Raw genomic sequence first — 54946 nt, 5'->3', positions numbered from 1 at the left:
TTCCCCGCGCCCCTGAAGGGGGTGCCGGGCTGGGCACGGGGGCTTGGTGCGGGTTTGGTGGGGTTGTTCGCGCAGTTCCTCGCGCCCCTGACGGGGGTGCCGGGCTGGGCACGGGGGCTTGGTGCGGGTTTGGTGGGGTTGCTCGCGCCCCTGACGGGGGCTGCCCGGCCGGTGGGCGCGCAGCAGGGCCGGTCCCGGGTCGGGACCGGCCCTGCTGTGCTCCGTGCCGCTCCCCCACCCGGGAGGGACGGAGGCGCACCTCGCGGTGCGCTGGTGTCCGCGGGGGCCGCCGCACCCCGGTGGTCGGTCGGGACCACCAGGGGCGGGACGACGGCGCCCCCCGCGAACGGACGCGGCTGGCCGGGTCAGGGCCGGCCGGCGCGTCCCGCCGGTGGCCGCACTGCCGGGGAGCCGCTCCCGCCAGCCACCGCCACCGTGCTCTGTTCGGCGTGTTGCCGTGCTCCCTACGATGACGGTCCCGTGTTAAGCGCATGCTGCGTACACATGTCGCCGGTGTACCACTTCCGGGGCGAAGTCGTGTGCGCCCGACGGCCGATCAGTGTGCACGGTCGGCCATGAAGGCCAGCAGGTCCTGCCGGGTGACGATGCCCTGCGGCTTACCGTCGACCAGCACCACGGCGGCGTCCGCCCGTTCCAGCACCCCCATCAGCCGGGTGACGGACTCGCCGGAGCCGACCACCGGCAGCGGCACCGACATGTGCTTCTCCAGCGGGTCGCCCAACTGCACCCGCTGCGCGAAGAGGCCGTCCAGCAGCTCCCGCTCCACCACCGAGCCGATCACCTCACCGGCCATCACATCGGGGTGCCCGGCGCCGGGCGAGACCACCGGCATCTGGGAGACGCCGTACTCGCGCAGCACCTGAACCGCCTCGCCCACGGTCTCGCTGGGGTGCATGTGCACGAACTGCGGGATGCCGCCGTGCTCCACCGCGTCCTTGCGGGCGAGGACGTCGGCCACGGTGGCCTCCTCGGTGGGCGAGGAGAGGAAGCCGTAGTCCGCCATCCACTCGTCGTTGAAGATCTTCGAGAGGTAGCCCCGGCCGCCGTCCGGCAGCAGCACCACGACCACGTCGTCCGGACCGAGCCGGCGGGCGACCTCCAGCGCGGCGACCACGGCCATGCCGCAGGAGCCGCCGACCAGCAGCCCCTCCTCCTTGGCGAGGCGCCGGGTCATCCGGAAGGAGTCCTTGTCGGAGACGGCGACGATCTCGTCCGCGACGCCGCGGTCGTACGCGGTCGGCCAGAAGTCCTCGCCGACGCCCTCGACCAGGTACGGGCGGCCGCTGCCGCCGGAGTACACCGAGCCCTCCGGGTCGGCGCCGACCACCCGCACCCGGCCCTCGGAGACCTCCTTGAGGTAGCGGCCGGTGCCGGAGATGGTGCCGCCGGTGCCGACGCCGGCCACGAAGTGGGTGATCCGGCCGTCGGTCTGCTGCCACAGCTCGGGGCCGGTGGAGTGGTAGTGCGAGGCGGGGTTCTCCGGGTTGGAGTACTGGTCGGGCTTCCAGGCGCCGGGCGTCTCCCGGACCAGGCGGTCGGAGACGTTGTAGTACGAGTCGGGGTGCTCGGGGGCGACGGCGGTCGGGCAGACCACCACCTCGGCGCCGTACGCCCGCAGCGTGTTGATCTTGTCGGCCGAGACCTTGTCCGGGCAGACGAAGATGCAGTGGTACCCCTTCTGCTGCGCCACGATGGCCAGGCCGATCCCGGTGTTGCCGGACGTGGGCTCGACGATGGTGCCGCCGGGCCGCAGCGCCCCCGACGCCTCGGCCGCCTCGATCATCCGCATGGCGATGCGGTCCTTCACCGAGCCACCGGGGTTGAAGTACTCGACCTTGGCCAGCACGGTGGCGCTGATGCCCTCGGTGACGCGGTTGAGCTTCACCAGGGGCGTGTCGCCGACCAGCTCGATGATCGAATCGTGGTACCGCACGGGGATCCTCCCGAGTCGTGGAACACCTGCACACAGAGTTGCGGTGCAGGGTTTCTGTATCGGTCAGCGTAGAGGGGCGGACAGCGATACGCCGAGGTCCGGGCCACGCCGGGTGATCACCGGCCGTACGGACGGTAGTCGGCGGCAGCGCTGGGTATGCAGGCTGTGAGAGATCGGGCCGCTAGCAGGGTGAGGGGGTCGATGGATGTCGCGGGCACGGGTGGCGCGGCGGATCGCGGCGGCTGCCGCCTACGGCGGCGGCGGGATCGGGCTGCTGGGCGTCGGGGTGGTCGGGCTGCTGGTCACCGAGGTCAAGTTCGCGGAGCGGGCGGTGGGGGCGCTCGGCGGTGAGCCGCCCAAGGCGGACGGCGTCTACGGCGGGGCGTTCGCGGACGGCCCCGGGGCGGCCTCGCCGCCGCTGGTGCTGGCGTTCCTCGGGGACTCCACGGCGGCCGGGCTCGGCGTGCTGCGCGGCCATGAGACACCGGGCGCGCTGCTGGCGGCCGGGCTGGCGTCGGTCGCGGAGCGACGGGTGCGGCTGGTGAACGTGGCGCTGTCCGGTGCCCGGTCCAGCGACCTGGAACGGCAGGTGGACCTGGCGCTGGAGACCGTCCCCGATGTGGCGGTGATCATCATCGGCGCCAATGACGTGACCCATCGGATGCCGCTGGTGGAATCCGTCCGGCTGCTCGGCGAGGCGGTGCGCCGGCTGCGCGCGGCCGGCTGCGAGGTGGTGGTCGCCACCTGTCCCGACCTGGGCACCATCGAGCCGGTACGGCCGCCGCTGCGCTGGGTCGCCCGGCGGCTGAGCCGCCAGCTGGCGGCGGCGCAGACCATAGCGGTGGTGGAGGCCGGGGCACGCAGCGTGTCGCTGGGCTCGCTGCTCGGCCCGGAGTTCGCCACCCGCCGGGAGCTGTTCGCCGCCGACCGCTACCACCCCTCCGCGCAGGGCTACGCCACCGCCGCGATGGCCGTACTGCCGTCGCTCTGCGCGACCCTGGGACTGTGGCCGGAGGAGGAGCGGCCGGACGTGTCGCGCGGCGAGGTGGTGCTGCCGGTGGCGGTGGCCGCGGCCGAGGCGGCGGGCCGGGCCGGTACGGAGGTCGCGGCGGCCGTCCGGGGCGGCTCGCACAGCGTTCCGCTGGGCCACTGGGCGCTGCTCAGGAACCGCAGACGGCACCGGCTGCCGGTGCCGCCGCCCACCGCCGGGCCCGCCCCGGCGGACGGAACGTCGCCCAGCTCACACGCCGCGCTGGGTGACGACCGCAATACCAACCGGTAGCTTGCGGCGGAACCGCCCGTACGCTCGTCGAGGAGTCACCGTGCCCGAAGCCGTCATCGTCAGCGCCGCCCGTTCGCCGATCGGCCGGGCCGTCAAGGGCTCGCTCAAGGACGTCCGCGCGGACGACCTGACCGCCGACATCGTGCGCGCCGCCCTGGACAAGGTGCCGGAGCTGGACCCGCGCGACATCGACGACCTGATGCTGGGCTGCGGCCAGCCGGGCGGCGAGCAGGGCCACAACCTGGGTCGGGTCGTCGCGGTACGGCTCGGCATGGACCACCTGCCGGGCTGCACCATCACCCGCTACTGCGCCTCCTCGCTCCAGACGACCCGGATGGCGCTGCACGCCATCCGGGCCGGCGAGGGCGACGTCTTCATCTCGGCGGGCGTGGAGATGGTCTCCCGCTACGCCCGGGGCACCTCGGACGGCATCGCGGGCACCCGCAACCCGGTCTTCGAGGAGGCCGGGTCCCGTACCGCGCAGCGCGCCGCCGAGGGCGCCGACAGCTGGCACGACCCGCGCGAGGACGGCCTGCTGCCGGACATGTACATCCCGATGGGCCAGACCGCCGAGAACCTGGCCCGACTGAAGGGGATCACCCGGGCCGAGCAGGACGAGTTCGGCGTCCGCTCGCAGAACCTGGCCGAGAAGGCCATCGCGGACGGCTTCTGGGCCCGGGAGATCACCCCGGTCACCACCCCGGACGGCACCGTGGTCGGCGCCGACGACGGGCCGCGCGCCGGGGTCACCCTGGAGGGCGTCTCCGGGCTCAAGCCGGTCTTCCGCCCGGACGGCACGGTGACGGCCGGCAACTGCTGCCCGCTGAACGACGGCGCCGCCGCGCTGGTGGTGATGTCCGACACCAAGGCCCGGGAGCTGGGCATCACCCCGCTGGCCCGGGTGGTCTCCACCGGGGTCTCCGGCCTCTCGCCGGAGATCATGGGCTTCGGCCCGGTGGAGGCGTCCCGGCAGGCGCTGCGGCGGGCCGGGATGACCATCGGGGACATCGACCTGGTGGAGCTGAACGAGGCGTTCGCCGCCCAGGTCATCCCCTCGTACCGGGAGCTGGGCGTCGACCTGGACCGGCTGAACGTCAACGGCGGGGCCATCGCGGTCGGCCACCCCTTCGGGATGACCGGCGCCCGGATCACCACCACGCTGATCAACTCGCTCCAGTGGCACGACAAGCAGTTCGGCCTGGAGACCATGTGCGTGGGCGGCGGGCAGGGCATGGCGATGGTGCTCGAGCGGCTGAGCTGAGCCGAGCGGGGCCGGATTCGGGGGCGGGCGCGCCGGATTGGGGGCCGGGCGCGCCGGATTCGGGGCCGGATCGGGGCTGCGGAATCACCCGTTCGGAGTGACGGTTCGTGTTTGAGGGCTGGATCACATGGAGATGGTGATCCAGCCCTCTTCCTATGGTTTCGACGCTTTTCGATCCACCGGCAGAAGCCGATCGGCTGCGGAGCGTATACCATCCCCGGCCGTCCGGACGTGGACAAGGTCACAGCTCACTCACGAAGGTGACTCCTTACCCTGCCGTCACGCGCACACATGCGGCACTGTGGTGGGTGATCCCCCGTTCAGCTCCGTGCGAGGAGTACGTTCCGTGAACGCCGTGTACACCGCCTTGCTGCTGCTCCTGCTGGTCCTCACCGCAGGAGTGCTGGTCCATGTACGCGGCCTGACCCGCCGCCTGGACGCCACCCAGGCGCCGGCCGCGACCGTGGACGACGCCGTGATCCGGCGGGCGGTGGCCGAGGCGCTGGCCGAGGACCGGGAGCGGGAGATCGCCGAGGCGCGGGCCTTCTGGGCGGAGCAGGAGGCCCGGTCGGCGGAGGACGGCCCACTGTTCGACCAGCCGTTCCACGGCGCCGACCCGGTGGACGGCTGGCCGCTGTACTTCCCCCGGCCGACCGGCCCGCAGGACGCCCCGGAGAGCGCGGAGGACTTCCCCCGTACCGCCACCGAGCGGATGGACCCGGAGTTCGCGGACGCGCTGCGCTCGGCACTGGAGGAGCTGATCGCGGAGGGCAACGGGATGCGTACCGGCCACCCGGTGCAGAGCGCCGCCGGCGCCCCCGCCGACCTGGAGGTGCAGGCGGAGCCCGCCCCGGACCCGCGCCGCCACCCCTCCCACCCGGACTTCGTGCCCTCCCAGGCGCCGTCCCGCGAGTGGACCGACAGCACCCTCAACCGGCTCGCCGGCGAGGGCACCGCGCTCACCGACGTCCGCCCCGGCCCGCTGGGCACCCTGGATGTCTACGCCTTCGCGGACGGCACCACGCTGTGCGTGGCCCCCGGCGACCGGGAGGCGGCGGAGCGGCTGATCGAGGCGGTGCGCTGCGGTGACGAGGTGCGGCTGCTCGGCGGCTCGCGCTTCTCCGGCTCGTACTCGCTGACCTTCGCCACCGGCGAGGGCACCGTGTACGTCCTCGCGGACCGGGTGGTGGCCAGCCTCTGAGGTAGTCGGAGCCGGCTCAGACGGTCGGGCCGGCTCAGACAGTCCGACCGGCTCAGACGGTCCGATCGGCTCAGACCAGTTTCGCCAGGGCGCCCACCGCCGCGACCGCGTCCGCCAGGACGCCGGACGCGGCGGCGCGGGCGCCCTCGCGCGTGGTGACCGGTGCGTCGCCGGGCAGTCCGGCCAGCGCCACCGCCAGGTCGTGGCCGGCCACCGCGAGCTGGTCGCCCGCCGCGAAGGGCCCGGCGTCCGGCAGCGCGCGGAGCAGCCCGGCGCCGTCCTGCTCCACGGCCTGTGCGTCCGCCGCCAGCCGACGGGCCAGCGCCAGCGCCGCTGTGGCCCGCGAGGGGTGGCCCGGTACGGGGGCGAGCAGCCTGCTCTGCGGCATGGAGCGGAAACGATCGGCCAGCCGGTCGACTGCGGTGAGAAGGGGAACGGGATCGGGCATGGAGGGAGCGTAACCGGGCAATCGACCGGACTCCCTCCGCTTCCAGGCGTCAACCGCGCGGGGGGTGGGTAGGGAGGCGGCAACGAGGACCGTCCGTCCCTTTCCGCCCACCGCCCCGACGGCGAGTGTTGCCAAGGGTTACGACCTCAGGCACGGTAGGAGAACGGAACGCTCTACCGGAGGCGCTTATGTCCCTGATGTACTCCGCAGCGACCCACCAGAACCTCCTCTCCAGGATCCCGGCGGTCACCGGCCGTGAAATCGGTGACTGGCTGAAAGCCGTCGACGAAGGGCCCGGCCTCGTGCGTTGCGAGGAGAAGATCGACTGGCTCCGCCGCGAGTACGGCATCTCGTACGGCTACGCCAAGGCCATCGTGCACGAGCACGACATGCGGAGGGCCGCGCGGAAGCTCGCCTGAGCAGCGCTCCCCGCCCCAACTCCCGTTCCCCACTCGCTTGGTCAGTCCCCCACACGCACGAGGGCCCGGGAGCCACCGGCTCCCAGGCCCTCCGTATGACTGCCCCCGTATGTACGGGCGGGCGCGCGCCAGATCAGTCGCCGCCGTCAGTCGCCGCCGTCAGTCGCCGCCGTCAGTCGCCGCCGTCAGTCGCCGCCGTCAGTCGTCGCCGTCAGTCGTCGCCCCGCAGGATGGCGATCAGCCGCAGCATCTCCAGGTAGATCCAGACCAGCGAGACGGTCAGACCGAAGGCCGCCCGCCACGCCTCGCGCTCCGGGGCACCGCCGCGGATGCCCTGCTCGATCTCGTTGAAGTCCAGCGAGAGGAAGAAGGCGCCCAGGCAGACGCCGAGGATGCCCACCACGACACCCAGCGGTCCGGAGCGCAGCCCCAGATCGGCGCCGAACAGGCCGGCCACCAGGTTGACCATCACCAGCAGCAGGAACCCGGCCGCCACCGCCATACCGATCCGCTGGTAGCGCGCGGTGACCCGGATGCGCCCGGAGCGGTAGGCGATCAGCATCCCGGCGAAGACGGCGGCGGTGCCCAGCACCGCCTGGATCGCGATGCCCGGCCAGTAGGTGTTGAAGACCTTGGTGATGGTGCCGAGGAAGACACCCTCCAGACCCGCGTAGGTCAGGATCAGCGCGGGGCTGACGCTCCGCCGGAAGCTGATCACCATGCCGACCACGAACGCGGCGATGGCCGGCACGAACGCGATGCCGTAATTGGCGGCCGGGATGGCGAACCACGCCACCGCGCCCCCGACGACCAGGGTGAGCAGCGTCATGGCCGTCCGGGCCACCACGTCGTCCATGGTCATCCGCCCGGTCTCCAGCGGACCGGCGGACGGCGCCTGGTACATCTCGCGCAGCTCCTGCTCGGAGAGCTGCTGCGGCGGCGGTGGCTGCTGGGCGTACGGGTTCTGGACGTAGGGGTTCTGCGGGGCCTGCGGCCCGGCGGACTGCGACGGCCCGAACCCGGCGTAACCGGTATCGCGGGTGAAGGCTCCCTGCCGCGAGAAGACCGGGTTGCTGCTCCTCATGTGTTTCCTCCCAGGGCGGCACGGTGCTGCCCGCACGCCAATGGTAATGCCCTGGTAAAGAATTCTCATGCCACCCGGCCGCGACCCGCCCACGGTGTCGAACGCGAACGGCAGCCGTGCCCGAAGCCGGATTCGAACTCCGCCCGGCACCTCACCCGACCTGCGGCAACGCTCCGACCCCGCCGACCCGGCCCGCACCACCCCGCCCCGGCGCTCCCAGGCCGGGAGCCGGACAAGCAGAAGGCCCGACCGGCCTCCCCACTCCCCGAACCCCCAGCTCACCCCGGCCACTGACGGGCCATCACCCCCCGGTCGGCGGCAGCGTCCGCTTTGGCCGAAACACTACGGCCCACCCATCCCGGAAGCTCCTACCCACCGGGCAGCACCCGGGCCACCAGGTGCCGCCGCACCGCCTGGCCTGCGGGACCCGCTCAGACCTTCTCGACCTCCATCCGGACGTGGCCGGCCGTAAGCATGCGGAGATCCTCGACGTCGGAGGTCAGAATCGTCACCCGCCCCGGGTGTGCCAGGGCCGTTGCGCACAGCATGGCGTCGATGGCGTACTTGTGCCCGTGCAGCCCCGCTTTCCGCAGGAGGGCAGCGGCGCTCTGTGCGATGACCTGAGTGACCGGTTCCACCCGAAGCCGGGACAGCGTCCACCTCAGGGCAGCCTCATTGATCCGCGGGTGGATGGCCTCGACCAGTACTGCGGCCGACGTGAGGACCGGAAGATCCGCATCACGGGCCGCTGCCAGCCACTCGTGCACCTCCCGGTCCCGCTGCACAGCCTTCGCCAGACCCTCGCTGTCCAGGACCAGCGCGCCACCACTCATGCGGCCGCACCGGCGTCGGAGTCCGCCCCGAGAACGGCCCTGGTCAGCCGGGCCCGCTTGGCGGCCACAGCTTCCGGATCGGCAGGACCATGGGCCTCCTCCATGGCAGAGATCAGTTCATCCAGGTTGTCCCGTTCGATCTGACGCTGCGCCGCCCGCTCCAGATACGCGGAGACGCCTCGCTTACCGACCCGTTCCCGGATCGCCTGCAGGGTGCCGGCAGTCAGGGTCACGGAGATGCCGCTGGTGGGGCCGCCCCCAGGAAGGAAATCGGTGTCATCAGTCATATCCCTGAGTATGGCATTCGCGATGCCATAGCGCGACCGCTCTCCGGACACGCCCGATTGCGTGCCCGGTCAGGGCGGAACGGTGGCTCCCCAGCCTGGCGTCAGCGTGCCGCCGGGCAAAGGTGATCAGTGGATTTCCCGGGTCGCGCGTCTGGTGCGGCAGGCCGGGCCACGTGTTCCCGATCGACGGTTGGGAGGGGGCGGCTCCTCCACCGTGGTCCGGCGCTGTGCCCCGCGTGTCTGCTGCTGACGGGCCCGGGTTCACCAAGGAGGGTTGCATGGTGGCCCAGCTCAGGGGCAGGGGGCAAGATCAGCACCGGCCCCCGGGGGCAGTACCGCCGGCTTCTGAACGGGGGTACGCCATGGCGTCAGGCAGTGCTAGACCCAGCCGCCGAGATACGCCACCCAGTCCCGGCCGACGGCGGCCATCTCGGCCTGGTAGCCGCGCAGGTAGGGCACCCCGGGAGGGGCCGGCAGGCGGGAACTGCGTTCCCAGTAGCCCGCCTGGGCGACGGCGAACGACAGGGCCGCCGCAGGGGGCGCCGCGCGCCAGGAGGACACCCTGGCCAGCAGCTCGGTGACCTGCCCGGGGGTGTGGCCGGCCCGGATGAGCTGCGGGCCGAGGAACGCCGGGTCGAGCCACGGGGCACCCTGGTGCAGATACGCCCAGTCGATGACCAGGGCGGTGTCGGGGTCCCGCATCAGCATGTTGTCGGCCCGCAGGTCGATGTGGAGCAGGCAGGTTCCCGCCGAGTCCTTCGTCCAGTCCCGCTCGACGGCGGCCAACCGGTCGATGTGCCGGGTCGACCACGGGTCGAGCGGGGCGCCCTCGCGGGTGAGCGCCTGCCAGCCGTGGAGCATGCCCGCCAACTCGTCGGCAACGGCCGGCGCATCGGGGATCGGTGACGGGCTGACCACCTCGGGGAGCACGTCCAGGGTCCGCAGGACGGCGGGGAGGTCCGCCGATCCCGGGCTGAGGTCGGGGTGCCCGCCGGCGATGTCCTCGAAGGACATCAGCAGCCAGCCGGCCGCCTCCCAGGTGTCGAGCATGCGGGGCAGCGGCGCCCAGGCCGGCATGGCGCGGTTGACGGTGGCCTCGTCCGCGTACATCGGGTAGGCGGGGTGGTCCGTCCTGATCCCTTTGAGGAAGGCGCGGCGGCCGTCGGCGAGGACGGCACGGACGGCGAGGCCGGGGCTGAAGCCACCGGCCTGCGGCAGCGTGGTGACGACGGGGGAGCCGAGTGTGCCGTCGGCGGACTCGCGTACGGCCGGGGGGAGGTCAGCCCACAGCGGCCGCACCGAGGTTCGCGGCTGGGTGTCGTCGGAGGGCACGGCGTGGTCCTTACGGTGCGGGATGGTTCCACGGTAGGGCGGGAGGGCTGGTCGCTTCCACCGGTTTCGTCCAGGTGCGCACCAGCGCTCGACAGTCCGGGTGACACGGTCCTGGACGAGGTCCGTCAGGTACTCGGCCGCCGGGATGAACGATGGATGAGGACGGGGGCGGGTCTGTACGACCCCGGGTCGTCCCGGGCCGTCGGTGGGCCCGGTGCCCGGCCGGGCCGGCGCGTGGTGGGCTGATGCGGGTTTCGGGGGTGCCGGGCCGGGCCGGTGGGTCGACGGCGGTGGGGGGTGCCCGAAGCCGGATTCGAACCGCAACCGGCACCCCATCTGACCTGCGACGATGCTCTGACATCGAAGAACCGGCCCGCATCTCCCCGAATCTTCCTGCCCCCGTGCACCCGTGGGCGCACGGCCGGGCGCACCGCCAGGGGGCCGGGCAGGTGGCATGCCCAGCAGTTCGCCCGCCCAGCTTGCGGAACATGGGCCCGGGGCGTACCCCCGCCGCGACCCCCCAGGTAGCGGTGAGCCATGCGCGTCTTCCCGATCTTGGCCGAAACACGACTGGTGAGGCTGCCGTGGGCAGACGCATGGCCCGTGCCACCGTTCAACCCGGAAGCGTCCTGACGGGGCGAGGCACTCGGCTGCTGTGCTCGTACCGGAAGGACCGGGGTCTGCGTGCGTCGGCCGGTGGCCGGCCGGGCGGGCGGACGCCCCGTCACCTCTTGATCAGGACGATGCGTGGGGTGGTGGCGCTGTGAACGATGCATGGGGCGGAACCGGCGGGCTGGCGGCAGGGAGCGCAGAGCCGAGGTTCGACGGGGTGATGTTCGACGGGGTGGTGTTCGACTTGTTCGGCACCCTGGTGCCTGCTCCGTCCGGGCCGGAGCGGGCGCGGCTCGCGGGCGGGCTGGCCGCAGCCTTCGGGGTGGGGGACGGGCAGGTCCGTGCCGCGCTGGCACAGTCCTGGCGGGCACGGCACGAGGGCGAGCTGACATCAGTCCCGGAGATCGTGCGGGACCTCGCCGGGCGGTGCGGGGTCCGACAGCCTGACCTGGACCGGGCCCTCCTGACCGTCCGGGAGCACGCCGCTCTCCGCCTGCGGACCGAGGAGAGTGTGCTGGCTGTACTAGCCGGGCTTCGGGACCAGGGGGTGCCGGTGGTGGTGCTCTCGGACGCGGCAGCGGAGACAGTCGAGGCATGGCCGGGGTGCGCGCTGGCCGGGCTGGTCGACAGTGCGTTCTTCAGTTGCCGTGAGCAGGCGGTCAAACCGTCGCCGGCGCTGTACATGAGGGTGCTGGCCGCTCTCGGTGTCCCGGCGGGGCGGGTGCTGTACGTCGGTGACGGCGGCGGGGATGAGCTGGCCGGGGCGGGGCGCGCGGGGATGACGGCCGTTGGGGTGCCGCGCCGGGGCGGAGCGACGGCGGTTGCGTACGGCGTGCGCGGCTGGGATGGGCCCTATGTGGCCGGGGCGGAGGAGGTGCCGGGCCTGGTGCTGCACGGTGCGACGCCGCGCATGTCGGTGCACCGGCCGAGCGCGTAGGACGAACGAGGGGGCGGGCGGCCCTCAGGCCGCCCGCCCCCTCCCCCATTGTCAGATGTGGTCGCGGAGGAGTTCCAGGGCGGTGCGCGGATGCTCCAGGACGGTCAGCGGCGGCGGAATCGGCTCGTCGAACGGATCGTGGCGGCGGCCGTTGAGGACCGCTTCGACCAGGCGCCAGCAGGTGCTGTGCCCTACCACGGTCAGCGTGATCTGCGGTGCCAGTGTGCTGTGCAGGTCGAGCAGGCGGGTGAAGACGCGTGTCTCGACGTCGCGCAGCGACTCGCCGCCCTCGGGCCGTACGTCGTAGTGGGTGTCGACGGCCGGCCAGGCGGGTTCCTGCTCAAGGTCGGTGAACGTGCTGAGGGTGTACCGGCCGAAGTGCCGCTCTCGCAGGTGCTCGTCGGGTGTCGGGCGGAGCCTGCCGGGGGCGCCGATCAGGTGGGCGGTGCGCAGGGCGCGGGGCTGGTCGCTGCTGTAGATGACCGTCGTACTACCCAGGGCGAGGTTCCGGCCGAGCTGTTCGGCCTCTTCGAGGGAGGCGGGCAGCAGCGGCGCGTCAGTGCCTCCCATGAGGACTCGGTTGGCGTTGGCGGTGGTGCGGCCGTGGCGGACCATCAGGAAGCGGCCCAAGGCGCTGTTCATGAGCGGGCCTCAGCGGGCATCCAGCCGCCGGCGGTGGTGATGATCACCTTGAGCCGGTCGTCGGCAGGCTGTGCGTACGCGCGGTAGGCGGCGGCCTCGGTGACGGGGAAGGTGTGGGTGAGCAGGAGCGACATCGTCTCCAGATGGGCGCAGAGGTAATCCTCGGCCGGGCCGTACACCTGTTGCCAGGGCGGGGTAATGCTGGTCTTGAGCGTGATGTTGCCGCGCAGCAGCGCTTCGTAGGGGAAGGCGTACTCGGCGTCGTCCGGGACTCCCAGGGCCAGGATGGTGCCGCTGTGCCTGGTGAGGGCGACGGCATCGCGTACGGTGCGCTGCTGATGTCCGACGGCCTCGATGCAGATGTCGACGGGCTCGGTGGCGTGGGCGCTGGCGGACCAGGCGGCGGCGCTGTCCTGGAGGTGGTGTTCGATGCCGAAGGCGGTGGTGATGTCCTTGCTGCGCCCGACCGGGTCGACGCCGGTGACGCGGGCGCCGCGCCGGCTCAGGACGTAGGCGCACATGAGCCCGATCGGTCCCAGGCCGAGCACGGTGACGCGGGCCCCGGCGACGTCGCCGAGTTTTGCCGTGGCGTACAGCACGGCGGCCAGCGGCTGGATCAGGGTGGCCTGGGCATCGGTGAGATGGCCGGCGCTGACCGGGTGTGTCGCGTCGCGGTTGGCGAGGTAGACCTCCGCGAGGCCGCATTCGTCGTCGGGCATGGCCAGGACCCGCTGGCCGGGCTCCAGGCCGGCGTCGCCGCCCGCGTCGAGGACGTGGCCGACGCACTCGTGGATGGGGAACCCGATCCGCCCGGAGCGCGGATCGGCGGTACTGCGGAACTTGGGCAGATCGCTGCCGCAGAGCGCGGCGGCGCTCAGGCGGACGGTCACCTGGCCGAGTGCCGGGGCGGGAAGGGGAGCGTCTGGGACGCTTTCGAACGTTCCCGGGGCGCGCAGGCGGAGGGCGTGCACAGTGATTCCTTTCGCGGAGATGGTGACGCCGCGATCCCGGCCGGTGAGCAGACAGGTTACGGCGCATCGGAGTGGAGGAGGGCGGAGAGCTGGGTGGCCAGGGCCTCGATGTCCACGGCGTGGAAGTCGGTGGTGTCCTGGGTGAGGACCGGTCCGGGCACGTCCAGGGGCTCGTAGCGGCCGGCCAGCAGTTCGGCGCGGAACTCGTCGAGGTTCTGGTCGTCGCAGTGCCCGGGGTGGCGCCCGGCGGAGGAGGAGCGGGTGGCGAACCGCTCCAGGAGCACGTCCCCTTGGGTGGTGCACTGGACCTGCACCGCGCGGGCCCCGGTCTCCTCCAGCAGGCGTCGGAAGTCCGGGGAGGACTGCACTCTGCGGAAGTTCGACTCCGTCAGGCAGCTGGCGCCTGCGGACAGGGTGTCGCTGAGCAGGGTGAACAGCACGGCCACCGAGGCGGCCCCCAGTTCCTTGGACCTCTGCCGGTCCGACCAGCCCAGCGTGTCGAACAGCGACTCCTTGATGCCGTCGCGGCTGTACCACGGCAGGGTCAGGCGGGCGGCGAGCTTGCTCGCGAGGGTGGACTTACCGGTTCCGGGCGGGCCGGAGACGACAATGAGGGTGGGGGTGGGCACAGGAGAGCCTTCCGAGACGGTGTGACAGCGAGATCAGCCAGCGTCTGCACGTGGAGCCAGTCGCCGGTGAATTCGCTGAACGCTACCGACGCATGGGGCACAAGCGCGGCCAGGGCACGGGTGTGGCTGATCGGCTCTGGATCTGCCCGCATCCGACTGATGACCTGCGGGGTGATCAGGTAGGAGTCGACGACTTCGTACCGGCCCGCCTCCCGGTGCGGCAGGCGGTGCCAGGAGGCGACCGTGCCGTCCTGGGCGGTCACGGTGTGGTGGCTGTGGGTGCGCCACTGGCGGCTGCCGGCCACGACCGGCCGGCCGTCGCGGGACCATTGCGCGAGCAGGTGGGGCAGCAGCCGCGCGTACGGGAGCAGAACGTTCCCGGCGACGATCAGCACCGGAGCGGGCAGACGCTCAGCGAGCTGAAGTACCCCAGCGGCGCCCGGCGCACTCTCGGCGACAGCCTGAATCCGCGCGTCGATCCGGCACTGCCAGTCAGCGGCTGCGGCTTCGACGTCTTCACTCCGGTGGCCGGTGAGCAGCACGACGGGGGCCGGGGCGGGGACGGCGGGACAGACCTGGGAGAGCACCAGTTCCAGCATCGGTGTCCCGCCGACCTCGTACATCGTCTTCTGCCGATGTGCCCCGGCCGGGCCCAGGCGGCTGCCCAGCCCGCCGCACAGCACGATGACGGACGTCACGAATCCGCCTCGTACAGCGGCAGGACCCGGGACGACAACCACTCAAGAAGGCTCAGGTCTTCGGTGCACACGCTGAGGTAGTCCACCCCCGTCGCGGCGCGCTCGCGCAGGGCGTCGGCGATCTGGCCGGGGCTGCCACCGACGCTCCACCAGTCGCCGTCCGGGTCCTCCGGCGCGCTCGGGCCGAGGCTGCGGATCTGCAGATGGAACCGGCAGGGCGGCATCGAGGACGGGCGGGCGCTGCGGGCCGTCGTGATCTGCGCGGTCACCGAGGCGGCCGTGGGGGTAACGCCAGCCAGGCGCGGCCGGGTCGGCACCGTCAGCGCGATGTCGTCGGCGAAGCGGGCGGCGAGCTGGAGCATCCGGGACGTACCGGCCGCCACGATCACGCGGGGCGCCGGGGTCCCCGCAGCCAAGGCGCGCTCCAGCGGCTCGGCCCCGCCGTCCCCGGTTGCCGTCGGAACGGGCCACACCTGCCGCAGCAGCTCCAGGGTGCGTTCCAGCGAGGCGATCCGTGCCCCGGCCTCGCGCAGGTCCGGGGCGAGGGCGTCCAGGTCGGCTTTCTGCCAGCCGACGCCGATGCCCAGCTCGAACCGGCCGCCGCTGATGTGCTGGAGCGTCGCAGCGCTGCGCAGGGTCTGCGCGGGCAGCCGCAGCGCGTCCAGCACGGTCATCGTGCCCAGGCCGATGCCGGTGCTCTACGGCGGCCGGGCGGTGGACCTGGCCGGCGCCCGTGCTGTCCTGGCCGAGCGCGGCATCGTGGTCGTGGAGGACGCCGCACAGGCCTTCGGCTCGCACCACGGCACGCGAAGAGTAGGGGCCACAGGGGCGGTGACCTGTTTCAGCTTCGGCCCGATCAAGTCGCTGACGTGCGGGCAGGGCGGCGCGGTCGTCCCCCGCAGTCCGCAGGAGGCGGACAGAGTGCGGGCCTTGCGGATGCTGGGAATCACGAAGTCCCAGACGGACCGCATCCGGTCGACGTCGTACACCGTCGACTGTCCGGGGATGCGGTACCCGATGTCGACGCTCAACGCGGCTGTCGGTCTGGTCCAGCTGGCGCGGTTCGCGCAGGTGGAGGTGAAGCGCCGGCAGTTGTGGCGCGCGTACCGGGATGCGCTGGCAGGAACCGAATGCCTGGACCTGGTGGACGTGGACGTGGACCGCAGCGTGCCGTTCAACTGCGTCGTGCGGGTGTCCGGTCGTGACCAGGTGTTCCGGCTGCTGCGGGACGCGGGGATCGGGGTGGGCGTGCACTACCCGCCGAACCACCTCCAGCCGGCCTTCGCGCGGTGGCACCGCAGCCTGCCTGTGACGGAGCGGGCCGGGCGGGAGATCCTGAGCCTGCCGTTCCACCCGGCGATGGACAACGAGGACGTGCACGCGGTCGCGGCGGCCGTCCGGCGGACCGTGCACGCCACGCGAGGTGGGAGGCGGTGAGGCGGGCGGCCGTACTCGGGAAGGGCGCGCTGGCGGCTCACGCCTGTGAGGTGATCGCGGCCTTGCCCGGCACCGTGCTGGACACCGTGGTCCCGAACGCGGCCGAGCCGGATTGGGACCTGCGGCTGTCGGACGTCGTGGCCGAGCGCTGGCCTGCGGCGCGCATCGTGCGGTCCGGGAACTGGCGGGAGCTGGAGCCGGGACGGTGTGACCTGGTGTTCAGCGTCCTGTACGACAAGATCATCGGTAGTAGCCTGATCGACAGCACCGAGCGGATCATCAACTGCCATCCCGGGCGGCTGCCCGAGTACCGAGGGGCGCGGCCGGTGAACTGGGCGCTACGCAACGGCGAGAGCGTGCACGGCATCACGATCCACGCCATCGACCGAGGTATCGATTCCGGGCCGGTCCTCGCCGAGGCGGTGTTCTCCATCTGGCCGGACATCGACGAGGTCGCGGACGTGTGGGAGCGTGCCATGCGGTACGGACGGCTGCTGATCTCGGACACACTGCCCCGGCTCGACCGGATCGTGCCCCGGTCACAGGACGAGTCCCGGGCGGTGACGCACTTCAGCCGGGACAACGCGGTGCTCGGTGACCGCGGGGACTGGACCCGGGAGTCGGCCCGGGGCAGGAGCTGACCGCCCCCTGGAGAGCGGTGAAGCCCGGGGCGGACCATCGCCCCGGGCTTCACGGTGTCTCGGGCTTCACGGTGTCTTGGGGGTCAGACGTAGGAGATGGCCGACAGCAGGACGTCCACGAGTCGGTCGGCAGCGTCCGGGCGGCCGAGCGCACGGGCACGGCTCGCCATGTCCTTCCGCAGGACCGGGTCGGCCAGCAGCTGGGTCATCGCCTCTTGCAGGGCCCCGGGGGTCACCTCACCGAACAGTGCCACCGCGGCGTCGGCGTCGACCAGGTGGCGGGCGTTGTGCGCCTGTTCGTTGCCCGCCGAGGAAGCGAGGGGGATGAACACGGCGGCTTTGCCCAGGGCGGTGAGCTCGGCGATCGTACCCGCGCCACTGCGGGAAACCACCACGTCGGCCAGGGCGAGTACGTCAGGCAACTCGGGACCGATGAAGTCGGTGAGGAGGTAGCGGGCCGCCGCGATCGGGGGAAGGTGCGCGGTTTCCCGGCGCAGGTCCGTGAGGTTCGCCGTCCCGCACTGGTGGATGACGTTCGCCCGGGTCAGCAGCCACGGCAGCAGGGCACGGACGACGGTGTTGATCTGCTGCGATCCCTGGGCGCCGCCGGTGACGTAGACGGTGGGCAGGGCGCGGTCGAAGCCGTGGAGACCCAGGGCGGTGATCGCCCTGTTGGCCTGACCCTCCAGGACTTCGGGACGCACCGGGTTGCCGGTGACCACGGCGTGCGCGCGGGCCGACTCCGGCAGTAGCGGCAGCGTGGACTCCGACGACACGGCGATGCGGGTCGCCCGGGGGGCGAGGGTGCGGTTGGCCAACCCGAGCCGGACCGTCTGCTCGTGGACGACGAGCGGGTGACGGCACAGGCGGGCGGCGAGGCCAACCGGGACGGCGACATACCCACCGGTCGCCAGCACCACATCCGGGCGGAAGTGGGAGATGACCGAGCGGGCCTGGACGACGCCGAGCGGCACGCGGCCCATGTCCTTCATGTTCGCCGGGGACATCAGTTTCAGGGGGTTGCCGGAGCGCCGCAGCTTGCCGGTGGCGACCGGAGCGAAGGGAATCCCTTCGGCCGCTGCGACGCGGGCCTCCAGACCGTCAGCCGTTCCGACCCAGAGGGTTTCCAGCGTTCTTCCGGAGGTCGAGAGCCGGGCATGCAAGGTGCGCACTGCGGTGAGCGCGGGGTAGGTGTGTCCGCCGGTGCCGCCTCCTGTGACGATCAGGCGTAGCGTCCGGTTCGGGTCGAGAGTGTCCACCAGGTTCTCCGATCGGGTGCGGCCCCAGCGTAGACCCCGGCTTGCCGGGCGCCGGTGCACCTGGTGGCAGGAGGCCTCGCCGGACCTGCGCCGGTGCGGATGCGCGGGTGCCATGGGCGGCGCGGCGCGGCCTCGTGTTCCCAGCGTGTTCCCGTCTCGGGAGGGATCACCAGCCCGCAGCGGCCTTGCTGCTGGTCATGGGATTCACGGCGGGGGTGCCCGGAGCCGGATTCGAACCGGCACGGCCTCACGGCCAAGCAGTTTTAAGCTGCCCGTGTCTGCATTCCACCATCCGGGCGCACACCCCACGACCCCCTGCGGGAGCAGCATGAGCCTAGTGGCGCAGAGCACTCCCTGCCTGCCCACAACAACTGAAGTTGTCTTGTTTTCATGTGATCTGACGCATCATTAGCCATTCTCCGCCGCTGCTCAGCCACCGCTCCACCAGCGCTCAAGCGGGCCTCCAGCGGCGCTCAAGCGGCGCTGGAGCCGGGCCTCGGATCACTCCCCCGGGCGGGGGCGGTCCCCGGGTACGAGAAAGCCCCCCGATCGCAGGGCTGCGATCGGGGGGCTGACTCACGCCCGCGACGGGTCGCGGGGCGGCTCCGCCCGGCACCGGGGCCGGCTGAGCACCACGGAGGTCGTGGTCCGGCAGCGCTGCCGGGCGGAGAGCCTCCGGACTACCGGGAGATCAGGAGGAGACCTTCTCGGGGAGGGGCTTCTCGCTGCGCGGGGCCGGCACCGGGGTGGCGGCCTCGTAGAACGCCTCGCGGGGGTTCTCCATCTGGGCCAGGCCCACGGCCTCGCGCTTGAGGAACATGGCCAGCGTCCAGTCGGTGAAGACCCGGACCTTGCGGTTCATGGTCGGCACCCGGCTGCCGTGGTACAGCCGGTGGAACCACCACGCCGGGCGGCCCTTCAGCTTGTACTTGCCGAAGAGGATCGCCACGCCCTTGTGCAGGCCGAGGCCGGCCACCGCGCCGAGGTTCTTGTGCTTGTACTCGGCCTGCGGGAAGCCGCGCATCCCGGAGATGACGTTGTCACCGAGCACGATGGCCTGCCGCACCGCGTGCTGCGCGTTCGGCGGGCACCAGGCGCCCTCACCGGCGGCGAGGTCCGGCACCTGGGCGTTGTCGCCGGCGGCCCAGACGTTGTCGAAGCCCTTGACCTGGAGGGTCGGGGCGGTGTCCACGTGGCCGCGCGGGCCGAGCGGCAGGCCGAACGAGGCCAGCACCGGGTTCGGCTTGACGCCGGCGGTCCAGACGATGGTGGAGGCGTCCGCCTCGACACCGTTCTTCAGCACCACGTGCTTGTCGACGCAGGACTCCATGGAGGTCTCCAGGAAGACCTCGATGCCGCGCTCCTCCAGCCGCTCCTTGGTCCAGACGCCCAGGTCCGGGCCCATCTCGGGCAGGATGCGGTTGGCCGCCTCGACGAGGATGAAGCGCATGTCCTCGCGGCTGACGGTGTTATAGATCTTCGCCGCGTCGCGGGCCATGTCCTCGACCTCGGCGATGGTCTCGACACCGGCGAAGCCGCCGCCGACGAAGACGAAGGTGAGGGCCTGGCGGCGGACGTCCTTGTCCGTGGTCGACTCGGCCTTGTCGAGCTGCGCCATCACGTGGTTGCGCAGGCCGATGGCCTCCTCCACGGTCTTCATGCCGATGCCGTGCTCGGCCAGACCGGGGATCGGGAAGGTGCGGGAGACCGAACCGGCCGCCACCACCAGGTAGTCGAAGGGCAGCTCGTAGGAGTCGCCGGCCAGCGGGGAGATCGTCGCGACCTTGCGACCGTGGTCGACGCCGGTGACGTGACCGGTCAGCACCTCGGCCTTCTGCAGGACGCGGCGCAGCGGCGCGACGAGGTTGCGGGGGGCGACGTTGCCGCCCGCGGCCTCCGGGAGGAAGGGCAGGTAGGTCATGTACGACCGCGGGTCGACGACCGTGACGGTCGCCTCGCCGTAGCGCATCTTCTTGAGGATGCGCATCGCGGCATACAGGCCGACGTAACCACCGCCGACGATGAGGATGCGAGGACGCTCCGTGGTGCTCATATCCGAAAGTATCCAGCACGCCGGGCAGCGACCCTCCCGAGGCTGGTCACCTGCCTCTGGACACGGTGTGCTATATTTCGCGGCCCTCGTTTCGGGGCCCCGGCGGCCGCTCGGGGGCCGTGCCGGAGCCGCCGCGACGCGGGGGCGGTGGTCCTGCGGACGGCGCTCCCGGGCCACCCCGCTGAGCTGCCGTAATCCCCGGCGAGGGCGTCACGCCCGGCACGCGTTTTCGATTCTGCCCGTGGATCGGTGGACGGGCCTGCGATCCGCACCTCTGAACGGCCGGGCACCTTCGGTCCCACATATCGGACGGTCCCCCCGGCAGGTGACGCCGATCACGCGGAACTCCATGTGAAGAAATTCACGAAGTTGGTCCGGCGGGCCGGGCGTGTGACGCCCGGCCCCGGGCCCGGCCGGCCCCCGGCGGGGTTCAGCGGACGATGCTCCAGGCGATCCCGTCCAGGATGTCGTGCTCACTGACGACCACTTCGGCGGCCCCCGTCCGCTCCATCAGCGCCAGCAGCACCAGGGCCCCGGCGCCGATCACGTCCACCCGGCCGGGGTGGATCACCGGCAGCGCGGCGCGCTGCCGGTGGTCGGCGGCGAGCAGCCCGCCGGTCACCTCGCGGACCTGGTCCAGCGAGATCCGGGAGTGGTGGATGCGCGCCGAGTCGTACTCCGTCAGGCCGAGCGCCAGCGCCGCGACCGTGGTGACCGAGCCCGCCAGCCCGACCAGGGTGCGGGCCTGGTCCAGCGGCACCCGCTCGGCGGCCAGGTCCAGCGCCCGCTCGATGTCGGCGCGGGCGGCGGCGATCTGCCCGGGGGTGACCGGGTCGGCCCCGGCGAAGTGCCGCTCGGTCAGCCGTACGCAGCCCACGTCCACCGAGCGGGCGGCGCGGACCGTGTCGTCGCCGAGCACGAACTCGGTGGAGCCGCCGCCGATGTCAACCACCAGGTACGGCTGCTCCAGGCGCACCCCGGCGGCGGTCAGGCCCCGGGTGGCGCCGGTGAAGGAGAGCTGGGCCTCCTCGTCGCCGGTGACCACCTCGGGTTCGACGCCCAGGATGTCGACCACACCGCGTACGAAGTCGTCGCGGTTCTCGGCGTCGCGGGAGGCGCTGGTGGCGACGAAGCGGGTCCGCTCCGGGCCGACGCCGTGGCTGCGGATCAGCTCGGCGTACTCCCGGCAGGCGGCGAAGGTGCGCTCCAGCGCCTCGGGCGCCAGCCGACCGGTGCGGTCCACGCCCTGGCCCAGCCGGACGATGGTCATCCGGCGGTCCACGTCGCGCGAGGTGGCGGCCGGGGCGCCGTCCGGCCGGGTCAGGTCCGCGATCAGCAGCCGGATGGAGTTGGTGCCGCAGTCGACGGCGGCGGTCCTGGTGGTGGTCACTGGTCGTCTCCTCCGGTCTGGGGGTCGGCCGCGCAGACGCAGCGGCCCTTGCGCCACCACTCGGGCAGCTTGGCGATCGCCTCGTCACCGAGCGGGTTGACGCCGGGGCCGGCCGCCAGCGAGTGGCCGACCAGGACGTGCAGGCACTTGACCCGGTCCGGCATCCCGCCGGCGCTGGGGAAGCCCTCCAGCACCTCGATCGCGTCGCGGCGGGCCAGGTAGTCCTCGTGGGCGGCCCGGTAGTCGGCCGCCAGCTCCGGGTCCTCGCCGAGGCGGGCGGTCATCTCCTTCATCACGCCGTCGGCCTCCAGGGTGCCGATCAGCGAGGCGGCCCGGGGGCAGGTCAGGTAGTAGAGGGTGGGGAACGGCGTGCCGTCCTCCAGCCGGGGCTGGGTCTCCACCACGTCGGGCAGGCCGCAGGGGCAGCGGTGGGCGACCGCGCGCAGCCCGCGCGGCACCCGGCCGAGCTGGGCGGCGATGGCGGCCACGTCGGCGGGGCCGACGGGCGCGTTGGGTTCTTCGGCAGTGGTCATGTGGGGGCGCTGTCTCGTGCGGGGGCGGCTGTGCGGTGCTGGCTGTGAAGGGGGTCTTACCGGGCAGGGGCGGCCGGGGGCTTGCGGGCCGGGCGCACGGTGCGGTCGGCCGCGTCCACCGACTCCCAGACGCTGGTGTACCAGGGCTGCCGGGAGGTCCCCCGGGCGGCCGCGTCGTCGGGGTCCCCGGGCCGGCCGGCGGCCGGGTCCACCGCGACGTACGGGGTGTCGCCGGGCATGGCGTAGTGCAGCCGCTCGCGGGCCTGGGCCCGTACGAAGGCCGGGTCCTGCCAACGGGCCTTCTCCCGGCGCAGCTCCTGGACCCGGGTGCGGGCCTGCTCGGCGGCGGCCCGCTGGGCGGCGATGTCGGCGCGCTGGGCGATGAACTGCCGGGTGGGGTAGGCCAGCGCCGCGATGAGCGAGCAGAGCACCAGCGCGAGCACGGCGGCCCGGCCGGTGAAGCGGAAGCGGGTCCGGGGGCGGGGGGCGCTCGCGGGTCGGCGGGTGCCGGGGCCGCGTGCGGGCAGGGTCGCCTTGCGGATCGCCATGGTGCGTCCCCTCCGTGGTCGTACGGATGCCCCGCCGCCCACCCCAGAGGGTGAGCGCCGGGGCACCGGTGGCCGAACTGCCTTGTCAGCCCTCGTACTTGTAGCGCGGGAAGGCACCGCGCCCGGCGTACTCGGCGGCGTCGTCGAGGATCTCCTCGATGCGCAGCAGCTGGTTGTACTTGGCGACGCGCTCGGAGCGGGCCGGGGCGCCGGTCTTGATCTGGCCGCAGTTGGTGGCGACGGCGAGGTCCGCGATGGTGACGTCCTCGGTCTCGCCGGAGCGGTGCGACATCATGCAGCGGTAGCCGTTGCGCTGGGCCAGCTCCACCGCGTCCAGCGTCTCGGTGAGCGAGCCGATCTGGTTGACCTTCACCAGCAGCGCGTTGGCGGTGCCGGACTCGATGCCGCGGCCCAGGCGCTCCGGGTTGGTGACGAAGAGGTCGTCGCCGACGATCTGGACCTTGTCGCCGAGCTTCTCGGTGAGGGTCTTCCAGCCGTCCCAGTCCTCCTCGTTCAGCGGGTCCTCGATGGAGACCAGCGGGTAGGAGGCGACCAGCTCGGCGTAGTACTCGGTCAGCTCGACGGCGGAGAGCGCCTTGCCCTCGAACTGGTAGGCGCCGTCCTTGTAGAACTCGGAGGCGGCGACGTCCAGCGCCAGGGCGACGTCCTTGCCGGGGGTGTAGCCGGCCTTCTTGATCGCCTCGACGATGAGGTCCAGCGCCTCGCGGTTGGAGTCGAGGTTGGGGGCGAAGCCGCCCTCGTCGCCCAGGCCGGTGGAGAGCCCGCGCTCCTTCAGCACGCCCTTGAGGGTGTGGTAGACCTCCACGCCCCAGCGGACGGCCTCGGAGAAGGACTCCGCGCCGATCGGGGCGATCATGAACTCCTGGATGTCCACGTTGGAGTCGGCGTGCGAGCCGCCGTTCAGGATGTTCATCATCGGGACCGGCAGCACATGCGCGTTCGGACCACCGACGTAGCGGAACAGCGGCAGGTCGGACGCCTCGGAGGCGGCGTGCGCCACGGCGAGCGAGACGCCCAGGATGGCGTTGGCGCCGAGCGAGGACTTGTCCGGGGTGGCGTCCAGGTCGAGCATCGCCTGGTCGATCAGCCGCTGCTCGGTGGCGTCGTAGCCGACCAGCTCCGGGCCGATCTGCTCGATGACGGCGAGGACGGCCTTCTCCACGCCCTTGCCGCCGTAGCGGGACTTGTCGCCGTCGCGCAGCTCCAGCGCCTCGAAGGCGCCGGTGGAGGCGCCGGAGGGCACCGCCGCGCGGCCGGTGCTGCCGTCGTCGAGGCCGACCTCGACCTCGACCGTGGGGTTGCCTCGCGAGTCGAGGATCTCCCGGGCTACGACGACATCAATGGACGGCACGAGGCATCTCCTTATGGCGGATATGAAGTCGTTACGACCAGAGCCTAACCGCACCGGCCGTCACGACCACCGCTACCCGGGCCCTGTCTCGCCGGTCGAACACTTCTACCCATCGGTAGCGCGGTGCCCGGCACCGCACCCGGCGGCCGGTCCCGGGAGGTCGGGAGCGGCCGCCGGCGGGGCGTCAGCAGCGGTGCGCAGCCGGTCAGCCGAGGGTCAGCACCTGGCCCGGCAGGATCAGGTCGGGGTCGGCGCCGACGGTGGAGCGGTTCTCCTGGTAGAGGTGCTGCCAGCCGCCGTCCAGGTGGTGGGCCTCGACGATGGCGGAGAGGTTGTCGCCCGGTACGACCGTGTACCGGCCGCCGGCCGGGGCGGGGGCCGCGTGCCGGGGGGTGGACTTCTTCGCCGGGGTGGCGGCCGTCTCGGCGGCGGGCGCGGCGGCGTGCTTGGCGGTGCTCCCGGCCGGCTTCGCGGTGCCCTTGGCCGGGGTCGCGGCGGTCGCGGCCTGCTGCTCGGCCGCGGCGAGGTGCTGCTGGTAGACGTCCTTGTGGCTGGTCCAGTGCCAGGAGTCGTCCTCCTGGTACCAGTAGACGCCGTCCTCAGCGTCCCAGCCGGCCGTGCCGTCGAAGGTCGGCAGGTGCTCGGTCTGGGTCGGGGCGGTGTCCTTGGCGGCGGTGGAGTCGGCCGCACCCAGGTCGTCCCGGGCGCTGCCGCGCGAGGCGGCGTCCGTGGTGGCGGAGGAGACCGGGCTGCCGCCGGTGTCCACGCTCGCGGCGGGGCCGCCCGCCGTCAGCCCGGCCTGCACCGAGCACACCGGCCAGGCGCCGGGGCCCTGACCGTCCAGCACCTTCTCCGCTATGGCGATCTGCTGGCCCTTGGTCGCCAGGTCCGGCCGGTCGGCGTACGCGGAGCCGCCGTAGGCCGCCCAGGTGCTCTGGGTGAACTGGAGGCCGCCGTAGAAGCCGTTGCCGGTGTTGATCGCCCAGTCGCCGCCGCTCTCGCACTGGGCGACCTTGTCCCAGGTGGCGGTGGAGGCGGCGGAGGCGGCGCCCGCCGTCAGCAGCGGGAGCGCGATGCCCGCGCCGGTGACACCGGCGACGGCGACGAACTTCTTGGTCTGGCTGGGGCGGATGCGGCGATGGCGGCCGTTGCCGGGAAGCAGCATGAGGGGTCCCTCTCCGACGCCTACGAGGTGAGCTGTCGGGTTCGGACCGGGAGGTGGCCCGGCCGCGCGGAGGCGGCTTCACCCCGAGCCGCGCACCGGTTGGGCGCACGGCGGCTTACCTGGTTCCCCCGCTCCTGTCCTCAAGGTCGGTCTCGGTGGCCCGGAGCACGGTGGACAGGACTCGGCGTCCCACGCTCCGGGGCCCGCGTCAGCGGATGGACGGGAGCCTAGACAGTTCGTCTGATGGATAACAACCCGACATCACGAACATCACACAAAGGCAAACCCATCGTCGCGGCGTGCCTACTGTCGGTCGGTCATCCGCTCACTCCGCCACCGGGGTGAAGCCCACCGGCAACTCCCGCAGGCCGCGCATGATCAGACCGCCGCGCCACCGCAGGTCGGCCGGATCGGCGGCGAGCCGCAGATCGGGGAGGCGGGTGAGCAGCGCGGTCAGCGCCGCCTGCGCCTCCAACCGGGCGAGCGGCGCGCCCAGGCAGTAGTGGATGCCGTGGCCGAAGCCCAGGTGCGGATTGTCGCGGCGGGCCAGGTCGAGGGTGTCCGGCCCGTCGAACCGCTCCGGGTCGCGGTCGGCGGCGGCCAGCACCACCAGCACTGGATCGCCCGCCGGGACGGCCGTGCCGCCGATGGTCAGCTCCGCGGTGGCGAACCGCCAGGTGGCCAGCTCCACCGGGCCGTCGTACCGGAGCAGCTCCTCCACCGCGCCGGCCAGCAGCCCGGTCTCGCCCCGGCCCAGCGACTCCTGGAGCAGCGCCCGCTGACCGGGGTTGCGCAGCAGGGCGTACGTGCCGTTGCCGATCAGGTTGACGGTGGTCTCGAAGCCGGCGAAGAGCAGGATGAAGGCCATCGCGGCGGCTTCGTTCTCGGTCAGGTGCTCGCCGTGGTCGCCGGCCCGGATCAGCCCGGAGATCAGGTCCTCGCCGGGCTGCGGCTCGGCGGTCAGCTCCGCGCGCTTGCGGTGGATCAGCTCGGCCAGGTACGTCCGCATCCGCTTGACCGCGCGGGCGACACCGCCGCGCGGGCCGCCGCCGTGGCGGATCATCATCCCGGCCCAGTCGCGGAAGTCGTCCTGGTCCTCCGGCGGCACGCCCAGCAGGTCGCAGATGGCGTAGATCGGCAGCGGGAAGGCGAACTCATGGATCAGGTCGGCGCTGCCCCGGGCCGCGAAGGAGTCCAGCAGCCGGTCGGTGAGCTGCCGCACCCGGGGCTCGAACTCCGCGACCCGGCGCGGGGTGAACGCCTTGGAGACCAGCCGGCGCAGCCGGGTGTGGTCGGGCGGGTCGATGTTCAGCAGGTGCGTCATCAGGTCGGCGCTGCGCTCCCCGGGGATGCCGACCCGGCCGGAGCGGTGCGCCTGCTCGCTGTGGTGCACCGGGTTCTTGGACAGCCTGGGGTCGGCCAGCGCCTGCCGGGCGTCGGCGTACCGCGTCACCAGCCACGCGTCCACACCGCTCGGCAGGGTGGTGCGGTGCACCGGTGCGTGCTCGCGCAGCCAGGCGTACGCCGGGTACGGATCGGCGGCGAACTCGAAGGTGAACAGGTCAGGGGCGTGCGCAGGCATCCCCCGACGTTAGCCTGCGGGTCCGACAGTGGCGCGAAGCAGGTCACCTGGCGGACATGCCCTGTTGCGGTGGGTGCTGCGGAGCCTACGATCCCCCGCAGCGTGATTCAGCGGCCCGCCGCGGGGCGGATGCGGCCGCAGGGAGGAGCAGTCCATGCAGGTGCGCGGTGCGGTGGTGGTCATCACCGGGGCGGCGGGCGGGATCGGCGCGGCGCTCGCGCGGCGATTCGCGGCGGAGGGCGCGGCCGGGCTGCTCCTCGCGGACCTGGACGTCGGCGGCGCCGAGGACCTGGCCGGGGAGCTGGACCGGCACGGCTGCCGCGCGGTCGGCGTGGGCAGCGACGTGTCGCGGGAGAGCGACGTACGGACCCTGGTGGACATCGCCGAGGAGCACCTCGGGCCGATCGACCTGTTCTGTAGCAACGCCGGAGTGGGGACGGCGCAGGGCATCGAGGCGGCGGACGCGCTCTGGCAGGGCTGCTGGGACGTCAACGTCATGGCCCACGTCTACGCGGCGCGGGCCGTGCTGCCGGGGATGCTCGCGCGGGGGCGGGGGCGGCTGCTCAACACCGCTTCGGCGGCGGGGCTGCTGACCATGCCCGGGGATGCGCCGTACAGCGTCACCAAGCATGCGGCGGTGGCGTTCGCGGAGTGGCTGGCGGTGACGTACGGGTCGCGGGGGATCGGGGTCAGCGTGCTGTGTCCGCAGGGGGTGCGGACGGCGATGTCCGCGTATCCCGGCGTCGAGGATGTGCTGACCGCTTTCGGGGCGATGCTGGAGCCGGCCGAGGTGGCGGAGGCGGTGGTCGCGGGGCTGGCGGACGAGCGGTTCCTGATCCTGCCGCACCCCGAGGTGGCCCGGTACGAGCAGGGGCGGGCCGCGGACCGGGACGCCTGGCTGACCGGCATGCGGGACACCGTCGCCGCCCTCCCCGCCCTGCCGGAACCGGCTGCCTGAACCCCGGCCACGGGTCACCACCAGGAGCGCGAGGAACTGCGCGACCAGCCACCCGCTGACACCAGCGCTTGAACAGGCGACCAACCACGCACCACCAGGGGCGCGGGGAACTGCGCGACCAGCCACCCACTGACGCCAGCGCTTGAACGGACGGCCAACCGTGCACCATCCGGGGTGCATGGGAACGGTGCGTTCGGCGTGCTGCACTGGTGAGGGTTGCTCGCGCAGTTCCTCGCGCGCCTGGAGTGAACCCCGGCCGGGAAGGCACCCCCGCCGGGGAGCGGGGAACGGTGCGTTCAGGGCACTACGAACGCGGGGGTTGCTCGCGCAGTTCCTCGCGCCCCTGGAGTGAACCCCGGCCGGGAAGGCAACCCCGCCGGGGAGCGGGGAACGGTGCGTTCAGGGCACTACGAACGCGGGGGTTGCTCGCGCAGTTCCTCGCGCCCCTGGAGTGAACCCCGGCCGGGAAGGCACCCCCGCCGGGGAGCGGGGAACGGTGCGTTCAGGGCACCACGGACGCGGGGGTTGCTCGCGCAGTTCCTCGCGCCCCTGGAGTGGACCGTGGCCGGGAAGGCACCCGCCGGGGGCCAGGGGTGGTGGTCAGGGGTGCTGTTCGGCGGTGCGGATGGCGGTGCGGTAGTGGCGGGCGGCGGTGCGGAGGGCGGTTTCGGGGTCGAGGCCGGCGTGGGAGGCGGCGGCGGCGAGGCCGAGCAGGGCTTGGCCGAGGGTGTCCTCGGTGAGCGGGGTCGGGACGGCAGCCGGGGTGCCCGCCGGGACGTCCAGGGCGGCCTTGCGGGCGCGGGAGGCGAGCTTGGCGGCCAGCGCCAGGGCGGGCTGGGCCAGCGGGACGCCGTCCACGGCGGACTCCCGCTGCTTCTCGGCCGCCTTGAGCCGGTCCCAGTCGGCCTCGACCTGGGCCGGGGTGTCGGCGTCCGCGTCACCGAAGACATGCGGATGCCGGTACATCAGCTTCTCCACCAGCCCGGCCGCGACATCGTCGATGGAGAACGGCTCCTCCGGGTCCTCCTCCGCGATCCGGGCGTGGAAGAAGACCTGGAACAGCACGTCGCCCAGCTCCTCGCGCAGGCTCTCCCGGTCCCCCTCCTCGATCGCCTCGACCAGCTCGAACGCCTCCTCGACCAGGTACTTCACCAGCGAGGCGGAGGTCTGCTCGGCGTCCCAGGGGCAGCCGCCGGGTGAGCGCAGGCGGTCCATCACGGCCACCAGGTCCAGCAGCCGGGCGCCGGGCAGGTCGTAGGAGCCGGGCAGCAGTTCGATGACCGGGGCCGGGTCGAGACCGCCCTCGACGGCCAGCCGGGCCAGTGCGTCGGTCAGGCCCGGGTCGCCGTCCACGCCGCCGATCCAGACCACCGTACGGCCGGGCGCGGCGGCCTCGGCCAGGCTGCGGGCCAGGGCCGGTACGGTCTCGGCGGTGTGCGGCTCGACCGTGACCCCGGCCTGTCGTACGGGGGGAAGCTGCGGGTGCCCGGGGTCGCCGGTCAGCACCAGGTCGGCGCCGCGCAGGGTCTCCCAGGCGGGCCAGGAGAGCAGCCCGGGGGCCACCCGGTGGGTGGTGGTGAGCAGCACCAGGCGGCCGGGCTCCGGCTGCGGCTGGGGCTGCGGGGACTGCTGGGCCTGGGACGGGGTCTGCTCACTGATCGGTGCCACGCCAAGAACCTACCGCCCGCGCGGGGAAGCGCGGCAGGCCGTCGCGGCGGCGGTCAGTTCGGCGGGCCGTCCGACTGCCGGGGCCGGTGGGCGCCGTGGTCGCGGTCGCGGTCGTGCTCGTGGTCATGCTCGTGGTCGTGGTCGGGTGCGTCGGTCCGGCCCTCGGCCTGCCGCTGCTCATGCTGCCCACGCGTCTCCCAGGACTCGCTGCCCGGCCGGTGCGTGACCGGCGGCGGCGGCTCCTCCCGCTTGCGGCGGTCGCCGGCGATGAAGGCGGCGATCAGGGCAACAACGATCAGCACACCGATCACGACGATCACGATGACGACCGGCGTCACGTTGCTGACGACTACTGCTTCCATCGACATGGCCGACGCCTACCCGGGGCCGGGCCGTGCACACCGGGGCGGTCCAGCCCCGGCGCGTACGGCCCGGCGGGTGCGGCGGCCGGTCAGGAGGAGACGGTGTCCTGCTTGACCGGGCTGTGCAGCCACGCCTCGGCGCCGTCCCCGAAGCTGATCTCCTTCGGGTCCCAGGTGCCGTAGCGCGGGTTGAGCTCCACCTTGAGCTTGCCTGCGGTGTCGGCCAGCGTCTTGCGCAGCGCCTCGGTGCCCTGCTCGGTGTTGGGGTCGACTCCGGAGGCGGCGGCCAGCTTCTGCATGCCGATCATCCGCCGGTAGAAGTCGTCGACGCCGTCCGGGCCGATGCCCTTCTGCTGGATCAGGGCCTGCTTCAGCCCCTCCTCGCCGCCCAGCTGGGCGGCGTCGGCGGCGTGGGCCTGCTGGATCTCGGAGTCGCTGACGGTGAGGCCGTGCTCGCGCAGCGACTGGGCGACCAGGTCCGCGAGGACCATCTCGCGGACGGTGTTGCGGGCCAGGCCGCCGTTCTCCGGCTGGGCGGCGCCCTTGCTGGCGTCGGCGACGGCGTCGCGGAACGACGTCACCCGCGCCTGCACGGCGGAGGTGGTGATCCGGTGATCGCCGACCACGGCGGCCGCACCCGGGTGCGGGGCGGCGCCGCAGGCGCTGAGCACCACGGTGGCGAGCAGCACCCCGGCGGCGGCGGTGGCCCGCCGCCGTCGGGGAGCTGCGGGGCGGTCGGGGACGGAGGTGCGGATCACGGAGCCTCCCGGCGGTGGCGTGCTGTGTGTCCTGCCGCGCAGGGGCTGCGCGGTGTGCTGCGGTACGTCCTGTGCGAATGCTGCCGGGAGGCAGGATAGGGACGTCAAGGGCCTGGCAGCCATGCATTCACCTGATCGCGGCGGGTTAATTCATGTAGCGGGGGCGACAATTATGTCGATAAGACGAAAAGAAGGCGCTCCCACTTGACCCCCACTTGGTCCCGTCCCCTGGCGACACCCGGACACGCAGGGTAGCGTCGGAGGGCGTCCGGGTGACCGTACGTGACACCCGACTCTGCGGAGCCCGGGTCCGTGGCAGGCGTTGGGCTGCGGACCCTACCCGGCCCGCCGCCGCAGGCGAACCCCCCGCGCCCGGCGGCGGGCCCCTTCAGCCGGGCCGCCTCACCACGGCCGGGGCTGCGCGGCGTACGGATTGCCCGGCACCGGCCCCGGCACCGGCCCCGGCAGCGACCCCGGCAGCGACCCCGACCCCGGCGGGACGGCCGGCCAGGACCCGCCGCGCGGATCGTGGCGCGGCGCCGGGTCGGGGCCCCGGTCGCGGCGCAGCCAGTCAAGGTCCTGCCGCAGCCGTACCACGTCCGGGTGGTGCGTACCGAGACCGCGCTCCTTGTCCAGCAGCAGCCGCAGCAGCGTGTCCCGGGCGCCCTCGGTGTCACCGTCGGCCGCGAGCAGCCGCCCGATCCGCTCGCGCAGCTCGCAGGCCCGGTCCCAGTCGGCGGCCAGGGCCGCCGCCCCCGCCGGCCCGGGGTCGGCGCCGCGCTCCAGCCGGGCCTGGTACAGCGGCAGCAGCGCCCGGTACTCGGCCAGCGCGGCGGCCCCCTCCCCCAGCTCCTCCAGGCAGCCCGCGGCCTGCCTGCGGCACTCCAGCGCCTCCGCGTCCGCCGGGCCGCGCTCGGCGGCGGCCACCCCGGCCAGCAGCCGCCATTCGGGCAGCGCCGTGCGGTAGCGGCGCTCCACCAGCAGCGTGCGGGCGTACAACCGGCGCAGGGTGAGCACCAGGGGGGCGTGCTCGCCGTGCTGCGCGCCTGCGGCGGGCAGCACCTGGGCGGCCAGGTCGATGACCTCACTGAGTCGGCCCGCGTCCAGCAGTTCGGGCACCCGCAGGCAGACGGCCGCCAGGTCCGGGGCGCCGACCGGCTGCGGCGGGACGGCGGCCGACACCGGCGCGACAGCGGGCGGGTACGGCGCAGACAGGTGCGGCCCGGCGTGCGCCCCGGCGGTACGCGCCCCCGGCTGCGGGGCGAACGGATGGCGGTACGGCCTGGCCGGGTCGGGCAGCGCCCCGTACGGCCGCAGCGCGGCCGCCGGGTCGGATGAGGCGGCGGGCAGCAGCGGCAGCAGCAGCCGGTACACCTCCTGGGCGTCGGCGGGCCGGTCCCGGGGCTGCTTGGCCAGCAGGCGCAGCACCAGCGTCTCCAGCTCGGCGGGCACCTCCGGCCGCAGCTCGCGCAGCGGCACCGGCGGGTCGTCGGCGTGCCGCCGCAGCACCCCGAGCGCGGTGGGGGCGTGGAACGGCGCCTCGCCGGACAGCATCTCGTGCAGCATGCAGCCCAGCGCGTACAGGTCGCTGCGCGGGTCCACGGTGCTGGAGAGCGCCTGTTCGGGCGCCATGTAGGGCGGGCTGCCGATCATGCCGCCGGTGCGGGTGATCCTGGTCGCGTCCGGTTCGAGCACGGCGGCGATGCCCAGGTCGAGCACCACCACCCGGCCGTCGTCCCGCACCATCACATTGCTGGGCTTGAGGTCCCGGTGCACCACCGGTACGGCGTGCACGGCGGCCAGGGCGGCGCAGATCTGGGCGGCCACCGCGGCGGCGCCCGCGACCGGCAGCGGGCCCTCCTCGGCGATCAGGTCCGCCAGGCTCAGCCCGGGGACGCGCTGCATCACCCGGTAGAGGTCGTCGCCGTCCTCCCCGGCGTCGTACACGGTGACCAGCCCCGGGTGGTCGAAGCCCGCCGTCACCCGGCACTCGCGGCGGAAGCGGCGGCGCAGCTCGGTGCGGGCGGTCTCGGAGCCGCCGGCCGTGAGGGCGAGGTCGGTACGGAGCAGTTTGACCGCGACCCGGCGGTCGAGCTGCTGGTCGTACGCCGACCAGACCTGGCCCATGCCGCCGTGGCCGATCTTCTCCGCGAGCCGGTACCGGCCGCCGACCAGCCGCTCGCGAGCGGTCACCGGCCGCCGTCCCGCCAGGCGTCGGGGTTGCCGCCGTCGGCGGCCTGGCGGCGCAGCAGCTCGCCCAGCTGACGCAGCTCGGCGCGGGCGGCGTCCTCGGGGGCGGGCGCGGGCGCGGCGTACCCGGGCTGGGGCTGCGGCTGGTAGAGGGTGGGCGTGTACGACGTGGGCGGCGGCTGCGGCGGCCAGCCGTAGCCGGGCTGCGCCGGGTGGGCCGCCGGGGGCGCGGCGAAACCCGGGGCGCCGGCGAAGCCCTGGGCTGCGGCGAAGCGCTCCCACACCGCCTTCCGGTCCATCACCAGGAAGTGCACCGGGGCGACGACGAAGCCGATGCACATCGCGGTGATGCCGATGACATCACCGGAGGTGTACGGCTGGCCGGGGTCGGCGGCGAACACCATGCCCAGGCAGAAGGCCGCCGTGTTGACGGCGAAGAAGGCCACGCCCAGCCAGTCCGCCGGGCGCCTGCGCCGTGCGGCGAGATAGGTGGCGGGGGCGAAGGCCAGCAGCGTGAAGGTGACCACCGGCACCAGGGCCCAGAGCACCTTCACCACCGGCCGCGACGGCTTCGGGGCGGCGAAGGACGAGGCGGGGCTGCCGGGCTGGCGGCCTTGCATGGCTGCTCCTGGGCGGGACGGGCGGGGCTGGGTGGCGGGGCAGTTGCCTTCGTCACCGTACCGCTCCGGACCGACAGCGGTCCGCGCTCGGGCCGAGCCGAAGCCAAGCCGAGATCACGTGAACACCCTGCCAATCCCGCATGGCGTTGACAGAGTTCACAGCCTCTGCTGTCATTGACTCAACGCTCGAATACATCCCACGAACTCGGGGGTCCACCCATGCTTCGCACCGCCCGCACCGCAGCCGTACTGCTCACCGCCTCGCTGGTCGCCCTCGGCGCCACCGCCTGCACCTCGGGCACCGACGACTCGGTCGCCACCGCCGCCAAATCCACGACCGGCGGGTCCACGGCCGGCAAGTCCGGCACTGACGAGTCCGGCGGGGCCGGCGAGCAGGGCGCGCCCGAGAAGAAGGCGCCAGCCAAGGTCGGGGACACCATCGCGCTCAAGGGCATGGACACCCGGGCCGACGTCACCGTGCTCAAGGTGGTCGACAAGGCCAAGGGCGCCGACGAGTACACCGAGCCGGACAAGGGGAAGCGGTTCGTCGCCGTGCAGTTCCGGATCAAGAACACCGGCAGCAAGGCGTACCAGGACTCACCGTCGAACGGCGCCAAGGTGGTCGACACCGAGGGTCAGGGCTTCGACGCCGACTACTCGGACACCGACGCCGGCCCGGCCTTCCCCGCCGACGTCACCATCGCCCCCGGCGGCACCGCCAAGGGCTTCATCACCTTCCAGGTCCCCAAGGCCGCCAAGCTCGACACGGTCCAGTTCGGCCTGGACAGCGGCTTCGCCGACCAGACCGGCCAGTGGAACGTCCGCTAGTCCCCGCTAGTCCGCCTCACCGGTCCCGCCGGACGGCCCGGCGGCGTCGACCTCGCCGAAGCGGGCCAGCGCCAGCGCCCCCGCCACGGCCAGGGCGAAGCCCGCCACCGCCAGCGGGACCAGCCCGGGGCGGGTGCCGTCACCGAGCAGCAGCACTCCCAGCAGCGCGGGCACGCCGGTCTCGCCGAGCACCATCCCGGCGGTGGCCGTGGTCACCGAGCCGCCGCGCACCGCCTCGGTGAGCAGCAGGAAGGCCAGCGCCCCGCCGCCGACCAGCGCATACAGGGCGGGGTCGCGCAGCAGCGGCAGCACATCCGGCAGGTCCACGGCGGGCAGCACCCGGACGGCCAGCCCGACCACGCCGAACCCGAAGCCGCACAGCAGGCCCAGCGCCGCCGCCCGGACCGGCTCGCGCAGCCGCCAGGCGGCCGCGCCGAGCAGCCCCAGCGCGACGGCGGCGGCGAGCAGCGCCCAGTGGAACGCCGTGCCCGGCTGCCGGTGCCCCTCCTCCCCGGCCGTGGCGCCGAGCAGCGCCAGCCCGCCGCACACCCCGGCGATGCCCAGCCACTCCGCGCGGCCGAGCCGCATCCGCAGCAGCAGCGCCCCGGTGACGGCCGTGACGGCGAGCGCCCCGGCCAGCGCCGCCTGCACCACGTACAGCGGCAGCGAGCGCAGCGCCACCAGCTGGGCGACGAAGCCGAGGCCGTCCAGCCCGAGCCCGGCGACGAAGGGGAGGTTCGCCATCGACCGGACGGTGCCGGCCACGCCCCCGGCGGCGGGCGGGCCGGAGGCGCGGGCGTCCGAGGTACGGGCGTCCGAGGTACGGGCGCCGAGCGCCTGGAGCACGGTCGCCACGCCGAAGCAGAGCGCGGCGGCCAGCGCCGCCAGAAGGCCGATGAGCACGCCCCGAGCGTACTGACCTCCGCCGGCCGCCGGTGACGGCGGCCGGGGCGGGACGGTCGCCGCCCATCGGCGGATTCGCCCCCGCCCGGCCGCCGGGCGGGGCAGGATAACGCACATGCCGACCACCGAAGCCGCCGTCGTCGACCTGATCCGCGCGTCGCTGGAGCCCGCCTCTCGCGCCGCCGTACGGCGGATGGACTCCCCCGCCTGCCGGGTCGTCAGCGAGGTGCTGCGCGGCGACATGCGGGACGGCGGCACCGACGGGATCGTCTTCCTGGCGGTCGGCACCGCCATTGCGGCCGCCGTCCTCACCGAGACCTGGGCGGATGCGCAGGACCAGGGCGCGGCGCACTTCCTGGACGCCTTCGCGGCCACGCTGCCGCCCGGTGAGCGGACGCTGTCGCAGCTGCCCCCGGTCCTGCGGTCCTTCCTGGTGCCCGGTGAGCGCGCCGCCCATGAGCTCCTGGCGGAGATCTGGATCGCGGACCAGGAGAACTTCTTCGACGTGGTGGTGGCGTTCGGGGACTTCGCCGCCAACCTGATCACCGCGCTGGCGTACAAGCGCATCCGTACGGTGGACGAGAGCTTCGAGCAGCTGGAGAGCACCCTGCGGATCTTCGCGGGCGAGGGCTGACCCCCTGGCCGGGCCGCTCAGCCGTGGGCGGCCACCGCCTGGGCGAGGCGGTGCAGGCCCTCGCGGATCTCGTCCGGGGTGTGGGTGGTGAACGACATCCGCAGCGTGGTCGGGTCCGGCGGTCCGGCGAAGAAGGGCGTGCCCGGGACGTACGCCACATTGTGGGTGATGGCCCGCTGGAGCAGCGCGGTGGCGTCGTAGCCGGCGGGCAGGCTGACCCAGAGGAACATGCCGCCGTCCGGCCGGTTCCAGCTGCTGCCCGCCGGGAGCGCGTCGGCCAGGCCGTCGTCGAGTGCGTCGCGGCGCTCGCGGTAGGCGGCCCGCACCCGGTTCAGGTGCACCTCCAGGTCGTTGTCGGTCAGATACCGGGCGGCGGCGGCCTGGTCGACGGTGGAGGTGTGCAGGTCGGCGGCCTGCTTGGCGATGGTGCAGGCGCGCCGCAGTACGGCGGGGGCGCGCAGCCAGCCCAGCCGCATGCCCGGCGCCATGATCTTGGAGAAGCTGCCCAGCAGGACCGTGCGGTCGGCCGCCGCCTCGTACGAGGCCACCCAGGGCACCGGCTCGCCGCTGAACCGCAGGTCGCCGTACGGGTCGTCCTCGACCAGCCAGAGCCCGTGCCGCCCGGCGACCTCGGCGACGGCCCGGCGGCGCTCGGCGGACAGGGTGCGGCCGGTCGGGTTCTGGAAGGTGGGGATCAGATAGAGCAGCTTGGGCCGCTCCCGGAGCACCAGCTCCTCCAGCGCGGCCGGGTCGATCCCCTCGGCGTCGGACGGCACCGGCAGCACCCGCGCCCCGGCGAAGCCGAAGCTCTGCAGGGCCGCCAGATAGGTCGGGTCCTCGACCAGGACGACATCACCCGGCCCCAGCAGGGCCGTGGCCAGCAGCGACAGCGCCTGCTGCGAACCCCCGGTCACCAGCAGGTCGTCCGCCCCGGTGGGCAGCCCGCGCCCGGTGAGCCGGGCCGCCACCGCGCGGCGCAGCTCCGGATCGCCCTCGGTGGTCGAGTACTGGAGCACCCGCTCGGGCGACTCCGCCAGCACGGTGGCGAACGCGGCGCTGATCCGCTCGGCGTCGAACAGCTCCGGGGCGGGCAGCCCGCCGGCGAAGGAGATGACCTCGGGACGGGCGGTCAGCGCGAGTATCTCCCGCACCGGGGAGGCACCGACCGAGGCGGCGCGGGCGGCAAGGGCGGGGGCCTCGGCCCGGCCGCCGGAGGTCGGGGGTGTGGTGAGCGTCATGCCAGCAGCGTAGAGAAGTCCCGCGCCGCCGAACCCGCCGCGACCATCAGACGGACCATCAGCCCGGCCATCAGACCGGCCATCAGACCGGCCGCGAGCGGGCGGCCGACTCCGGGTCGCTCCGCTCGCCCGGCCGCTGCCGGGGCCGCGCTGCCGGCTGACCCGGCACCGACAGGAGGCGCGGTGCGGGCGCGGCATCCGGCATCGGCGTACATGATGAATCCGCAGCAGCGCCCCATTCCGGCTGTCAACGGCGGCGATCCGCGCAAGGGCAAGGTCTACGTGGAGCGAAAGGACCGGGCCTCGGGTGCCGTGACCACCAACCTGGGCGCGACGAGCCTCGGAGCCTCGGGGTGGACGAGTATCGACGGGGCCAATGTCTCCACCTGGAGCGGGATGTACCACACCCCCACGACCAAGCAGGTCCGCGCCTGTGTCAGCGTGTCCGGCGGCACGGCCTGCACCAGGTGGTACTGACGACCGCCGGCCCTGGCCCGAGGGCCTTCGACTGCGGTGCCGATGCCCGCTTCGGCCCCCGCACCGGCTGGTGCGGGGGCCCGGGGGCGGGGTCAGCGGGGGGCGGGGAGTTCGTCGAACATGGCGGTGAGGAAGTCGCGGCACCAGGCGAGGAGTTCGCGGCCGACGACCGGCTTGCCGCCGATGCGGGCGGTGGTGGGCCGGGGGACGAGCAGCTGGCGGGTGGTGCCCTTGACCAGGCTGCGCGGGTAGAGGCGGTTCAGCCGCAGCTGCTGGGACTCGCGCAGCTCCACCGGGCCGAAGCGGATGTTGGCGCCCTGGAGGGTGATGTCGCTGATCCCGCAGCGGCGGGCGAACAGCCGCAGCCCGGCGACCAGCAGCAGGTTCTCCACCGGTTCGGGCAGCTTGCCGTAGCGGTCGGTGAGCTCCTCGCGGACCTGGACGATGTCGTCCTCCGAGTTGACCGCCGCGATGGAGCGGTACGCCTGGAGGCGCAGCCGCTCGCCGGGGGCGTAGTCGTGCGGTACGTGGGCGTCCACCGGCAGCTCGATCTTGACCTCCAGCGGCTCCTCCTCCGGCTCGCCGGCCCCGCCCAGCTGGTCGCGGAACTCGGCGACGGCCTCCCCGACCATCCGCATGTAGAGGTCGAAGCCGACGCCCGCGATATGGCCGGACTGCTCGCCGCCCAGCAGGTTGCCGGCGCCGCGGATCTCCAGGTCCTTCATGGCCACGTACATGCCGGCGCCCATCTCGGTGTGCTGGGCGATGGTGGCCAGCCGCTCGTGGGCGGTCTCGGTGAGCGGCTTCTCCGGCGGGTACAGGAAGTACGCGTAGCCGCGCTCGCGCCCCCGGCCGACCCTGCCCCGCAGCTGGTGCAGCTGGGAGAGGCCGAAGGTGTCGCCGCGCTCCACGATCAGGGTGTTGGCGTTGGAGATGTCGATGCCGGACTCCACGATGGTGGTGGAGACCAGCACGTCGAACTCCTTCTCCCAGAAGTCCACCACGACCTTCTCCAGCGCCGTCTCGCCCATCTGCCCGTGCGCGGTGGCGATCCGCGCCTCCGGGATCAGGTCCTTCAGCCGGGCCGCCGCCTTGTCGATGGACTCCACGCGGTTGTGGATGTAGAAGACCTGGCCCTCGCGCAGCAGTTCGCGGCGGACGGCGGCGGCGATCTGCTTGTCGTCGTACGGGCCGACGAAGGTCAGCACCGGGTGGCGCTCCTCCGGCGGGGTGGTGATGGTGGACATCTCGCGGATGCCGGTGACCGCCATCTCCAGGGTGCGCGGGATGGGGGTGGCGGACATGGTGAGCACGTCCACGTTGGCCCGCAGCTTCTTCAGCTGCTCCTTGTGCTCGACGCCGAACCGCTGCTCCTCGTCCACGATCACCAGGCCCAGGTCCTTGAACCTGGTCTCGGAGGAGAACAGCCGGTGGGTGCCGATGACGATGTCCACCGAGCCCTCGCGCAGGCCCTCCAGCACCGCCTTGGCCTCGGTGTCGGTCTGGAAGCGGGAGAGCGCCTTCACCGTCACCGGGAAGTTGGCGTACCGCTCGGAGAAGGTGGAGAAGTGCTGCTGGACCAGCAGCGTGGTGGGCACCAGCACCGCCACCTGCTTGCCGTCCTGCACCGCCTTGAAGGCGGCCCGCACCGCGATCTCGGTCTTGCCGTAGCCGACGTCGCCGCAGATCAGCCGGTCCATCGGCACCGACTTCTCCATGTCGCCCTTGACCTCGGCGATGGTGGTGAGCTGGTCCGGGGTCTCGGCGTACGGGAAGGCGTCCTCCAGCTCCCGCTGCCAGGGGGTGTCGGCGCCGAAGCTGTGCCCGGGGGCGGCCATCCGCGCCGAGTAGAGCTTGATCAGGTCGCTGGCGATCTCCCGGACCGCCTTCTTGGCCCGCGACTTGGTCTTGGCCCAGTCGGCGCCGCCGATCCGGTGCAGCGAGGGCGCCTCGCCGCCGACGTACTTGGTGACCTGGTCCAGCTGGTCGGTGGGGACGAACAGCCGGTCGCCGGGCAGCCCGCGCTTGGCGGGGGCGTACTCCAGCACCAGGTACTCGCGGGTGGCGCCCTGCACGGTGCGCTGCACCATCTCGACATAGCGGCCGACGCCGTGCTGCTCGTGGACCACGAAGTTGCCGGCCTGGAGGGCCAGCGGGTCGATGGCGTTGCGGCGGCGCGACGGCATCCGGCGCATGTCCTTGGTGGAGGACTTCTGCCCGGCGAGGTCGGTCTCGGTGACGACGGTGAGCTTCAGCTCCTCGTCGACCAGGCCGTGTTCGATGGAGCCGCAGGAGACATGGACCAGGCCCGGTTCCGGGGCGGTGGCCAGGTCAGCGACCAGCCGGGCGGCGATGCCCTCGTTGCCGAGCATCTCCGCGATCCGGCTGGCCGGGCCGTGACCCTCGGTGACCATGACCACCCGCCAGCCGTCGGCCAGCCGCTCCTTGGCGTCCGCGATGGCGCGGGCGGTGTCGCCCCGGTACGCCTCCACGGCGTGCATCCCCAGGGTGAGGGTGTCCGGGTCGAAGTCGAGCCGGGTCTCGAAGGACTCGGCGGAGTCGCTGGTGGCGAACGGGCTGACCGACCACCAGGGCAACCCGATCTCGTCCGCGTGCTCCCGGATGTCGGCCAGCGACCAGAGCGAGGCGGCGGAGACGTCGATCGGCGCCAGGTCGATCGGGCGGTCGCCGCCGGAGGCCGCCGCCACCCAGGAGGCGTGCAGGAACTCCTGGCTGGTGGCGACCAGGTCGGCGGCCCGGGTGCGGACCCGCTCCGGGTCGCAGACCACCGCGACGCTGCCGTGCGGCAGTACGTCCAGCAGCAGTTCCATGTCGTCGACCAGCACCGGGGCCAGGGACTCCATGCCCTCCACCGCGATGCCCTCGGCGATCTTGTCCAGGATCTCCGCCAGCTCCGGGTGGGCGGCGGCCAGCTCGGCGGCGCGGGCCCGGACGGCGTCGGTGAGCAGCAGCTCCCGGCAGGGCGGCGCCCAGAGGCCGTGCTCGGCCACCTCCAGCGACCGCTGGTCCGCGACTTTGAAGTACCGGATCTCCTCGACGTCGTCGCCCCAGAATTCCACCCGCAGCGGGTGCTCCTCGGTGGGCGGGAAGACGTCCAGGATGCCGCCGCGCACCGCGAACTCGCCGCGCTTCTCGACCAGCTCCACCCGCTGGTACGCGGCGGCGGCCAGCCGGTGGGCCACCTCGTCCAGGTCATGCTGCTCGCCGCGCCGCAGAAAGACCGACTCCAGGTCGGCCAGCCCCTTGACCTGCGGTTGCAGTACGGAGCGCACCGGGGCCACCACGACCTGCACCGGCCCGGCGGCCGGGTCGTCGGCGCGGGGGTGGACGATGCGGCGGAGCACCGCGAGGCGGCGGCCGACGGTGTCCGAGCGGGGGGAGAGCCGCTCGTGCGGCAGCGTCTCCCAGGCCGGGAACTCGGCCACCGCGTCCGGCGGCAGCAGCGAGCGCAGCGCGGCGGCGAGGTCCTCGGCCTCGCGGCCGGTGGCGGTGACGGCGAGCACCGGCCGGCCGCGCTCCCCCACCGCTCTCCCGGCCAGCGAGCGGGCCAGGGCGGCGATCGCGAAGGGCCTGGCGGCGGGCGGGCCCACCAGGTCGAGGTGCCGGCGGTTCCCCGTGGCGGCGGCCTCGACGGCCTCGGCGAGGGCGGCGTCCCGTGCGACGACGTCGAGCAGTCCGGTCAGGGTCATGGAGTCTTCTTGTCCCGTACTTCCGGTCGGTCTGGGTGGGGGTGGTGGTCTGCTGAGGGGGCGGGCGCGAGGCGCAACGCGAACCGCCCGGCACGCGCTGCGGGCCGGGGGTTCAAGCCTACGCCCGCCCCCGGCGGGCCGCCGTGCGACGGGGTCGGCGGGGGCGGGACGGGCGGCGGGTGGGCGGCCGGGTGGGGTGTGGGGTGGGCGTCGTACGGGTGCCATGGAGCTGACACATGGCTGTCACCGGCCGTCCACACCGGGCGGCAAGCATGGTGGACGTGCCGCCGCCGACCGTGGGGGGAAGGCGGTGGCCGGGCGGCCGTCCGATGAGGACGGGCGGCCTGCGCTTGGCTGCCGGGTGGGGCAGCCTCCCTCCCTGTCCGTACCGGCCGGTGCGGACAGGGAGGGGGCGCGGCCTGCCGCGTACCGGCAGACGGCCACGCCGGACCGCACCGCTCTCCGTACGCCGTGCCGCGCAGCCGGTCCGGGGACGGGCTCCGCCGTGAGGGGCGGTGCAGGGGGCGCGGGCACGTTGCGCGGGCACGATGCGCGGGCAGGTTGAACGTGCTGATCGCGGGCCAGGGGCATGCCGGGCTGTCGCTGCCGCCGAGGTCGGCCACCGGGCCGACGGGTACGGCATCGACGAGCGGTGGGCCGTACGTCCCGGCCGCGTGGGGGCCGGAGTGTGCGGGGGAGAGCGCGGCTGGGTGGGGGCCCGGTCAGGCGGGGCGGTGGTCTTCGCCGGTGGGGCCGGTGCGCTGGGCCGGGGGAAGGGGGATCTCGGCGGTCTCGGAGTCGGGCTCGGTGGCGGGGGCCGGGACCGAGGGGGTGGCGGCCATGCCGGTGAGGGTGGCCAGGGTCTGCCGGATGTGGCCCAGGTGCAGCTGGACCTGCTCCCGCCGCTCCTCGTACGCCCGCTGCTCCCGCTCGGCCCCGGCCGCGATCCGCTCCGCCTCGGCGCGGGCCCGGTCCAGCAGGCGTTCGGCGCGGGTGCGGGCCTCGGCGTCGAGCTCCTGGACCCTGGCCCCCACCGCGTTCCGGTGCTGGGCGGACTCGCGGTCCCGCCGCTCGCCCACGGCGGCGATCCGGTCCTCGATCTCCTGCTCGCGGGCGTTGTCGGTGGCGGCTTCCTCGACCGCCTGGCGGAGCCGGGCAGCCAGTTCCGCCTCGGACTCACGGCGCTGCTGCTCGGCCAGTTCGCGCCGCTCGGCGGCTTCGCGCTCGGCGGTCTCCCGGGTCTCCCGGCTCTCCCGCTCGGCCGCCTCCAGCAGTTCGGCGGCGCGGGCGCGGGCCTGGGCGAGGGTCTGCTCGGCCTCCTCGTCCGCCGAGCTGCGGGCGGCCTTGGCGGCGCTGTCCGCGCTGTCGGTCTGCCGCTTGGCGTCGTCCAGCGCCAGCTTCCGCAGCTGCCCGGCGGTGCGGGCGGCCTCCTCGCGGACGGCGGCGGCCTCCGCCTCGGCCATGGCGAGCAGCCCGGCGGCGCGCTCGCCGAGCAGGCCGAAGTCGGGCGGTGGGGCGTCCTCGGCGGCCTGGAGCGCGGTGGCGAGCCCGGTCTCCAGCTCGCGAATCTCGGCGCCGAGCAGGCTGAGCCGCTCCCAGGCGTCGTCCCGCTGCGCGACCAGCGCCGTGACCGCACGCTCGACCTGCTCCGGAGCGTAGCCACGCCGAGCGGTGGTGAAGTCGTAGGCAGAGACGGCGTCGCTCATCGGTGCTGCTCTCCTTCGTCGCCCGTGACCGAGCACAATATCGATCACATTTGGTCCGATTTGACCACCAACCTACCTTCTTCGATCGGCTCAATCCCCGAGGCGCCGCGTGAGATCCGCCGCCGCACCGGGCTGCCGTCACCCGGATGCGCCAGCCGGGAGGCGCCGGCGGGGCGGACGCGGTACGCGCGAGGGGCGCCCCGGGAAGATCCGGGACGCCCCTCGGGCTGGTACGGCACCGCTAGAGCAGGCCGTCCCAGAACTGCTCCAGGATCACCGCCCACCAGGTGTCCGGCGTCTGGAGGGCGGCCGGGTCGATGGCCGCCAGCTGAGCCTGGAAGTCGGTGGTCCAGCGGCCCGCCTGCTCGGGCGTCAGCCCGTACCGCAGCCGCCACATCCGGCCGAGCAGCGCCAGGCAGCGGACGAACTCCGGCACCCCGGAGTTCACAAACCGCGGCTGGGCCTGCTCCGGGCCGCCCTCCAGATCGACGGCGACCACCGCGGCGGTGCCGTACTGCACGCACAGCTGGCGGCCGTAGTCATTGCCCAGCACCAGATAGCCGCCCGCGTCCGGCGCGGCCGGGCGGCCACGCTCGGCCGCCAGCTCGGCCAGCGTCGGGATCGGCCGGCCCGGCTGGGCCAGCGCCCAGAAGAACGGTCCGAACTCCACCGGCAGCCCGGCCCAGGTCAGCGTCTGCGCCACCGCCTCGGGCACGCCCTGCCGGGAGACGGCCCGCTGCTCGTACCGGAAGACCGCCGGGCCGAACGCCTGCGCGAGCTCGCCCGCGAGCTGCTGCGGCGCCGGCGGCGGCAGCCGGGGCACGGCGCCCGGGTCGGGCAGCGGCACCCGGGACGGCTTGGGGCGCGCCGGGCCGGAGGCCAGCGCGTGCAACTCGTCCAGGTGCTCCAGCAGATGGCCCATGCCCGCCTGGCGGGCGGCGTGGTCGCGGCCGTACGCGGCGGTGTGGCTGATCCGTACGTTGGGCCACGCCTCCTTGACCATCCGGGCGCAGTAGCCGGCCGGCAGGTCGCAGCACTCCAACTCGGTGTGCAGCTCCAGCACCTGGTCCGGCGGCACATTGAGGCGGCGCAGCTCCTGGAGGATCTTCCACTCCGGGTGCGGGGTGCCGGGCTCGCTGCGCTGCATCACCTTCTGCTCGGAGCCGTCGGGGCCCCGGTAGCTGAGCACGGCCAGGTAGCCGGGGCCGACGGTGGGCACGCCGGGGACGGCAGCGGGCGCGGCGGGGCCCGGCGGCGGGCCGGGCGGGAACGGCGCCGGACCGCCGGGGCCGGGCTGGTTGGCGGGGCCGGGCTGGTTGGCGGGGCCTGGCTGGTTGGCGGGCGGCGGCGGGGGCGGTGCCGGGTAGCCGTAGCCGACCGGTACGCCCGGGGGCGGCGGCAGCGGGACCGCCTGCATGCCCGGCGGGGGCGGCGGCGCACCCGCCGGAACGCCGGGGCGCGGGCCGGGCCTGCCGGGCGGGGGCGGCGGCGGGGTGCCCGTGCCGGGGCCGATCACCGGGGAGAGCTGGGTGGGGGCGTAGCCGAGGTCCGCCGGGGGCGGCGGCGGGGGGCCGGGCGTACGCGAGCCGTGGTCGGCGTGGGGGTCGTCGGCGCGCAGGCCGGGCGGCGGCGGGGGCGGCGGGGTGCTGCCCGCGCCGCGTCCACCGGCCGCCGGGCCGCCGTGCGGACCGCCCAGCACACCGGGCGGCGGCGGGGGCGGCGGCGCACCGGCACCGCGCCCGGGACCGGCGGGCGGGGGCGGCGGCGGGGTGCCCGGACCGGCGCCGGGGCCGCCGCCGGGCATGCCGAGGCTCTCCGGGGAGGCGAGCATGGTCGGGGCGTGGTCGATCGGCGGCGGCGGGCCCTGCGGACCGGCCCCGGCGAACGGCGGCGGGGTCGGGGGCCCGGCGAACGGGGGCGGCGGCGGGGGGCCTGACGGGCCATCCGCGAACGGCGGCGGCGGAGGCGTCGGCGGCCCGGCCGCGAACGGGTCACTTCCGAGCGGCGGCGGAGGCGTCGGCGGACCGGCGAACGGGGGCGTCGAAGGTGAACCTGACGGACCATCCGCGAACGGCGGCGGAGGCGGCGAGCCCGGGAACGGCGCGGCCGACGGCTCCGGCCGACCGGGCGGCGGCGTCGGCGGCCCGGCGAACGGCGGCGGCGGAGGCGCAGCCGGGCCCGGGGCGGGCGGCGGCGGGGTGCGGTCCGGCGGCGAGAGCATGGTCGGTACGTCACCCGGCCCGTCCGGCACCGGCGGCGCGACCAGCACCGCAGGCGGGGGCGCGGGCACCGGCGGGGCCGGTTCCGGCGCCCCCAGCTCGGCGGCCTCGGCGGCCAGCGCGGCCGCGCCCGCCTCCTGGAGCCACTGCGGCGGGCTGAGCAGGAACGACGTCGCCTCGGCGGAGTTGCGCTCGGGCGGCGCCGGGGTCCCCGGCGGGGTGGCGCCCACCGGGCGGCCGTACGTCTCCTCGTACCGGCGCACCACCTCGTTGACCGGCAGCGCCGGCCAGAGCGTGGTCGCCCCGCTGTCGCGGGCGATGACCAGCCGCACCGCGCCGCCGTCCTCGCCCGCCCGGGGCGCGGCCGGGCCGGCCGACCGGTCCGCCGACCAGCAGACGAAGCCCAGGTCGAACTCGCGCACCCGCACCTCACGGCGCTGGTACGGCGGCACGCCGCCGTTGACCCACTCCTCGGCGGTCTCCTGCGCCTGCGCGTACGTCACCACGGCCCGATCACCCCTGCCCCTTCACCGGGACGGCACGGGCGAACCCGCCGTCCACCATCAGCTCGGCCACCGTCTCCAGCTCCGGCGGGCTGCCGGCCAGCCGCAGCAGGAACGCGTCGAAGTCGTCCCCGCAGGGCAGCAGCAGCCGCTCGCAGCGCTGCGCGGGCGGCTCCTCGGCGCCCGTGTCGCGCGCGTCGTCGTACGGGCAGAACCACACCGAGCCGGTCCGCTCGCCGCGCACCTTGAGCGCCAGCAGGCCGCCCTGCGCATAGGCGACGGCCAGGTAGTCCTTGGTGAGGTGGTCGCGTACGCACTTGTTGACGTACACCAGGTCGTCCAGCTGGTAGCTGTCCCGGACGCCCAGGAACGGCTGGTCGAGCAGCAGTCCCAGTTCGGTGTCGAGGGCCGCGCCGACCGGGGCGCGGCCGCCCGCGAGCTTGAGGAAGCCCCGGTAGGCGCCGGGCAGCCGGTAGCCGAGCCGCTCCTCGACCCGTTGGAGCTGGTCCTCGGTCACGGTCACCGGGTCGCCGCCGTCCGCGGCGAGCGCGAAGTGCACCGGCCGGTGCTCCTGGAGCGGCCGGGTGCCGCGCCGGCCGTGGTCGGCGGAGGACAGCGCCAGCCCGGCGTGGTGCCGCAGCAGCGCCTTGACCTCCACCGGGACCAGCTCCAGTCGGCGGCGCCCGGCCGGGGCGCCGCCGACGGCGTGGTGCCAGGTCCAGCCGTGCGGGGTGGCGACGGCGCACTCCAGGTCGGCCCAGAGCTCATGGCCCTGGGTGAAGAGGGCGGCGTTGGCCGAGACGTAGTCGGTGAGCCGCAGTTCGTCCACGCCGAAGCCGTCGGGCGGGTCCGCGATCTCGGCGGCGGCGGCCGCGTACGGGCCGAACTCCGGGTGGCCCTGCTCGTCCACCCGCACCCCGGCGGGGTGGCGCTCCGCGCGCACCGGATCGGGGAAGTGCACCGTCTGCCCCGCGTAGGCGGCGTTCGGCGCGTGCGCCGAACCGGGTCCGGCGGGTGCCCCGGGCCGACCTGTCGTCATCGAGATGCCCCCACTGGCTCAGCTCCGACTTCTCGCACCCCAGCCTAGGGGGTGGACGGCGGGGCGCCGCCCTCGCGGGGGCGGGGGTGCGGTCCCGGTGTACGGATGCCTCTGGCGCACGGGGGGCGCCGCCCAGCAGGATGGGGCGCGGCGCCGATGCGCCGCTGCGGCCGGTGCCGGGGGACCCACTGCGGAGGGACACATCATCCAAGGTCTGCTGATCGCTCTCGCCGAGGAGGGGCCGCCCGGCGGCTCCTGGGCCATCGACGGCGGGACACTGACCATGACGGCGGCGCCGCGCACCGACCTGTTCGCCGACCCGTTAGGCCGCGACGGTGAGCAACTACCGGACGCGGCCCGGCTGGTGGGGCTGCCGCCGGACGGCGACTTCACGCTGTCGGCCCGGGTGACGGTGGACTTCCGCAGCGGGTACGACGCCGGGGTGCTGCTGCTGCACGCCGCCGAGCGGCTCTGGGCGAAGCTCTGCTTCGAGTACTCACCGCCGGGCCGCCCGTCCGTGGTGACGGTGGTCACCCGGGGCGCGTCCGACGACGCGGGCGGGCTGGAGGTGGCCGGCGACCGGACCTGGCTGCGCGTCACCCGTACCGGCGGCGCCTTCGCCTTCCACACCTCCGCCGACGGCCACCGGTGGCGGCTGCTGCGCTACTTCACCCTGGGCCCGGAGGCGGCGGGCCGGGTGCGGATCGGGTTCATGGCCCAGTCGCCGCTGGGCGAGGGCTGCACGGTGGTCTTCGACCGGATCTCCTTCCAGCCCGAGGCCCCCAAGGACCTGCGCGACGGCAGCTGACCGGCGGGCGTCCGGGCGCCACCGGTGCGGGGCCGGGTACGCCCCGCCACCGGTACGCCGACTGGCCGGCCCCCTCTCAGGTCGGGGGCCCGTCGGGGCTCAGCAGCCCGGCCGCGTGGGCCAGGTGGCCCGCCTGGAAGCGGCTCTCCGCGCCCAACTGGTCCAGCATCTCCGCGATGTGCTTGCGGCAGGTCCGCAGCGACATGCCCAGCCGGCGGGCGATCGTCTCGTCGCGCAGCCCCTCCGCCAGCATCCGCAGGATCGACCGTTTGAGGTCGTCCAGCACCACGGCCCGGCGCTGGTCGGGCACGAAGGGCGACGCCAGGCTCCACACCTGGTCGAAGGCCCGGCAGAGGAAGCCCACCACCGAGGGGTCGCGCACCACCACGGCCCCCTCCGGATCGCGGTGCAGCGGCAGGAAGACGACCCGGCGGTCGAAGGCGACCATCTGGCCGAAGAGTTCGCCCAGGGTGCGCACCTCGGCTCCGGCGGCGGTGATCCGGTCCGCATACGCCCTGGTCGGGCCGTGGCTGCGGGCCGTGTGCTGGTACAGCACCCGCATCCGTACGCCGCGCCGCACCGCCCGCAGGTCGCGCTCGGACGCCTGCTCCAGCAGGTGCGCGGGGCGCCCGCCGCCGGGCTGGCAGGTCAGCACCTCGGTGGCGGCCCGCTCGCTGGCCTCCTCGATCAGGGCCAGTACGGTCTCCAGCGACTCCACCTCGGCCAGCGCCCGCCCGGCCGCGCCCGGGTCGTGCCCGGCGGCGGTGTAGAGGGTGCCGAGCGTGGTCAGCGAGTCCCGCAGCCGGTGCAGGTCGGCCAGGCCGCGGCGCAGCCTGGCCTCCGCGAGCGCCGCGCCGGCGGTGGCGGTCACCGGACTGGCGGCCAGCCACTCGCCGTCCGGCGCGGGTCTACCGGGTCTCTGCCGGCCGTCGGGTTCATCGGGCCGGGCCGGGCGCAGCAGTTCGAGCCGGGCCAGCGCCTCGACGGCGGCGAGCAGCCGCTCCGGCCGCATGTCCAGCCCGGCCGCCGCCGGTCCGACCGCCAGCCGGCCGTGCTCCACCGCCCAGGCGTACACCTGGACCTCATCCGGGCCGAGGGCGGCGAACACCTCGGGGGCATCTGATAACCGACTGTTCGTCAACGGGGGTCTCCTCGCAGGTCGGTAGGTGCAGCTTGTTGCGCTGCACGATGGTGCGACGGGGGTCATCTGGACGGTACGGACAGTGATGTCTCAGTCTTGTAACCGAGGGGTGGAGAAGCGGTCAAGAACACCCGCGGCCGTGCTGCGGGCCGCCCCGGAGCCGACGTACGGACTGGCGAGAGGCGACGGAGACCATCGATATGCGGGTGGCATCCCCCCAGACCGCACAGTTCGCGGGAGTCCGCGACCCCCAGGTGCGGCCATGCCCGGCGGCGGGCTCCTCTGACGACACCGGTTGGGGAGGCAGGCCGCCGCCGCCCGACCGCTGACCGGACCGCGCTCACCCGGTCCTCCTCGCCATCGCCATGAAGCGGGCGGCCGCCGCCCGCCGCTGCCGACCGCCCGGTGGGCCGGGCCGGGTCGGCGATTTCCCCGTGCCCGGGAGGAGAGGACGATGGAACCCGACCACCCGCAGCAGCCCGGTGGCCTGCGCTTCGGCATCCTGGGACCGCTCACCGCGTCGGCGGACGGCCGCCCGCTGCCGCTCGGCCCGCACAAGCAGCGGACCGTGCTCGGCCTGCTGCTGTGCCACGGCAACAGCGTCGTCCCGCTGGACCTGCTGGCGGACGCGGTGTGGGCGGCCCGGCCGCCGCGCACCGCCCGCAAGAACCTCCAGGTGTACGTCTGGGCGCTGCGCAAGCTGCTGGCCACGGCCGGGTACGGGGACCGGCTGGACCATGAGCACGGCGGCTACCGCCTGCGGGTCGCCCCCGGGGAGCTCGACGCGCTGCGCTTCGCCGAGCTGGCGCGGGCGGGGCGGCAGGCCGCCCGCGACCGGCGGGGCGGCGCGGCCGGGCTGCTGCGCGAGGCGCTGGACCTGTGGCGCGGGCCGCTGCTCACCGACCTGGCCGGGCCGGACGCCATCCGGGCCGAGGCGGAGCGGCTGGGGCTGCACCGGCTCTCGGTGTACGAGGACTGGGCGGAGGCGGAACTCGACCTGGGCAACCCGGCGGCCGTCGCGGAGACGGTCGGTGAGCTGGTCCGCGAGCATCCGTTCCGGGAGCGGCTGCGGGTCTCCCAGATGACCGCGCTGCACCGCTGCGGGCGGCTCAGCGAGGCGCTGGCCGTCTACGACGAGTACCGCAGGCTGCTGGCCCGGGAGCTGGGGCTGCGGCCGAGCCCCGCGCTGGAGGCCGGCTACCGGTCGCTGCTGGAGGACCGGCCGGTGCTGCGGGCGGCCGCGTCGCCGGCACTCCCCCGGGCCGACCCGGCGGGCGCCGCGCTGCCCCGGGACCTGGCGGACTTCACCGGCCGGTCCGAGCACCTGCGGGAGCTGCTGGGGGTGCTCGGCCGGGGCGCGGAGCAGCCGGTGGCGCTGACCGGCCCGTCGGGCGCGGGCAAGAGCGCGCTGGCGCTGCATGTCGCGCACCGGCTGCGGGACGCCTTCCCCGACGGCCGGCTGCTGGTCCGGCTGCGGGAGGCCGACGGCAGGCCGCGCCCGGCCGGTGCGGTGCTCCGCGAGCTGTACCGGGCCGCCGGGCTGCCCGCGCGCCCTGCGGTGGGCGACGACCCGGCGGAGGCGGCCGCCGAGTGGCGGGCCCGGTTGGCGGGGCGCCGGGTGCTGCTGCTGCTGGACGACGCCCCGGACGAGGCGAGTGTCCGGTCACTGCTGCCCGCGTCCGGCCCGGCCCAGGTGCTGGTCACCTCCCCCCACCGCCTGGCCGGGCTGGAGTCGGCGTACCGGGTCGAGGTCGGTCCGTACCCGCCCGGTGAGGCGCTGGAGCTGCTGAGCCGGATCGTCGGCCCGGCCCGGGTGGCGGCGGACCGGCCCGCCGCCGAGCGGATCGTCGCCGCCGCCGGGCTGCTGCCGCTGGCGGTCCGGGTCGCCGGGACCAAGCTGGCCGTGCTGCGCCATCTGCCGCTGCACGAGTACGCCGCCCGGCTGGCCGACCCGCTGACCGCCCTGGACGAGCTGTCCGCCGGGGACACCGCCGTCCGCCCCTGCCTGGCCCGCTGCTGGCAGGACCTCTCCACGGCCGCCCGCGACACCCTGCGCACCCTCGGCACCCTGCCCGGCCCGCTGTTCACCCTGGCGGAGGCGGACGCGGCCCTGCGCCTCGGCCCGCACCGCACCCGCCGAGCCCTGGAGTCGCTGATCGAGTCCTGCGTGGTCGCCTCCCCCACCAGCGAGGTCACCGCCCACGCCGTCCTCTACGAACTCCCCCGCCTCCTCCACCTCTACGCCCGCGAACAACCCCCCGCCACCCCGGCGGTGACATCCCCGGGGACAGCGTCCATCACGATCTCGTCGCACCTCTCACCGTCCCAGTAGCCGGAATCCCGCCGTCGCCCGACGACTCGGAACCCGGCGTTCTCATAGGCGCGAAGAGCAGAAGAGTTGGGAGCGAGCACGTTGAGCAGCACATTACGCAAGCCGAGCCGGTCGAACCCGTACTCCAGCACCAGTCGCACGGCCGGCGCCGCGTACCCGTGCCCGCGTCCTTCGCTCCCGAGGCAGATGAAGAACTCGGCCACCCGCACGGCCCGGTCGATGCTCAGGCTGGCGATACCGACCGGCCGGGGCTGCGCTCCGGTGAGCTCGTAGACCGTGAAGTGGGCGTTGTCGCCGTGAAGTTGCACCTCAAGGCCGGCCTGCCGGTCCGCCAGCGACTCCGGTTCGGTCCGGCCGTAACCCCGCATGACGACAGGATCGCTCTCCCACCGCCAGTATGTCTCCACCAACTCCCGCCGCAGCGGGCCGATCCCGACCCCCCCGCCGTGAGCGGTCAGCTGTGGACTGTCCATGCCTGACTCCTGGGTTCGCGGCCGATGCGCAGCGTCCGGGTGTACTCCCGGACGTCAGGGGGCTCACCGACGCGAGCACCGGTGTCCGTCTCCATCCAGGCATGCAGCCGGACAGGGTCCGGTGCGACGCCGTGGCACCAGTGTGCCCGCCAGCCGCAGGCGGCGAGGGCGGTGACGGCAGCGGTCGTTCGTTCGAGGCAGGCCACCCGGAGCGGGACCAGCCGACCGACCGCATCGACGGCCCGGACCATCGACAGCGCCGTTCCCTCGTCCACCGGCCTGCGGCCCAGCTGCCGCGCGAGTCGCGCGAGGGCGACCATGCGTGCGAAGCGACGGCGGCGGGGGCCGGTGTGGGCCACGACGAGGGCGAGGGCGACCGCCATGAAGGCGAGCGCTCGGCGGGCAGCCGGCTCGCGGGCGGTGGGGGTGAGCGCCACCGTCACCTCGCGGGTGCCCCCGACGGCGGAACGACGTGGACGCCTGCACACCGACCTCGCCCGCGCCTGGTGGCAATGGGGCAAGCCGGAGCAGACCGCGTCCGCGCTGCTTTCCGCGTACCGCGAGGCTCCGAGCGAAGTCCGCGACCGCCCGGCGATCAGAGCCATGGCCTCAGACCTCGGTGAACGCCATCCACGCACCCCGGGGGTACGGGAACTCACCGCGGCGCTCGGCACGCACCGGGCCCGGCGTTGATCGCAGCGACGACACGACGGGCGGTGCGCGGCGGGCCGGGGGCCGCCGCGCACCGTTCGGGGGTGGGGGGCGGTCGTCAGCCGAGGCTGCTGGTCATGGCGTTGAGGAGGGTGCCGGAGCTGTCGTCGTTCTCCAGCGAGAAGGCGAACAGGCCGGCCAGGCCCTTGGATTTGGCGTAGGCGCCGCGCGCCTGGATGGCCTGCGGGGTGTCACCGGTCCAGAAGTCGGTGCCGTCGTACACCCAGGAGCTCTCGGTGACGGGGTCCCAGTGGGTTTGGGCCGCCGTCGGGTTGAGCTCCTTCCAGGCGGCGAGGCCGGACTCCTGGCTGAGCGGCTTGGCGGCGGTGGGGCCGGTGGCGCTCTGGTAGAGGCCGTAGTTCGAGCCGGCCGGCACGCCGGTCCAGCCGCGCCAGTAGAACGGGATGCCGAGCACCAGCTTGGACGCCGGGAAGCCGCCGGGGATGCCGTACTCGGGCAGTCCGGTGGTGTAGGCGGCGACGGTGGTGTCGAGGTTGTACCTGGCGGTGCCGGGGGCGATCGGGGTGGTCGGGTCGGCGGGGCTGTCGTGCAGCGGGTCCTGGAGGTTGGTGGGGCCGTGGCGTCCCAGGCGCCGTGCATGTCGTACGTCATCACATCGGCGTAGTCCAGATAGGCGCCGATCTTGTCGGTCTCCAGGTACGCGATCTTGTCCTGCCCGCTGGGCAGCGCGGCGGTGAGCAGGAACCGCTTGCCGACGGTGGCGCCGTACGCGTCCAGCTGGGTGCGGAACTCCTTGAGCAGCGCGGTGAAGTCGGCCTTGTCGGCGGCCGAGTAGTGGTTGCCGGTGTGGCCGCCGGGCGAGCCGGGGTACTCCCAGTCGATGTCGATGCCGTCGAACAGCCCGGCGGCGGAGGCGGGGCCGCCCGCCGCGTCACCGAGCACGCCGGTCGGCAGGTTGCCCTTGAGGAACATGTCGATGCAGGACGAGACCAGCGCCTTGCGGGAGGCGTCGGTGGCCACCGCGTCGGAGAAGTACTTGGAGTAGGTCCAGCCGCCGATCGACATGGTCAGCCGCAGGTTGGGGTACTTGGCCTTCAGCTGGCGGAGCTGGTTGAAGTTGCCCTTGAGGGGCTGCTCCCAGGTGTCGGCGGTGCCGTCGACGCTGTCGCCCGCCGCGTAGTCGGCCTGGTAGTCGGCGTACGCGTCCCCGGCGCCGTCACCGGCGTCGGGGTTGTCCTCGTTGGCCGCGTCGGACGCCTTGATCGACTCGAAGCAGGTGTGCGAGGTGGGGTGGATGTTGGCGAAGGCGTACTCGATCACGTCGAGCTTGGCGGCGGCGCCGCTGGTGCCGACCTGCTTGGGGAAGTACGCGTTCTCGTAGATGCCCCACTGGTCGAAGTACGCCGAGGTGACCGGCTTGGCCGCCGGTGCGGCGGCCGTGGTGGCGGTGACGGCGGCGGACTGGCCGGAGGCGTGGCCGCTGCTGTCGTACCCCTGCACGGTGAAGGTGTAGGAGGTGTTCGGCAGCAGCGAGCTGACGTCCACGGTGGTGCCCATGGAGGTCGCCACGAGCTGGCCGTCGGAGTAGACCTTGTACGCCGGGACGTCGGCACCCGGCGAATCCCGGCGCACGAGTTCGACGGCGATGCGCCCCGCGTGCGCCCCCGGCGGGCCGCCGGGGGCCACAGCCACCGGAAAATCGGGGCCAACCACCGCGAACCTCCGCGCCGCCCCCACCCCGGATTCGTGATCACCACCGGGATTTGGCAGTCTGACCCCTGGAGTCCGCCGACATCGCTCGGCCGGGCGGAGTGACGGGAGGAGAGACGATGCCAGTCCGAGAGCGAATAACGGCACCCGCCGCACCGCTGCTCGACGCCTCCCCCGCGCACCCGGCCGGTCCGGTATCGCCCGTCGCCGCGCCGCTGCTGCACCAGCACCGCGACAGCCTGCTGCCCGCCGTGGCCGCCGCGCTGTCCGTACGGGGTGGCACGCACACCCACCCCGGCTACAAGAACGACCCGCTGCCGGAACTGCACCCGCTGGTCGCCGGGTTCCTGGCCGGGCTGCCGCTGGAGCACCGGGAGCGGTTCACCGGGCGCTGCCCCGAGGCCATGCTGCTGTCGCAGTACCTGGCCACGGCGGAGGCCAACCGTTCGCGGCGCGCCGCCCGCAAGCCGCTCAGCCTGGCCGAGGCCCGCAAGGCGCTCAAGGGTGCCCGGCTGACGACCGTACGGATTCGCGAGGAGGGCGACCCGGCGCACGGTACCCACCAGCCGCCCTGCCGCTCCTGCGAACCGATGCTCGCCCACTTCGGCGTGCGCAGCGTCGCGGTGGGGCCGACGGCGGACTGAGCTGCCGCGCCCGACCGCCCTGCCCGACCGTGCTGTATGGCACCCTGTCCCCGCACCGAGGAGCCCACCCCTGAACGCCCGCTTCCCCGCCGAGGTCGCCTCCGCCCTCAAGCACGCCGGCTGGCACCCCGGCCGCTGGCAGATCGGCGAGGCCGAGACCTGGGCCGACACCCTCGCCGCGCACGACTCGCCCGACGGGCACCGCCACAGCGTCTTCCCCGCCGCCGTGGAGGCGTGGGCGGAGTTCGGCGGCATCGCCATCGACCTGGCCGGGGCGGGTGAGCGGCAGGCCCGCACGCCCTTCCGGATCGACCCGATGTGCGGCCTGCACCAGCCCCGTACGCTCGCCGACCTCGGCCGCGCGCTGGACACGCCGGTGGCGCCGCTGGGCGAGGAGAACGACGGGCGGGCGCTGCTGGTGATCGACGCCCTGGGTCGGGTCCACAGCCTGGACCACAGCGGCGAGTGGTATCTGGGGCCGACCGTGGACCACGCGGTGACGGCCCTGGTGATGGGGGCGGCGCCGGAGCGGCTCCAGACTGCTGCGCGGGTGTTCTGAGGGCGTCCCGGGGCGGCGGCGCTCCGCGCGAGTGGGGGGCTGATCGCGTGGGGGGTGCCGGGCTGGTCAAGTGGGATCGGGTGCGGACCGTGCGGGGATCTCGCGCAGTTCCCCGCGCCCCTGAGGAGGTGCCGGGCTGGTCAAGTGGGATCGGGTGCGGACCGTGCGGGGATCTCGCGCAGTTCCCCGCGCCCCTGAGGAGGTGCCGGGCTGGTCAAGTGGGA

Annotated in this window: 49 protein-coding genes, 1 tRNA gene, 1 pseudogene and 1 riboswitch; of the genes and pseudogenes, 15 read left to right on the top strand and 36 right to left on the bottom strand. The window is 74.0% G+C overall.

Annotated elements, in window-relative coordinates; genetic code table 11:
- Positions 1–556: 556 nt before the first annotated feature.
- Positions 557–1954: a cystathionine beta-synthase gene (locus ACIQGZ_RS05105; protein ID WP_402599440.1), complete on the bottom strand. Its 1398-nt coding sequence runs from the start codon at positions 1952–1954 to the stop codon at positions 557–559.
- 205 nt (positions 1955–2159) lie between these two features.
- Here ACIQGZ_RS05105 and ACIQGZ_RS05100 point away from each other — a divergent pair, with 205 nt between their 5' ends.
- The 3 genes from ACIQGZ_RS05100 (at position 2160) to ACIQGZ_RS05090 (ending at position 5698) form a co-directional block, all read left to right on the top strand.
- Positions 2160–3236 carry an SGNH/GDSL hydrolase family protein gene (locus ACIQGZ_RS05100; RefSeq protein ID WP_402599439.1) on the top strand — a complete coding sequence of 359 codons (1077 nt, stop codon included), beginning with the start codon at positions 2160–2162 and terminating at the stop codon, positions 3234–3236.
- 40 nt (positions 3237–3276) lie between these two features.
- A complete protein-coding gene (locus ACIQGZ_RS05095; protein WP_402599438.1) occupies positions 3277–4497 on the top strand; it encodes an acetyl-CoA C-acetyltransferase in 1221 nt (406 codons plus the stop codon).
- A 346-nt stretch (positions 4498–4843) separates the two neighbouring features.
- Positions 4844–5698 (top strand): hypothetical protein, encoded by an 855-nt coding sequence (locus tag ACIQGZ_RS05090; protein ID WP_402599437.1) that lies wholly within the window; start codon positions 4844–4846, stop codon positions 5696–5698.
- Positions 5699–5768: 70 nt separating this feature from the next.
- On the opposite strand, the gene ACIQGZ_RS05085 is transcribed toward ACIQGZ_RS05090, so the two are convergent.
- Positions 5769–6146: a hypothetical protein gene (locus ACIQGZ_RS05085; protein WP_402599436.1), complete on the bottom strand. Its 378-nt coding sequence runs from the start codon at positions 6144–6146 to the stop codon at positions 5769–5771.
- Positions 6147–6334: 188 nt separating this feature from the next.
- On the opposite strand from ACIQGZ_RS05085, the gene ACIQGZ_RS05080 reads away from it, so the two are divergent.
- On the top strand, positions 6335–6565 hold the full coding sequence (locus tag ACIQGZ_RS05080) for a DUF4287 domain-containing protein (RefSeq protein WP_402599435.1): 231 nt from the start codon (positions 6335–6337) through the stop codon (positions 6563–6565).
- A gap of 211 nt (positions 6566–6776) precedes the next feature.
- Here ACIQGZ_RS05080 and ACIQGZ_RS05075 read toward each other — a convergent pair whose 3' ends face one another.
- The 4 genes from ACIQGZ_RS05075 to ACIQGZ_RS05060 form a co-directional block, all read right to left on the bottom strand.
- On the bottom strand, positions 6777–7649 hold the full coding sequence (locus ACIQGZ_RS05075) for a Bax inhibitor-1/YccA family protein (RefSeq protein ID WP_402599434.1): 873 nt from the start codon (positions 7647–7649) through the stop codon (positions 6777–6779).
- A gap of 431 nt (positions 7650–8080) precedes the next feature.
- Positions 8081–8482, bottom strand: a complete 402-nt coding sequence (locus ACIQGZ_RS05070) for a type II toxin-antitoxin system VapC family toxin (protein WP_402599433.1) — start codon at positions 8480–8482, stop codon at positions 8081–8083.
- Positions 8479–8769, bottom strand: a complete 291-nt coding sequence (locus ACIQGZ_RS05065; RefSeq protein ID WP_402599432.1) for a hypothetical protein — start codon at positions 8767–8769, stop codon at positions 8479–8481. The genes ACIQGZ_RS05070 and ACIQGZ_RS05065 overlap by 4 nt, the downstream gene beginning before the upstream one ends.
- Before the next feature lie 378 nt (positions 8770–9147).
- Positions 9148–10101 carry a phosphotransferase gene (locus ACIQGZ_RS05060; RefSeq protein ID WP_402599431.1) on the bottom strand — a complete coding sequence of 318 codons (954 nt, stop codon included), beginning with the start codon at positions 10099–10101 and terminating at the stop codon, positions 9148–9150.
- Between the two features lie 763 nt (positions 10102–10864).
- Here ACIQGZ_RS05060 and ACIQGZ_RS05055 point away from each other — a divergent pair.
- Positions 10865–11650, top strand: coding sequence for an HAD family hydrolase (locus tag ACIQGZ_RS05055; protein WP_402599430.1), 786 nt, complete (start codon positions 10865–10867; stop codon positions 11648–11650).
- Positions 11651–11701: 51 nt separating this feature from the next.
- Here the strand turns inward: ACIQGZ_RS05055 and ACIQGZ_RS05050 are convergent, their stop codons facing one another.
- From ACIQGZ_RS05050 to ACIQGZ_RS05030, 5 genes are all read right to left on the bottom strand, one after another.
- Positions 11702–12292, bottom strand: a complete 591-nt coding sequence (locus tag ACIQGZ_RS05050) for a histidine phosphatase family protein (protein WP_402599429.1) — start codon at positions 12290–12292, stop codon at positions 11702–11704.
- On the bottom strand, positions 12289–13182 hold the full coding sequence (locus ACIQGZ_RS05045) for a zinc-binding dehydrogenase (protein ID WP_402599428.1): 894 nt from the start codon (positions 13180–13182) through the stop codon (positions 12289–12291). The genes ACIQGZ_RS05050 and ACIQGZ_RS05045 overlap by 4 nt, the downstream gene beginning before the upstream one ends.
- 137 nt (positions 13183–13319) lie before the next feature.
- Positions 13320–13892, bottom strand: coding sequence for an AAA family ATPase (locus ACIQGZ_RS05040; RefSeq protein ID WP_402599427.1), 573 nt, complete (start codon positions 13890–13892; stop codon positions 13320–13322).
- Complete coding sequence (locus ACIQGZ_RS05035) at positions 13808–14590, bottom strand: NDP-sugar synthase (RefSeq protein WP_402599426.1); 783 nt, start codon at positions 14588–14590, stop codon at positions 13808–13810. The genes ACIQGZ_RS05040 and ACIQGZ_RS05035 overlap by 85 nt, the downstream gene beginning before the upstream one ends.
- Complete coding sequence (locus ACIQGZ_RS05030; RefSeq protein ID WP_402599425.1) at positions 14587–15264, bottom strand: LLM class flavin-dependent oxidoreductase; 678 nt, start codon at positions 15262–15264, stop codon at positions 14587–14589. The genes ACIQGZ_RS05035 and ACIQGZ_RS05030 overlap by 4 nt, the downstream gene beginning before the upstream one ends.
- A 1-nt stretch (position 15265) precedes the next feature.
- On the opposite strand from ACIQGZ_RS05030, the gene ACIQGZ_RS05025 reads away from it, so the two are divergent.
- Positions 15266–16027 (top strand): DegT/DnrJ/EryC1/StrS family aminotransferase, encoded by a 762-nt coding sequence (locus tag ACIQGZ_RS05025; RefSeq protein WP_402599424.1) that lies wholly within the window; start codon positions 15266–15268, stop codon positions 16025–16027.
- Positions 16028–16089: 62 nt separating this feature from the next.
- Positions 16090–16668 (top strand): formyltransferase family protein, encoded by a 579-nt coding sequence (locus tag ACIQGZ_RS05020; RefSeq protein ID WP_402599423.1) that lies wholly within the window; start codon positions 16090–16092, stop codon positions 16666–16668.
- Between the two features lie 83 nt (positions 16669–16751).
- Here the strand turns inward: ACIQGZ_RS05020 and ACIQGZ_RS05015 are convergent, their stop codons facing one another.
- From ACIQGZ_RS05015 to ACIQGZ_RS04975, 9 genes are all read right to left on the bottom strand, one after another.
- Positions 16752–17927: a UDP-N-acetylglucosamine--N-acetylmuramyl-(pentapeptide) pyrophosphoryl-undecaprenol N-acetylglucosamine transferase gene (locus ACIQGZ_RS05015; RefSeq protein ID WP_402599422.1), complete on the bottom strand. Its 1176-nt coding sequence runs from the start codon at positions 17925–17927 to the stop codon at positions 16752–16754.
- Positions 17928–18143: 216 nt separating this feature from the next.
- Positions 18144–18225 (bottom strand) — tRNA-Leu (locus ACIQGZ_RS05010).
- A 393-nt stretch (positions 18226–18618) separates the two neighbouring features.
- Positions 18619–19980 carry an NAD(P)/FAD-dependent oxidoreductase gene (locus ACIQGZ_RS05005; protein ID WP_402599421.1) on the bottom strand — a complete coding sequence of 454 codons (1362 nt, stop codon included), beginning with the start codon at positions 19978–19980 and terminating at the stop codon, positions 18619–18621.
- 430 nt (positions 19981–20410) lie between these two features.
- Entirely contained in the window at positions 20411–21370 is a 960-nt protein-coding gene (locus tag ACIQGZ_RS05000; RefSeq protein WP_402599420.1) for an exopolyphosphatase, read from the bottom strand.
- Positions 21367–21903 carry a DUF501 domain-containing protein gene (locus ACIQGZ_RS04995; RefSeq protein WP_402599419.1) on the bottom strand — a complete coding sequence of 179 codons (537 nt, stop codon included), beginning with the start codon at positions 21901–21903 and terminating at the stop codon, positions 21367–21369. Before ACIQGZ_RS04995 ends, ACIQGZ_RS05000 begins: the two co-directional genes overlap by 4 nt.
- A 56-nt stretch (positions 21904–21959) precedes the next feature.
- Positions 21960–22451, bottom strand: a complete 492-nt coding sequence (locus tag ACIQGZ_RS04990) for a septum formation initiator family protein (RefSeq protein WP_402599417.1) — start codon at positions 22449–22451, stop codon at positions 21960–21962.
- A gap of 85 nt (positions 22452–22536) precedes the next feature.
- The gene (gene eno / locus ACIQGZ_RS04985; RefSeq protein ID WP_402599416.1) at positions 22537–23823 is read right to left on the bottom strand and encodes a phosphopyruvate hydratase; all 1287 of its coding nucleotides are present in this window, start codon (positions 23821–23823) and stop codon (positions 22537–22539) included.
- 205 nt (positions 23824–24028) lie between these two features.
- Positions 24029–24988, bottom strand: coding sequence for a transglycosylase family protein (locus ACIQGZ_RS04980; RefSeq protein ID WP_402599415.1), 960 nt, complete (start codon positions 24986–24988; stop codon positions 24029–24031).
- 2 nt (positions 24989–24990) lie between these two features.
- Positions 24991–25156, bottom strand: a riboswitch (cyclic di-AMP (ydaO/yuaA leader).
- Between the two features lie 157 nt (positions 25157–25313).
- Entirely contained in the window at positions 25314–26570 is a 1257-nt protein-coding gene (locus ACIQGZ_RS04975) for a cytochrome P450 (RefSeq protein ID WP_402599414.1), read from the bottom strand.
- A 154-nt stretch (positions 26571–26724) separates the two neighbouring features.
- Between ACIQGZ_RS04975 and ACIQGZ_RS04970 the strand changes: the two genes are divergently transcribed.
- Complete coding sequence (locus ACIQGZ_RS04970; protein ID WP_402599412.1) at positions 26725–27528, top strand: SDR family oxidoreductase; 804 nt, start codon at positions 26725–26727, stop codon at positions 27526–27528.
- Positions 27529–28128: 600 nt separating this feature from the next.
- Here the strand turns inward: ACIQGZ_RS04970 and ACIQGZ_RS04965 are convergent.
- The 5 genes from ACIQGZ_RS04965 to ACIQGZ_RS04945 all read right to left on the bottom strand — a co-directional run bounded on the left by ACIQGZ_RS04965 (position 28129) and on the right by ACIQGZ_RS04945 (position 33126).
- Positions 28129–29187, bottom strand: a complete 1059-nt coding sequence (locus tag ACIQGZ_RS04965) for a MazG family protein (RefSeq protein WP_402599988.1) — start codon at positions 29185–29187, stop codon at positions 28129–28131.
- Between the two features lie 62 nt (positions 29188–29249).
- On the bottom strand, positions 29250–29564 hold the full coding sequence (locus tag ACIQGZ_RS04960) for a DUF6479 family protein (protein WP_402599410.1): 315 nt from the start codon (positions 29562–29564) through the stop codon (positions 29250–29252).
- 83 nt (positions 29565–29647) lie between these two features.
- On the bottom strand, positions 29648–30316 hold the full coding sequence (locus ACIQGZ_RS04955) for a SurA N-terminal domain-containing protein (RefSeq protein ID WP_402599409.1): 669 nt from the start codon (positions 30314–30316) through the stop codon (positions 29648–29650).
- A 402-nt stretch (positions 30317–30718) separates the two neighbouring features.
- Positions 30719–32509: a serine/threonine-protein kinase gene (locus tag ACIQGZ_RS04950; protein ID WP_402599408.1), complete on the bottom strand. Its 1791-nt coding sequence runs from the start codon at positions 32507–32509 to the stop codon at positions 30719–30721.
- Entirely contained in the window at positions 32506–33126 is a 621-nt protein-coding gene (locus ACIQGZ_RS04945) for a hypothetical protein (RefSeq protein WP_402599406.1), read from the bottom strand. The genes ACIQGZ_RS04950 and ACIQGZ_RS04945 overlap by 4 nt, the downstream gene beginning before the upstream one ends.
- A 219-nt stretch (positions 33127–33345) precedes the next feature.
- On the opposite strand from ACIQGZ_RS04945, the gene ACIQGZ_RS04940 reads away from it, so the two are divergent.
- Entirely contained in the window at positions 33346–33954 is a 609-nt protein-coding gene (locus ACIQGZ_RS04940; RefSeq protein WP_402599404.1) for a DUF4352 domain-containing protein, read from the top strand.
- Between the two features lie 6 nt (positions 33955–33960).
- Here the strand turns inward: ACIQGZ_RS04940 and ACIQGZ_RS04935 are convergent, their stop codons facing one another.
- Complete coding sequence (locus ACIQGZ_RS04935; protein WP_402599402.1) at positions 33961–34857, bottom strand: hypothetical protein; 897 nt, start codon at positions 34855–34857, stop codon at positions 33961–33963.
- Between the two features lie 115 nt (positions 34858–34972).
- On the opposite strand from ACIQGZ_RS04935, the gene ACIQGZ_RS04930 reads away from it, so the two are divergent.
- Positions 34973–35491, top strand: coding sequence for a hypothetical protein (locus tag ACIQGZ_RS04930; protein ID WP_402599400.1), 519 nt, complete (start codon positions 34973–34975; stop codon positions 35489–35491).
- 17 nt (positions 35492–35508) lie between these two features.
- Here the strand turns inward: ACIQGZ_RS04930 and ACIQGZ_RS04925 are convergent, their stop codons facing one another.
- The gene (locus tag ACIQGZ_RS04925) at positions 35509–36729 is read right to left on the bottom strand and encodes a PLP-dependent aminotransferase family protein (RefSeq protein ID WP_402599399.1); all 1221 of its coding nucleotides are present in this window, start codon (positions 36727–36729) and stop codon (positions 35509–35511) included.
- A gap of 213 nt (positions 36730–36942) precedes the next feature.
- Between ACIQGZ_RS04925 and ACIQGZ_RS04920 the strand changes: the two genes are divergently transcribed.
- Entirely contained in the window at positions 36943–37206 is a 264-nt protein-coding gene (locus tag ACIQGZ_RS04920; RefSeq protein ID WP_402599397.1) for a hypothetical protein, read from the top strand.
- 92 nt (positions 37207–37298) lie between these two features.
- On the opposite strand, the gene mfd is transcribed toward ACIQGZ_RS04920, so the two are convergent.
- From mfd to ACIQGZ_RS04900, 4 genes are all read right to left on the bottom strand, one after another.
- Positions 37299–40916 carry a transcription-repair coupling factor gene (gene mfd / locus ACIQGZ_RS04915; RefSeq protein WP_402599395.1) on the bottom strand — a complete coding sequence of 1206 codons (3618 nt, stop codon included), beginning with the start codon at positions 40914–40916 and terminating at the stop codon, positions 37299–37301.
- A 722-nt stretch (positions 40917–41638) separates the two neighbouring features.
- On the bottom strand, positions 41639–42622 hold the full coding sequence (locus tag ACIQGZ_RS04910) for a hypothetical protein (protein ID WP_402599394.1): 984 nt from the start codon (positions 42620–42622) through the stop codon (positions 41639–41641).
- 241 nt (positions 42623–42863) lie between these two features.
- Positions 42864–45347, bottom strand: coding sequence for an SUKH-4 family immunity protein (locus ACIQGZ_RS04905; RefSeq protein WP_402599393.1), 2484 nt, complete (start codon positions 45345–45347; stop codon positions 42864–42866).
- A gap of 7 nt (positions 45348–45354) precedes the next feature.
- Positions 45355–46383 carry an SMI1/KNR4 family protein gene (locus tag ACIQGZ_RS04900; protein ID WP_402599392.1) on the bottom strand — a complete coding sequence of 343 codons (1029 nt, stop codon included), beginning with the start codon at positions 46381–46383 and terminating at the stop codon, positions 45355–45357.
- Positions 46384–46585: 202 nt separating this feature from the next.
- Here ACIQGZ_RS04900 and ACIQGZ_RS04895 point away from each other — a divergent pair, with 202 nt between their 5' ends.
- On the top strand, positions 46586–47191 hold the full coding sequence (locus tag ACIQGZ_RS04895; protein WP_402599987.1) for a DUF1349 domain-containing protein: 606 nt from the start codon (positions 46586–46588) through the stop codon (positions 47189–47191).
- 76 nt (positions 47192–47267) lie between these two features.
- On the opposite strand, the gene ACIQGZ_RS04890 is transcribed toward ACIQGZ_RS04895, so the two are convergent.
- Entirely contained in the window at positions 47268–48332 is a 1065-nt protein-coding gene (locus ACIQGZ_RS04890; RefSeq protein ID WP_402599391.1) for a LuxR C-terminal-related transcriptional regulator, read from the bottom strand.
- 454 nt (positions 48333–48786) lie between these two features.
- Here ACIQGZ_RS04890 and ACIQGZ_RS04885 point away from each other — a divergent pair, with 454 nt between their 5' ends.
- Positions 48787–50664: a BTAD domain-containing putative transcriptional regulator gene (locus tag ACIQGZ_RS04885; RefSeq protein ID WP_402599390.1), complete on the top strand. Its 1878-nt coding sequence runs from the start codon at positions 48787–48789 to the stop codon at positions 50662–50664.
- On the opposite strand, the gene ACIQGZ_RS04880 is transcribed toward ACIQGZ_RS04885, so the two are convergent.
- The 4 genes and pseudogenes from ACIQGZ_RS04880 to ACIQGZ_RS04865 all read right to left on the bottom strand — a co-directional run.
- On the bottom strand, positions 50571–51137 hold the full coding sequence (locus ACIQGZ_RS04880) for a GNAT family N-acetyltransferase (RefSeq protein ID WP_402599389.1): 567 nt from the start codon (positions 51135–51137) through the stop codon (positions 50571–50573). The two genes, ACIQGZ_RS04885 and ACIQGZ_RS04880, sit on opposite strands and share 94 nt — an antisense overlap.
- Positions 51119–51574 (bottom strand): lasso peptide biosynthesis B2 protein, encoded by a 456-nt coding sequence (locus tag ACIQGZ_RS04875; protein WP_402599387.1) that lies wholly within the window; start codon positions 51572–51574, stop codon positions 51119–51121. The genes ACIQGZ_RS04880 and ACIQGZ_RS04875 overlap by 19 nt, the downstream gene beginning before the upstream one ends.
- Before the next feature lie 332 nt (positions 51575–51906).
- Complete coding sequence (locus tag ACIQGZ_RS04870) at positions 51907–52368, bottom strand: glycosyl hydrolase family 18 protein (RefSeq protein ID WP_402599986.1); 462 nt, start codon at positions 52366–52368, stop codon at positions 51907–51909.
- A 125-nt stretch (positions 52369–52493) separates the two neighbouring features.
- A pseudogene (locus tag ACIQGZ_RS04865) lies at positions 52494–53366 on the bottom strand (glycoside hydrolase family 18 protein); the annotation flags it as partial.
- Between the two features lie 272 nt (positions 53367–53638).
- Here ACIQGZ_RS04865 and ACIQGZ_RS04860 point away from each other — a divergent pair.
- Positions 53639–54163: a YwqJ-related putative deaminase gene (locus tag ACIQGZ_RS04860; RefSeq protein ID WP_402599386.1), complete on the top strand. Its 525-nt coding sequence runs from the start codon at positions 53639–53641 to the stop codon at positions 54161–54163.
- 1 nt (position 54164) lies between these two features.
- Positions 54165–54722: an SUKH-3 domain-containing protein gene (locus ACIQGZ_RS04855; protein WP_402599985.1), complete on the top strand. Its 558-nt coding sequence runs from the start codon at positions 54165–54167 to the stop codon at positions 54720–54722.
- Positions 54723–54946: the final 224 nt, after the last annotated feature.

Source organism: Streptomyces sp. NPDC092296, assembly GCF_044755465.1.
Lineage (GTDB): Bacteria > Actinomycetota > Actinomycetes > Streptomycetales > Streptomycetaceae > Peterkaempfera.
Note: the sequence above shows the minus strand (reverse complement) of the source record. Positions and strands in the feature narration are given on the sequence as shown.

Coding starts and splice junctions, on each gene's coding strand:
- ACIQGZ_RS05075 (WP_402599434.1), bottom strand. CDS start 7,649: ATGAGGAGCAGCAACCCGGTCTTCTCGCGGCAGGGAGCCTTCACCCGC.
- ACIQGZ_RS05005 (WP_402599421.1), bottom strand. CDS start 19,980: ATGAGCACCACGGAGCGTCCTCGCATCCTCATCGTCGGCGGTGGTTAC.
- ACIQGZ_RS05085 (WP_402599436.1), bottom strand. CDS start 6,146: ATGCCCGATCCCGTTCCCCTTCTCACCGCAGTCGACCGGCTGGCCGAT.
- ACIQGZ_RS05080 (WP_402599435.1), top strand. CDS start 6,335: ATGTCCCTGATGTACTCCGCAGCGACCCACCAGAACCTCCTCTCCAGG.
- ACIQGZ_RS04945 (WP_402599406.1), bottom strand. CDS start 33,126: ATGCAAGGCCGCCAGCCCGGCAGCCCCGCCTCGTCCTTCGCCGCCCCG.
- mfd (WP_402599395.1), bottom strand. CDS start 40,916: ATGACCCTGACCGGACTGCTCGACGTCGTCGCACGGGACGCCGCCCTC.
- ACIQGZ_RS04860 (WP_402599386.1), top strand. CDS start 53,639: ATGCCAGTCCGAGAGCGAATAACGGCACCCGCCGCACCGCTGCTCGAC.
- ACIQGZ_RS04910 (WP_402599394.1), bottom strand. CDS start 42,622: ATGAGCGACGCCGTCTCTGCCTACGACTTCACCACCGCTCGGCGTGGC.
- ACIQGZ_RS05065 (WP_402599432.1), bottom strand. CDS start 8,769: ATGACTGATGACACCGATTTCCTTCCTGGGGGCGGCCCCACCAGCGGC.
- ACIQGZ_RS04960 (WP_402599410.1), bottom strand. CDS start 29,564: ATGTCGATGGAAGCAGTAGTCGTCAGCAACGTGACGCCGGTCGTCATC.
- ACIQGZ_RS04900 (WP_402599392.1), bottom strand. CDS start 46,383: ATGACGACAGGTCGGCCCGGGGCACCCGCCGGACCCGGTTCGGCGCAC.
- ACIQGZ_RS05050 (WP_402599429.1), bottom strand. CDS start 12,292: ATGAACAGCGCCTTGGGCCGCTTCCTGATGGTCCGCCACGGCCGCACC.
- ACIQGZ_RS04925 (WP_402599399.1), bottom strand. CDS start 36,729: ATGACGCTCACCACACCCCCGACCTCCGGCGGCCGGGCCGAGGCCCCC.
- ACIQGZ_RS04980 (WP_402599415.1), bottom strand. CDS start 24,988: ATGCTGCTTCCCGGCAACGGCCGCCATCGCCGCATCCGCCCCAGCCAG.
- ACIQGZ_RS04940 (WP_402599404.1), top strand. CDS start 33,346: ATGCTTCGCACCGCCCGCACCGCAGCCGTACTGCTCACCGCCTCGCTG.
- ACIQGZ_RS04930 (WP_402599400.1), top strand. CDS start 34,973: ATGCCGACCACCGAAGCCGCCGTCGTCGACCTGATCCGCGCGTCGCTG.
- ACIQGZ_RS05030 (WP_402599425.1), bottom strand. CDS start 15,264: ATGACCGTGCTGGACGCGCTGCGGCTGCCCGCGCAGACCCTGCGCAGC.
- ACIQGZ_RS04920 (WP_402599397.1), top strand. CDS start 36,943: ATGATGAATCCGCAGCAGCGCCCCATTCCGGCTGTCAACGGCGGCGAT.
- ACIQGZ_RS04885 (WP_402599390.1), top strand. CDS start 48,787: ATGGAACCCGACCACCCGCAGCAGCCCGGTGGCCTGCGCTTCGGCATC.
- ACIQGZ_RS04975 (WP_402599414.1), bottom strand. CDS start 26,570: ATGCCTGCGCACGCCCCTGACCTGTTCACCTTCGAGTTCGCCGCCGAT.
- ACIQGZ_RS04990 (WP_402599417.1), bottom strand. CDS start 22,451: ATGGCGATCCGCAAGGCGACCCTGCCCGCACGCGGCCCCGGCACCCGC.
- ACIQGZ_RS05070 (WP_402599433.1), bottom strand. CDS start 8,482: ATGAGTGGTGGCGCGCTGGTCCTGGACAGCGAGGGTCTGGCGAAGGCT.
- ACIQGZ_RS05100 (WP_402599439.1), top strand. CDS start 2,160: ATGTCGCGGGCACGGGTGGCGCGGCGGATCGCGGCGGCTGCCGCCTAC.
- ACIQGZ_RS04880 (WP_402599389.1), bottom strand. CDS start 51,137: ATGGACAGTCCACAGCTGACCGCTCACGGCGGGGGGGTCGGGATCGGC.
- ACIQGZ_RS04995 (WP_402599419.1), bottom strand. CDS start 21,903: ATGACCACTGCCGAAGAACCCAACGCGCCCGTCGGCCCCGCCGACGTG.
- ACIQGZ_RS04970 (WP_402599412.1), top strand. CDS start 26,725: ATGCAGGTGCGCGGTGCGGTGGTGGTCATCACCGGGGCGGCGGGCGGG.